The sequence below is a fragment of the Prochlorococcus marinus XMU1412 genome (genome assembly GCF_017696315.1).
Lineage (GTDB): Bacteria > Cyanobacteriota > Cyanobacteriia > PCC-6307 > Cyanobiaceae > Prochlorococcus_A > Prochlorococcus_A marinus_AF.
In genome coordinates, this window is record NZ_JAAORJ010000001.1 from 74,123 (window position 1) to 129,434 (window position 55,312).

Sequence of the window (55,312 nt, forward strand, 5' to 3'; positions counted from 1 at the left end):
TATATAAATAGATCACCGATAAATCATATTAACAAAATAAAAAAACCTATCTTATTGTTTCATGGAAAAAAAGATACAGTTATTTCTTATAAACAAACTTTAAAAATTCAAGAAATTTTGATTCAGAATAATAAATATTCAGAAGTTATTTTTTTTGATAATGAAGGTCATGGTTTTAGAAATATTGAAAATAAAGAAGTAGTAATGCAAAAATCTCAGGAATTTCTAAAAAATGCTTTGAATATTTAAGAATTGATTTTTAGAAAATCAATAGTATCTTTTAATTTTTCTATAAACATATCAATTTCTTCCTTATTGGTTGTGAAATTCATACTGATTCTGGCTGTTGATTTAATTCCAATGTATCTGTGAAGAGGTTGACAGCAATGGTGGCCACTTCTGATGCAAATTCCTTTTGAATCAAGAATTTCAGCAATATCATTTGAATGTATATTTTTTATATAAAAGGTGGCAAGTGAGGCTCTGTTTGGATCTATCTCCGGTGATGGACCTATGATTTCAATATTTTCTATTTGATTTAATTTTTCAAATAAATATTTAGTAATAGTCTTTTCATATTCATGAATTTCATTCAATCCAATATTGTTAATATAATTGATTGCTTCTGCAAGACCTATTGCTTCTGCGATGGCTGGAGTTCCGGCTTCAAATTTGTGTGGTAGCTCTGCCCAAGTACTTGTCTCTTCAAAAACATCTTGAATCATTTCGCCACCTCCAAAGAGAGGAGGAATTTTTTCTAGGATTTCTTTTCTTGACCAGAGGAAGCCAATACCTGTAGGACCGCATAGTTTATGTCCTGATCCAGCTAAAAAATCTATATTAAGATCAATCACATCCAGTTTTTGATGAGCCAAACTTTGGCATGCATCTATTAAAACTAAAGAACCTTTTTGTTTAGCTAATGTAGTTATTTCTTTTATTGGATTACAGCAACCTAGGGTATTACTAACATGTACTAGGCTAACAAGTTTAGTTCTAGATGTTAGTTTTGATTTAAAGTCGTCTATATCTAATTTCCCATCTTTATCTATACCTATAAATTTTAATTTGCATTTATTTTTTGCTGCAACCATTTGCCATGGAACAATATTGCTATGATGCTCCATTATTGATAAGAGAATTTCATCGTTTTCTTTTAATGAATATTCGCCCCATGATCTAGCTACTAGATTGATTGCCTCAGTAGCATTTCTTGTGAAAATAATTTCTTTTGTTGAATTCGCTTTTATATATTTGCTAATTAAATATCGTGCATTTTCAAATTCTTCTGTTGCTTTAGCACTTAATTGATGTGCCCCTCTATGTACATTGGCATTAAAGTTTTTGTAATATTCATCAATTTTTTTCAAGACTTGTATTGGTTTTTGTGTGGTCGCAGCATGGTCTAAATAAATAATTTGCTCATTACTTTTAAAGTTCTTATTTAAAAGAGGAAAGTCTTTCTTCGTTATTTCAGGAAAATTGTGAATCGTTTCCATTAATTCTCATTTAAAAGTTTATCAAGCAAATCCCATTTATCTTTTGAAATGGGAATAAATGAAAGTATTTCTTGAAAGTAAGAACTTAATTGTAGTTTACTTGCTTCTGTTAATGTGATCCCTCTTGTTCGCATATAAAAAAGTTCTTCTTCATTTAGTTGTGAAATTGTAGCTCCATGTTTGCATTTGACATCATCAGCAATTATTTCTAATTGAGGTTTGGTATCTATTTGTGCGAGATTTGATAAAAGTAAATTTCTGCTTAATTGGGAAGCATCAGTTCTCTGGGCAATTTTCGGAACTATTATTGAACCTTCAAATATTGCATGTGATTTATCATCAGCAAGTGATTTATTAATTTGATCTAGAAATCCATTTGGGCCATTAAATTCTATTTTTGTATAGGTTGAAATTTGCTCATCTTTTTTGGTTATTTGCATACCTTTGATATTTGTTTTAGCGTTTCCCGCAGATTGTTTAATACTAATTTCAAATCTCGCGTAATTGAATTTGAAATGTAAAGATCCTAAGTTGTATGCACTATTTTTTTGTTGTATTACATTGAGAGAATTTAATAGATTGGATCTGTTTTCACCGTAAGAAACAACACCATGATTTAAGGAACTATTTTCTTTCAAGCAAAAGAAAGTTGATTGAGATAATGAAGAGTTTTCTTTACAAAGATTTACTTGTAATAATTCAACATCACAATTATTTTCTAAAAATATTACTAGGGTTTTTGCGTTTAAAGCATTACTTGATGCATTACTAAAAATTTCAATAGGAGGAATTTTTGATCCATTTATTTTTAATCCCAAAATATTATTTTTACAACTTAAAGAAAGATTTAGTAGGTCACTCCAATTTTCGTTTTGCTGGAAAAAAGATATCTGTTCTTTGATATATTTTTGTAATTCATCCTCACTTAATTGCTGTATTGAATAATTTTTCTCTATTAATTTAATTTGGCAATTCTCACCAATTATTAACCTAATAGTACTTTGCGAATTTTTCGGGTATGGCATATCAAATTGTGAATTTTTTTCATTAACTGAATAATCTAAAAAGTTTGACAATTTTGATTTATTTGAAAGTCTCCATAGTTCACTTTTAGGATTAGGGAGAGGGGTTGATTGTAATTTATTAAGACAGATTTTTTGTATTTCTGTTAGGTTATCATCCGATTTATTTGTTTTTATTTTTTCAATAATTTTCATTTCTTTAGGTCTCTTTTATAAAGTTATCAGTCCATTCATACCCTTTTTCCTCAAGCTCTAGAGCAAGATCACTCTCACCAGTTTTTATGATTTGTCCGTCTGACATAACATGGACATAATTTGGTTTAATTTCATCTAATAATCTTTGATAGTGGGTAATAAGTATAATTCCAGTCTGTGCATTAGAAATTTTTTTAATTCCTGATGCCACTATTCTTAGAGCATCGATATCTAGACCAGAATCGGTCTCATCTAATATTGCTATCTTGGGCTCAAGCAAAGCCATTTGCAGAATCTCATTTCTTTTTTTTTCACCTCCAGAAAAGCCTTGATTTACACTCCTTGATAGGAATGCGTGATCCATTTTCACAATTTCTAACTTTTCTTTAACTAATTCTTCAAAATCAAAAGTATCCAATTCTTCTTTGTTGAGGAATTTCCTTCTAGCATTAGTTGAAACTCTAAGAAACTCAAGATTACTTACACCTGGAATCTCAATTGGATATTGGAAACCAAGAAAAATTCCTGATTGAGATCTCTCTTCAGGTTCTAGAGAGTTGATGTTTTCACCTAAAAATTTTATGTCGCCATTTGTAATACTATATGAGGGATGTCCTGCAATGATTTTCGAAAGAGTACTTTTGCCACATCCATTTCTTCCCATAATGGCATGGATTTCTCCAGGATAGACAGTAAGTGAAACCCCTTTTAAAATTGGAAGATTATCAGTAGATGCAGAGAGATTTTCAACTTCTAAAATTGGGTCTGATTCTTTCATTTTACTTTGCATTTCAGTTTAGAAATTGATAAATTAACCTACTGATCCCTCTAGTTTAAGTGCCAGTAACTTATCTGCTTCAGCAGCAAATTCCATAGGTAATTGATTAAATACATCTCTGCAAAAACCGCTGACCATCATAGATACTGCCTCCTCAAATTCTATACCTCTGCTTTGGAGATAAAAAAGTTGGTCTTCTGAGATTCTACATGTGCTTGCTTCATGCTCAATTTCAGAATTGGGTTGTTGAGATTTGATGTAAGGGAATGTATTTGCAGTAGCTTGATCCCCTATTAACATTGAATCACATTGACTGTAATTTCTTGATCCTGTAGCTTTCGTTCCCATTTTGACAAGACCTCTGTAGCTATTTTTTGAGTTCCCTGCACTAATACCTTTGCTAACAATAGTTGATTTGGTCTTAGGACCAATATGGATCATTTTTGTGCCGGTATCTGCTTGCTGTCGATTATTGGTGAGAGCCACTGAATAAAATTCTCCTACAGATTCTTCCCCTAAAAGAAGACAGCTAGGATATTTCCATGTAATTGCAGACCCTGTTTCAACTTGAGACCAGCTAATTTTACTTCTCTTACCTAAACATTTTCCTCTCTTGGTGACAAAATTAAAAATTCCGCCAATACCTTCTTCATCACCAGCATACCAATTTTGCACTGTTGAATATTTTATTGAGGCGTCGTCTAATGCTACAAGCTCTACAACTGCTGCATGTAGGGTATTAGTATCAAACATTGGAGCTGTACAACCTTCCAAATAACTTACAGAACTTGATTCTTCAGCAATGATTAGTGTTCTTTCGAATTGCCCTGAATCTCCACTATTAATTCTGAAGTAGGAAGATAGATCCATAGGGCAGGTAACACCTTTTGGGATATAGACAAAAGAACCATCACTAAAAACTGCAGAATTTAGTGCTGCAAAGTAATTATCACTAGCTGGAACCACTGTACCTAAATATTTTTCAATCAAATCCGCATGATTTTTTACTGCTTCACTAATTGAGCAAAATATAACTCCATGTTCAGCAAGTTCTTCTCTAAAAGTTGTGGCTATGGAAACACTATCAAAGACAGCATCTACTGCTACATTTGTGAGTTTTTTTTGCTCTGTGAGGGGTATTCCTAATTTGTCAAAAGTCTCAAGAAGTTTGGGATCAACTTCATCTAAGCTAGAAATTTTCTCTTTTCGCTTAGGAGCAGAGTAATAAATAATATCTTGATAATCAATTTTTTTATATCCTAATGCTGCCCAGTCAGGCTCTTTCATTTTTTGCCATTTTTTAAAGGCTTTTAATCTAAAATCAAGAAGAAATTTTGGCTCTTCTTTTTTCAGTGAAATTAATTTTATGATATCTTCATTTAATCCCTTTTCTATTTTTTCAGTTTCAATATCAGTAACGAAACCATATTTGTAAGGCTCTTTTACTACATCTTTAACTAAATTTTCGTTGACCATGTTATCAAGAATAACTTATTACAATTAGCTTTATATACTCTAACGAAAGATCCCCCCAATATTGAGTTTTTTTCCTTTATTAAAACTAAAAATTAATGTCTAATCATCTTGATCCCTTGTCTAACCCATTAAACATAGAAACTATTCAAGAAATTGATAATCTTGATCTACCCATAATGCAGAAACATCATTTAAGAATACTCGCTCATTGCCTTCAGATTTTAAAAATTATCAATGTAGATAGTAGTTTGGAATATCAAAATAAAAATCCCCTGAGAGAATGGTGTGATAACCAATCCAAAAAATTTGATGATAAAAAATTTAGTGATCTTTTTTATGAGCAGTTAGAATCCACTTCGAAAACATTAAGTACTTTTTCAAAAAAAATAGGTAAAAGTATTGAGGATTTAGAGATAGATGATTTAGTACTTCTGGTGGAACAACGCTGAATTCTCATTTATTTAACTGATCCCGAAGAAAAAATATATTTTTGTTGAGTCGTTAACAAATTCAGGTAATAAAATTTAAAAAAAAAGAAAATTAATTCACATTTTAAAAAGATCTGAAAATTAATTAATTTCTTTGATACCAACTGTTTTGAAGAGAAATATCAATTTTGAGAATTTTTTAGTAGTCAGAGGATCCTGACGACAGGCCAAAAAGACACACAATTCCTAAAAAAAAAGAACATACTGATCCCAAACAAAAACGGAGAATTTAAAGTGGCTGATGGGATCATGAATAAAGATCAATTACTCTCACTAACCCTCAGACAATTACGTCAAGAAGCAAGTAAATTATCGGTTCCGCTGTATAGTCGCAAAACAAAAGCTGTTTTAGTTGATTTAATACTTAAATATCAAGAAAAATCTACAATAAAAGAATATACTGCACCTCCTGAGTCTAAATCTGAAGAAACTTCTGAGTCCAATACTTTCAAGAGTACTGAAGAAGTTAAAACAAATGTAGTTTTCCTACCCCGGGATCCAGATTGGGCTTATGTTTTTTGGCAAATATCTGACGCAGATAGAGTTAAAGCACAATCTTTGGGAGCCAATAAATTATGTTTACGATTATTTGATGCATCAGGTTCTCAAGGAAGCAACTTGAATCAAGGAACACTAAGGGAGATAACAGTTGATAGTTACAGTACCGAGTGGTACTTGCCAATCCCACTTGCAGATAGAGATTATAAAGTTGAATTAGGTTACAAATATGGTTTTAACTGGATGTCATTGGCATTCTCTTCGATAAGCCATGTTCCTGGGTCACATCCTTCTGAGCAAATTCTTGATAAATTTGTACCATTTAATTTAGATTCTACTTCTGAATCAATTCCAGATATTTCTAATCCTGTTGTTTCAGAACAAAATGGTATGCATGAAAGGTTATACCAAGCAGCAACAAACATTCCTCTCAGAAGAAAAGTTGGTTCTGAAGAATTTATGGAAAACCTAAATTCAACAAATCTCAATGATAATCTTACAGACTCAGGTGTTGGTAAATGGTCATCAGGTTTAAATGATTCTGGAAGTGGAATTGTTAAGAATAGATCTTTTTGGCTTGTTGCTGATGCTGAATTAATTGTTTATGGAGCTACAGAGCCTTCTGCAAAACTTACAATAGGTGGAGAAGATGTACCTCTTGCTGCAGATGGTACTTTTAGAATTCAAGTTCCATTTAGAGACGGGACTCAAAAATATGATATTAAAGCTGTTGATGTATCAGGTGAGCAAGAAAAAAGTATATCAATGAAATTTGATAGAACTACACCACTTGACGATACTAATGAAAAAGATAATGCTGAGACTGAATGGTTTTAATAAATTAAATTAATGTTGAAAAAAATTGTAGCTTTTACTCCATTGTTTGGGGCATTAACGTTTCCACTAATAGTTCCAATTACAATTTCTAAATTTGGTGTTAACTATGGAATCCTTAGTGCATTATTAATTTCTTCCTTATGGTTTATCGCTATGTTAAGAACTTCCGAAATGCCTCATTAATTTAGTTAGATTTTTGGAAGTCTCTTAAAAATATGAATCAAGTTAGTGTAATTAATATCAATTCTCCTTTTTTAGATCAAAAACCAGGCACCTCTGGATTAAGAAAAAGTACTTTAAAGTTTCAGGAAGAACATTATCTAGAAATTTTTATTGAAGCAATTTTACAATCATTAGAAGATTTAAAAGGTTCAACATTAGTTGTTGGTGGTGATGGCAGATATGGCAATATCGAAGCAATAGAAAAAATTGTCCAAATATGCATCGCTCATAAAGTTCAAAAGGTGATTGTTCCAAAATACGGTTTATTATCTACTCCTGCGACATCACATTTAATTAGAAAAGAAAAAGCTATTGGTGGAATTATTCTTTCTGCAAGCCATAATCCTGGTGGTATTGATGGCGACTTTGGAGTGAAATTGAATATCTCTAATGGTGGCCCAGCTCCTGAGATAATTACTAATAAGATTTTCAAGGCTTCACAATTACTTACTAGTTATAAAATCTGTAAAATTCAACTACCTGATTTTAGTGAATATGGAACTTATCCTTACGACGAAACTACCTTAGAAATTATTGATGGATTAACAGATTATTCTAATTTGATGGAGAAAATTTTTGACTTTGATCAAATTAGTGATTTTTTAAAAAAAGACTTCTCTTTAATCTTTGATGCAATGAATGCGGTTACAGGCCCATATGCAAAAAATATTTTTGTTGAAAAAATGGGTCTTGGACCTGATTGTGTCATGAATGGTAACCCGTTAAAAGATTTTGGAGGTTTACATCCTGATCCTAATCTTACTTACGCATCCCACTTGGCTGATTTGTTATTAAATAAAAAATCTTATAGTTTTGGTGCTGCATGCGATGGTGATGGAGATAGAAATATGATTTTAGGAAGTGGATGTTTTGTAAATCCTAGTGATAGCCTAGCAGTTATCACTGCTAACACAAAATGTGTCCCTGGTTATAAAGATGGTATTACAGGTGTGGCACGATCCATGCCAACCAGTTCAGCGGTTGATAATGTTGCTCGAGCATTAAATATACCTTGTTTCGAGACACCTACTGGCTGGAAGTTTTTTGGAAATCTTTTAGATTCTAATTTAATTACTTTATGTGGAGAAGAAAGTTTTGGAACAGGTAGTAATCATGTGAGAGAGAAAGATGGACTATGGGCAGTTTTGTATTGGTTACAAGTTTTAGCTGAGAAAAAATGTTCGGTAAGTGATTTGATGCAGAATCATTGGAAACAATTTGGTAGGAATTATTATTCAAGACATGATTATGAGGCAATTCCATCAAATATTGCTAATCAAATCTTTGGTAATCTAACTTCTATGCTCGAAAATTTAAAAGGAAATATTTTTGCTAGCCATTTAGTTAAAGTTGCAGATAACTTTTCATATTTAGATCCCGTTGATAATTCCATAAGTGAAAATCAAGGGTTAAGATTAGTCCTTGATGATAATTCTCGAGTAATTGTTCGCCTTTCTGGAACTGGAACTAAGGGTGCAACATTAAGACTTTACTTTGAGAAATTTTTCGATCCTCAACAGAATCTTTCGTTAAATCCTCAGATCGCTTTGAAACCTCTAATTGATGATTTAGATGCTTTATTGAATATTTCAAAACTTACTCAAATGGAAACTCCTACAGTAATTACATAGAATTGAAAGTAATGATTTTTTGATTTTTATTTATATGCATTCAGAAAATTTATTTACTAATTATTCTCAAATAGAAAACAATGCACCTTTGGCAGATAAATTAAGACCAAAGAATTTGGAAGATTTTTTCGGTCAACAACCAATCCTGAATGAGAATTCGCTTTTAAGAAGTGCAATAATAAACGATAAGATTAGTAATTTTATTTTTTCTGGCCCTCCGGGTGTTGGGAAAACTACTCTAATTGAAATTATTTCTTTTAATACGCGTTCAAAATTAATTAAGTTAAATGCAGTATTATCAAGTGTTAAAGAATTAAGAAATGAAATTGCTAATGCAAAAGATAGATTAATAAATTCAAAAAGAAAAACAATTTTATTTATCGATGAAGTTCATAGATTTACATCAGTTCAGCAAGACGCTTTATTACCTTCAATAGAAAATGGAACTATAACTTTTATTGGTGCTACAACTGAAAACCCTTTCTTTGCTGTTAATAAAGCGCTTGTTAGTAGGTCTCTTATTTTTACATTACTTCCTTTGGTAGAAAATGATTTGCAGAAAATAATACAAAAAGTCATTACTTACTATTCAAAACAAAAAGATTCAAAAAAAGTTTATTTAACTCAAGATGCTATAAGTCATTTAATTAAATTTTCTGGTGGAGATGCAAGGACATTAATCAATGCGCTAGAGATGGCCATAGAAACAACTGCTGAAAATGATGCTAAAGAAATCAACATTAATCTCTCAATAGCAGAGGATGCACTACAAAAGAAAAATATTGTTTACGATAAAAATGGTCAAAATCATTACGATGTAATAAGTGCCTTTATCAAGTCCATAAGAGGCTCTGATCCAGATGCAACTTTATTCTGGCTTGCGAATATGTTGGAGGCTGGTGAAGATCCTAATTTTATTTTTAGAAGATTACTTATATCTGCCAGTGAAGATATTGGAATAGCTGATCCTAATGCCATAGTAGTTGTACAATCCTGTTGTGATGCTTTTGATAGAGTTGGTTTTCCAGAAGGATTATATTTTTTAACGCAAGCTTCTTTATATTTATCTATTTCTCCAAAAAGTAATAGTACGAAAAGTATTTTTAAAGCAATTGAAACAATCAAATCTACCAATGCTTTTGATGTTCCACTTCATTTAAAAAATAATTCTAATAGTTATGTCAATCCTCATAATTATCCAGGTAATTGGGTCTTACAAGAATATCTTCCTAAATCTTTAAGAGGTTTAAAAATATGGGAACCAAATAATAATGGATGGGAAAAAACTCAATATGAAGAACTGCTTAGAAGAAAAGAAAATTAAAAACTTTTCGAACAACAAATAATCTCAGGATTTAAAGAAGTTTTTTCTTCGTAGGCTAAAGCGATAGTCCAATTATGGAAGTTAATCTGTGAATAATTTAAATGTATATTTTTCTTCTTATGAATTAACTCTTTTGGCTTTTCAAAAAATTGCCAATATTTAATGTCTTTAGCTATTTTTCCATGATCCCATTTTATAGCCGCTTCAACAGCACACCATTGATTTAATATCATATTTTTTGTTAAATAATTATTATGGTTTGATTTATTGGTATGAAAAAAATATTTTTTTGCAAATTTTATATGGTTAAAATCTCTATCTATTCTCTCAATATCAATCCCTATTTTGCCTTTATGCCAGACTATAGTAATGGCATCTTTACAATGACTTAAACTGATATTTCCCATGCCAGAGGGTAAACTTGGAGGTTCTCCAGGTTGAGCATTAATTGGAATTTCTAGGGGGTCTAAATCAAAAAGTGTTGACAGTGATTGTCGCAAATAAGCTCTTGTTTCTAAGAAAATCTTTGATCTTGCATTTGTTAGGTTTTTTGCAGTTTTAATTTCTTCTATAGTTGCGACATCTTGCACACCTTTAATCTCATAAAACCAAATTTTTGGTATTTTATATTCATACTCATTTAATAATTTCAATGGCTCTTAAGGTTGGCGACAAAGCACCAGAATTTAAATTAAAAGATTCTTTTGAAAAAGAAGTTTCTCTTAGTGATTTTAAAGGTAAAAGAATAATACTATATTTTTATCCAAAAGATAATACTCCAGGATGTACTAAAGAAGCATGTAATTTTAAAGAGAATTGGGATTTACTCCAAAAAAATAATATTGTTGTGCTTGGTATTAGTAAAGATAATGCATCCTCTCATCAGAAGTTTATAGAAAAATTTAATTTACCTTTTATTCTTTTAACTGATCCTGAACCTTTCAAAGTTTCTTCTGATTACGATAGCTATGGACTGAAAAAATTTATGGGAAAAGAATATATGGGAATGATGAGAAATACTTTTTTAATTGATACTGAAGGTAACATTGAAAAAATTTACTTAAAGGTAAAAGCAGCAATAATGGCTGATCATATAATTGCAGACCTTGGGTTAAGCTAATTTTTTTATGGACAGGTGGTGTATAATCATCCCCTCCATAACTAAATTAGGAGCATTGATAATATTTTCATTTTTAGTTTTTAGAGATTTTGTTAGTAATTGAGAGTCTCCTCCACAGATTATTAAAATATCCTTTTCGGGGTTAAATAAAATATTAATCACGCCAGTAAGAGAGTTGATTACTCCTTTTAAGATTGCTTCTTCTGTATTAATTAAGAAATCTTTGATCGGAATATCATATTTTTTGGGAACTTTAAGATTTTTTGTATTTTGTTCCATTGATTTTAATTGTGTTAGAAAACCTGGAAGAAGTTGACCTCCAATAATAGATCCATTTGAATTTAATTTTGTTATTGATAATATTGTTCCAAAATCTGCAATTAGCAAATCTTTTTTGAAAGGGTTTTCAATAATTTGTGAAGCGGCAATACAGGCAAAAGCTCTATCCACTCCAAAATAATCAGGAAGATTTGATAATTGGATATCTTTAGTTTTTATTTCATTTTCTTTTTTCAGCAAAAAATTTGGTAGTTTTCCTACAGAAGCCCAAATTAATTGATCAAGATCTATATTGTCGGGAACTTTTTGCTCTTTTTTGGTATGAAAGAATTTAGATTGATTTTTAGAATATTTAGCCCAATGAAGCCTACTATTGCCTACTAATAGAAAATTTATATCTGAGACCATTGTTATATGATCAATTTAATTATTAGTATGTATTCCACATTCTTGTTTAATCCCCCCAAATCTTGTATCTCTGCCTTTTGTTTCAATACCATCGGGACTGCTTGAATGCCAATCTCCTACAGAAGAATAACCTTTGATAAAAAGTGGATGAGCAGGTAAATTATTCTCTTCCATATAATAAAAAATATCTTTATTTGTCCAATTTAATAAAGGTCTTAAAGAGAGTCTTTGACGAATTACGTCTATGAATTTCATTTTGTTTCTATTATCTGTTTGACTTGATCTAACACCGCTTGCCCAGCAAAAAATATCATATTTTTCCAGACCATTTTCTAAAGGTTTTATCTTTCTCAATTCATGATATTTATCTAAATCACTCTCTTTTTTTGTTTCCCAAAGTTTTCCGTATTTGGCCTCCATTCTTGCTGGAGATAATTCACTTTGCAGAACTTCAACTTCTAAGGATAAATTATCAATAAGCTTTTCAGCGTAATGGTATGTTTCTGGAGGAAGATAACCAGTATCTATCCAAAATATTTTGATTTTTTTTTGTAGAGATAATTTACTGACCATATCTAAAAGGACTGATGACTGTATACCAAAACTTGTTGTAATAGCAAATTGATTATCAAACTTTTCATAACCCCATGTAAGCATTCCTTGAGGCTTCATATCTACAAGCTCTTGATTATATTTACTCAAGTGAGTTTGAATATCTTTGTGGATTTTTTCAATCATTCTTCAGTTTGATTATGAGTTTAATTTTATTTCGCTCAATTTAAAAATTATTCGTATAGTTTAATAATACATTTACGCATAACAATATTTCTCTAATGAAATCCATACAAAAACCAATAGTAATAGTTGGAGCAGGTTTTGCAGGTATGACATTTGCTTTGAATTTAAAGAATCTTAATCCTTCTTTACCGATTCTTGTGGTTGACTCTAAAACTAACTTTATATTTAAACCTTTAATGTACGAAGTTTTAAGTAAAGAAATAAGAAGTTGGGAAGCCACCCCAAAATTTGCAAATATTTTTTCAGATGCCGGTATAACTTTTTTAAGAAATTGTTTAACCAAGATTTCCTTCAAAGAAAATATTCTTGAATTTAGTGACGAATTAAAATTAAGTTATCAGTATCTCGTTATTTGTACAGGATCTATTCCAAATAGTTTTTCTATCAAAGGTGTAGATGAAAATTGTTATTTTTTTAATGATGTGCATGATTTAAATAAATTAAATTCTTTTTTAAAAAAATCACAAGATACTGCGTTGCATAAAAAGTTATTCATAGTTGGAGGGGGTCCCTCTGGCATCGAGTTGGCATGCAAAATTAAAGATATATTTACAGACCAATTTGAAATTAATGTAATAGAAAAATCAAACCAAATCCTAAATAAAAACAAAATTTTCAATAGTGAACAAGCAGAGAAGGCATTAGAAAAAAGAAAAATCAACGTTCTTTTGAATTCTACAGTTAATGAAGTCTCAGAAACTAAGATTAGTATTTCTAGCGAGGTTGGAATAACTTCCTTGGATAAAGATATTGTTATTTGGACAGCAGGTGTTAAACCTAATTTGTCTTACTTAGAAACTGATCAAATAACAAAAAAATTCGGACGAATTTTAGTAAATAATAATTTGCAAATAGAAAACCATAAAAACTGTTTTGCTATTGGTGATATTTCAGTTATTGAAGGAATGGAGGATTTACCCATAACTGCTCAGGTGGCTATGCAGGAAGGAAATCATCTTGCTAATAATATAGAACTTTTAATTCAAGGAAAAGATCTTTTACCCTTTGAATTTCAAGATAATGGTGAAATGATTAGCTTAGGAATAGGCGAAGCTTCAATTTCTGGGCTTGGTGTTACTTTATCTGGGAAATTGGCTTTTGAGGCAAGAAGACTTATATATGCTTCCAAGTTGCCTGATATTACAGAAAGCTTAAAATCTGCATCTTCATGGATATTCCAAAAAAAATCTATTTTTAAAAAGTTTCTTAAAAAAGATTATTCGAATTAAACTTTTTTGAAATATTGTTTTTGGGTATATTGAGTTAAATAAGTTTTGTATGAATTTAATTGCAGTAGTTAGTAATAATTTTGATGCGTTTATAACGGTAGTTGTTTTAATAATGTCAATAATTTTGTTTATTAGAAATACTATTGCACCAGAATTGACTGGTTTGTTATGTGTCGGAATATTTATATCTACTGGGGTTCTTTCTCCTGAAAAAGCTTTAGCTGGATTTGGTAGCCCTTCTTTAATTACCCTTATGGGTTTATTTGCAGTTTCCTCAGCATTATTTAAAAGTGGTGCCTTAGACAGAGTAAGAGAATTGATTTCTTCTGAAAGTATTCGAACTCCAAGGAAATTAATTTCTTTAATAGCTTTTTTAATTGCTCCAATATCTGGAATTGTACCTAATACTCCAGTAGTAGCATCTTTGTTACCTTTAATTGAAAGTTGGTGCGAGCGAAAAAATATATCACCATCAAAAGTTTTATTACCTCTTTCTTTTGCTACTTTACTCGGTGGAACTCTGACATTATTAGGTAGCTCAGTAAATCTTCTTGTCAGTGATATTAGTCAACAATTAGGTTATGGAGGTTTGGAATTATTTAGTTTGACATCAATAGGAATTCCTGTGTGGCTTATAGGTACAACCTATATGATTCTAGTTTCTGACGTGCTTTTGCCAGATAGAGGGAGAGATAAGGAGTTTATTAAAAATGGTGATATGAATATATATTTTACCGAAGTTACTATTCCCTCTAGTTCAGAATTAGTTGGACAATCTGTCAGAAATAGTAGATTGCAAAGACGGTTTGACGTTGATGTTCTGGAATTGCAACGAAATGGAAAAGTTATTCTTCCTCCTTTGGCTGATAGAAAGATTGAGCCGGAGGATAGATTAATAATCCGCGTTACGAGGGCAGACTTATTTAGGCTGCAGCAGGAACATACTATTCTGTTAGGAGAAAACAAAACATCTTTCGATGGGGCTAATGTTTTCTCAGATGATGAAGGTACTAAGACCTTTGAAGCCTTGTTACCAGCTGGTTCAACTTTAGCAGGTGCAAGTTTGAGAGAATTAAGATTTAGGCAGCGTCATAATGCAACAGTTTTAGCATTAAGAAGAGGTCAACAAACTGTTCAGGAAAGATTAGGCCAAGCTGTTTTAAGGGCTGGAGATGTTTTATTATTGCAAGCACCGCTAGATTCAATAAGAGGTTTGCAAGCTAGTAATGATTTGCTTATTTTAGATCAATTCGAAGATGACTTACCTTTTTTGATAAAAAAACCTATATCGATAGCAATTGCAATAGGAATGTTGGTTTTGCCTTCGGTTTCTAATATTCCATTAGTCGGTTCAGTTCTTTTGGCTGTGATTGCAATGGTTGCTTGTGGATGTTTAAGACCTGCAGAGATACAAAAATCAATTAGGTTAGACGTTATTTTATTGCTGGGATCTTTATCGTGTTTTAGTGTAGCTATGCAGATAACTGGATTAGCAGATGTAATTGCAGTTAATCTAAACTTTGCCCTTAACGGAATGCCTCTTTATTTTGCACTAGTCGTAATTTTTGTATCTACAGTTATTCTTACGCAATTTATAAGTAATGCTGCTTCGGTTGCTTTGATTTTGCCTGTTGCTATTGAATTCTCAAATGTTTTAGAAATTTCACCAAGCGCTTTAATAATGCTTGTTTTATTCGGTGCAAGTCAATCTTTCTTGACTCCAATGGGTTATCAAACAAATTTAATGGTTTATGGTCCTGGAAGATATAGATTTTTTGATATCGCAAAATACGGAGCTGGATTAACACTTATAATGTCATTTACTGTGCCAGCATTGATAATTTTAAATTACGGGTAATATCGTGAAATTCCCATTCTCAATTTATAAGTTAAAAGATGCTTACAAAAAGCTATCTGTACCTCAATTTACTATTGTTACAGGCTTTTTTATTATTTGCCTTGGAACTTTAATTTTGAGCTCTCCATTATGTTCATCTTCAAAGGTTGGTTTGTGGGAAGCTTTTTTTACATCTACTTCTGCAATAACCGTCACTGGTTTAACTATAATAGACATTGGTGTTGATTTAAATTTCTTTGGCCAAGTTTTCTTAGCTTTTATGCTTTTATCAGGTGGTTTAGGATTAATGGCCATTACAACATTTTTACAAGGGTTTGTTGTAAAGGGGGCAAAGCTAAGAACTAGATTAGATAAAGGAAAGACTTTAGATGAATTTGGAGTTGGAGGAATTGGTCGAACTTTTCAAAGTATTGCTATTACTGCGATTAGTATTATATCCTTGGGTGCAATTGTCTTATATTCTTTTGGATTTGTAGACATTCAAAATAATTGGGAAAGACTATGGTCCTCGATTTTTCACAGCATTTCTGCATATAACAATGCAGGATTTTCGTTAATGTCAAATAGTCTTCAAGACTATAGAACAAATTATTTGGTTAATAGTGTTTTTGTTTTTCTCATTGTTATGGGTGGATTGGGTTGGCGGGTTATTGATGATATTTGGAGTCATAAAAAAAATCTTTCTTATAAGAAATTAAGCCTTCATTCCAGACTAGTTATTAGGACAAGTTTGTCTCTAATATTCTTCGGATCATTAGGATTCTTTATCACTGAATCATTGCTAAATAGTCAATTTTTTAATGATTTAAATTTGTTTGAACGGTTAATGTCATCTATCTTCGAAACAGTTAGTGCTAGAACTGCAGGCTTTACAAATTTTCCGATTTCTTTGAACTCCATCTCAGATACGGGCCTCTTATTATTAATGACGCTTATGTTTATTGGAGCAAGTACAGGAGGTACTGGTGGAGGCATAAAAACAACTACATTTATTGCTTTGATGGCTGCAACTAGATCAACTTTAAGAGGTCAGAAAGATGTAATTATTAGCAATAGATTAATTTCAGATAAAGTTATTCTAAAGGCAGTTGGAATCACAGTTGGATCTTTGCTTTTTGTTCTTTTAATGGCAATGTTGCTTAGTACAACTAATACTTTTGTTAAAAAAGAATCATTCACATTCCTAGAAATTCTGTTTACTTGCATATCTGCATTTGCAACAGTTGGTTTTGATATTGGTTTAACCGCAAAATTAAATCATTTTGGTCAATTTATTCTTATTGTGGGTATGTTTGTGGGCAGACTTGGGATCCTTTTGCTTTTAAGTGCACTTTGGCAGGCTCTTTATAAGAGTAGAATAGATAGACAAAAGAGAATTGGCTATCCTAGGGCTGATCTATATGTTTAGAATTGACTGAGTTTTATTATGGCTGATTGGTGGCAGTGGTCTCAAAAGAGAGAAAATGAAGCACTCACTTTTGCTGTTGTCGGCGTTGGAAGATTTGGAACCGCAGTTTGCAGAGAACTTATTAGTAATGGTGCTGATGTTTTGGCTGCGGATTATTCGGAAAAAGCTATTGATGATTTAAGGCAATTAGAACCTTCGATAGAAGCGAGAGTTGTAGATTGTACTGATGAAGAGTCTATGAAGGAATCGGGAATTCTTGAAATGAATACTGTTGTAGTGGGTATAAGTGAACCTATTGAAGCAAGTATAACTACAACTCTTATTGCTAAGGATAGTGAAGGTAGCAAAGTTAAAAGAGTAATAGCGAGAGCTACTAGTGACTTGCACGAAAAAATGTTAAAAAGAGTAGGTGCAGATAAAGTTGTTTTCCCATCTAGGATGCAAGGAGAAAGATTAGGTTTAGAACTAGTAAGACCAAACCTAATCGAAAGATTGGAACTAGATAATCAAACTGGTATAGATGAAATAACTGTTCCGGAGGAGTTTATTGGAAGATCATTAAGAGATTTAAATTTGAGGAAAAATTATTTAGTAAATGTTCTTGCTGCAGGACCTGCTGAAGAGCTAACAGTTAATCCTCCAGCAAAATATATTTTGGAAAGAGGAAATATTTTGGTAGTTATGGGTAAAACTGTAGATTTACAGAAATTGCCTCAAAATTAATTATTTTTAATCAGATTTTTTATAATATCTAATTCTTTGGGGAGCTCTTTTTAATCTTCTGACGCTTTGTTTTTCAAGTTCATCTCTGAATTTATCAGTATTTAAATTATTTTCTGAAACAGGTGATTTACTTTCTTTTTCGAAATATTTTTTTATACCCTCTTGTATTAACACTTTTGCCATATTACTTACTGTCCTAGATTCATTATCGGCCAAAATAGTTAATTGCTCACATATTAATTCTGGAAGAACTACTTGAATTCTGGGGGATTTAGGCTTCCCATTAGTTGAGTTTTGGCGGGTAGCCATGAGTCAAAGTTGATAACTGTTACTTATTAGTATACACAGTTAGTCAAGGATACTATCTTTGTGTATATTATTAGTAAGGAAATTTATGTCCGTATCAATTAATTGTTTTATTGTCCCATGAAAAATTCAAGAAAAATTGATTCTCCTAAAAGGTCGATAATTGATAAACCGAAAAAAAGATTACTTAATTCTGATTCTCACGATAATGAAAATAGTGACGTTTTGGTGTCAGCTGTAATTAGTCCATATTTGTTAACTCATCTGCACCATATTCTTCAGCAGTCTGAGTATTATGCCCAAAAAGATGGTAGAAAATCTCACGCAGCTAACTTTGCGAAACTTAGAAAAGTTTTATGTTTAGATGCAAGAAGTATGGCAGATGCCTCTGCAAAAGAGATAAAAGATGTGGATAATGATTTATCTAATAATAAATTTAATGAAAAAAATGTAGCTTGAAGTAATAATCTATTAATAAATAGATTTTAAAACCATGTCCAGTAATGCTGAAAAGCTCTATAAGTTAATAGCCAACGATTCCAAAAAGAAACAAAGTTTGTTTATGACAGCCTTAACTAATCCCAAAAAAGCCTTAGATAAAATATGCGATATTGGCAATGAGTTAAATATTTCTGTGACTAAAGAAGAGGTTATTGAATATTTGAGTACTATTGATGATGAGGCAACTAAAATGTGGTTAATCAAGGCTCGGGGAGGTCTTTAGGAAAAGGTTTCGAATAATTATTATTTGGATTAGGAATAGGTTTTATTCTTTTGTTGTAGCCACCTCCACCAGCTAAAGTCCAAAAGAACCAATAACTTGGGATTGCGAGAGCTGCAGCTATGAAAATCACTACAATTTGTTCTATTCTTTTCATGATTTAATTTTATTCCACAAAATATTTTTTAGTAAATAAGCCACAGATTTTGTAAATTCTATTTTAAAACAGTGATTAGATTTGAAAGTGTAAGCAAAATTTATTCTACAGATGTTGTTTTAAAAAATATTAGTTGGGAGATTAAGAAAGGAGAAAAAGTTGGCTTAGTTGGTTCTAATGGTGCAGGTAAATCAACCCAATTTAAGATTTTAATTGGAGAGGAAGAGCAAACAAGTGGAACGATCATCAAAGAGGGAAATCCTAAAATTGCCCATTTAAAGCAAGAGTTTGATTGTAATTTGAATTTTTCAGTGAGACAGGAATTAGAAAGTTCTTTTAAAGATATACAAATTGTTGCCATTAAACTTTTAGAAATTGAGAATAAAATGAAATCGTTGGATATAAAAAAAAATTCCGATGAACTTGAAATTTTTGTCAATCAACTCGCAAAATATCAAGCAAAATTTGAAGCTTTAGGTGGTTATAAAATGCAATCTGATGTAGAAAAAATATTACCAAAATTGGGCTTTTCTATAGAAGATGCTGATCAATTAGTTGGCAATTTCTCAGGTGGTTGGCAGATGAAAGTTGCACTTGGAAAAATAATCTTACAAAAACCTGATTTACTTTTACTGGATGAACCAACCAATCATTTAGATTTAGAAACTATTTTTTGGTTGGAAGAATATCTATCATCGCTCAAAATTGCTGTGATTATAATTAGCCATGATAGATATTTCTTAGATAAATTATGTAAAAAAATAATTTTTGTAGATAGAGGAACATCTGAAACATACAATGGGAACTATTCTTTTTTTGTCGAACAGAAATCTTTGAATGAAGAATCACAAAATAAGGCATATCAATTACAACAAAAAGAAATTGAGTTACAGAAGAGGTATATAGATAGATTTAGAGCTAGTGCAACTAGAAGTTCTCAAGCAAAGAGTAGAGAAAAACAATTAAAAAAGATTTCTAAAATTGAGTCTCCCATAGCAAAATCAAAAAGTCCTGTTTTTAATTTTCCAGAGTGCCCTCGCTCAGGAAAATTAGTTCTAAATATCAAAAATTTGTCTCATAGTTTCGAGGATAAAATTCTTTTTTTAGATATTAATTTAAAGATTTCTTCTGGGGAGAAAATAGCAATATTGGGACCTAATGGCTGCGGCAAATCTACATTGCTTAAAATTATTATGAAAAAAATATCTCCTGAAATTGGAGACATTAATCTTGGTAAACATAATATAATTACTAGCTACTATGAACAGAATCAGGCTGAAGCACTTTCATCTGACGAAAGGGTTATTGATTTAATATGTAATAAGTCTCCAGAATGGTCCCAAAAAAAAGTTAGAACATTTTTAGGGGGTTTTGGCTTTCAAAATGAAACTGTTTTTAAATATATTAAACAACTCAGTGGGGGAGAAAAGGCAAGATTAGCATTAGCGCTCATGATTATTAATCCTAGTAATTTCCTTCTTTTGGACGAACCAACTAATCATTTGGATCTGCAATCTAAGGAAAACTTAGAATTAGCAATTAAAAATTATAAAGGTTCATTATTAATCATTTCTCATGATCGGTATTTTATTTCAAAGGTTGCAAATAGAATTATTGAAATTAAAGATTCAAAGTTATTTTCATATGATGGTAATTACGAATATTTTTTAGAAAAAACTCAAAGCCAAAAAATTTGATTACTTTTAATAAAATTTACAATTGGCTAAGTAAGATCACTCATTTATCTTTACATAGTTTACCGTCCTTGATTAATCTTAAAAATACAAAAATAGGTTTTAATAATTTAAATGAAAAATTACGATTTCCAAGAAAAACATCTTCAAATTTCTGATCCTATTGAAAGTTATTTTGAATGCATTACTTCCTGCGATATAAGGGATGGTGGATGTATTTCTAGATGTGTGGAAATACTTAAACGGAATGAAAATTAAATTTTTAGTTATTTTGTAGATTAGTAATATCAGTTGGTATTACTTTTAATTTAATAAATTTATTTTTACGCTTCAATAATATAGTTGCTTGTTTTTTGATACCATTTTTACTAATTTGTTCTATTACGTCTGATGCGGTTTCAATATCTTTATTGCCTATTTTAATTAAAATATCATCTATTTTGATTCCACTTTTTTCAGCTGGACTGTTCGGTACTACATATCCAACTTTTACGACATTATTTTTTCTCTCAGAAATACTTTCTTCTATTAGGCTAATTCCAATCATAGGATGTATTACTTTCCCATTGTTTAAAAGTTGATAGGCAATTTCCTTAGCTTTATTAATTGGGATTGCGAAACTTAAACCCGCTCCTGGGCCTGATCTTATCAACGTATTAATACCAATTACTTCTCCATCGCTATTCAATAGTGGACCTCCAGAATTGCCAGGATTAATAGCAGCATCAGTTTGTATCAGTTCAAGTTTTTTATCATATATTCCTAATTGAGTTACGTTTCTATTTAGATTACTAATAATACCAAGCGTAACTGTGTTTTCCAGTCCGAATGGATTCCCAACTGCTATAGCCCAATCACCAACATTAATCTTTGAAGAATCGCCCAATTTTGCTTTTGGCCAAGGCCCTCTCCCTTCAATCTTTAGCACAGCTAAATCAGTAAAAGAGTCTTGGCCTATCAGTTTAGCATTTAATTTTTTGCCATTGGTTAAACCTACAATTACCTTATCTGATCCATTCACTACATGAGCATTGGTCATTACAAGTCCATCTGCAAATATAAATCCACTGCCTTGGTTTTGCTCTATCCTTGGTCGATTTTCGTTAGGCAAATCTAATCCAAAAAATCTTTCAAAATATGGGTCTAGAAATAGTTGAGAATTTCTTGGAAAATTTCTTTTTTTAACATATCTTTGCGTATCAATTGTGACCACAGCTGCACCGGTTCTTTCTACAGCTTTAGTTATAAAAGATTTGTTCGAATATAAATTAACTTCATTAATTTTTGGTTTACTTAATTGTTGCGATATGACTTTTGCAGGATATCTAATGCCCACTGTAATTAATGAGGTGATTAGTAATAGATTTTGGATGTCTCTTTTCAATTTTGATTTTTTTATGTTCTTCGAGAGATTTAATACACCATATAAGTGTAATTTAAATATACCTACTAATTAAATTTATTGAATCAAGAGAATAATTTAATAACTTAAAGTAGCTAAATTTCTTTTTTTCGGGCTATGATGTTAAAAATAAAACTAACTAATTTATAAGTTCGATGACTATCCTATTTCCAATAATATATTCTGCAGCCTTAACTTATTTAGTTTGGAAAGCATTTAAAGTTATGTCTAATGGCTGGGGTATATCCGATAATAAAAATCAACGATTGAGTACTTCCAGTTTTAAACAAAAAAAGTACACAATACATCCAGAACTTTTAGATAAATCAGGAAATATAACAGAAGAGGAGCTACTAACAGTGAGATTTTCTAATGACAATGACTCTACATTAGAAGAAAAAGGTTCAACAACTGATTAATCAAACTATATCTAAGGAAAAAAATTGGAATTAAGAACAAAAATTGTCTCAGCAGTAATAAGATCACTCAAGTTACCACCAAGGTTTCGTTTAAGAATGGTTAAAGAAGATCCAGTGAGACTTGAACTAAGTCTTACTCCTTCTTACGGTAAAAATCCAGTAATTGTTGGTATAGTTGAATCTTTAGACTTAGTCGCTCGAAGAGATAGAGAAGGTAGACTACCCAGAGATCTTCAAGGGACTTGGGATTGGACAGTAAGACATGGAAAAGTTAGTACAGGAGGTTGGAATCCTATGTTAAAAGAGGCATTGCAAACAATGTTTGATACAGGATTGCCAGCTATTGTATTCGAGGAGTTAACTGGAGATGAGTATCGACCTGTTGATGGTGTAAGACATGTTAAATAAATAATTAATTTTTTATCATAAATTCTTCCTTAAAACGTTAAAATAGCTTGATAGATAACCTAGTTAATTATGAATAATGACAATCAACCAAGATTTGGGTTCGTAAATTTCGCAGAAACTTGGAATGGCCGTATGGCAATGATGGGTATTTTGATTGGGCTTGGTACTGAATTAATTACTGGACAAAGTATTCTTCGACAAATTGGAATAGGCTAGTATTCTACTTAATTTCTTCTGCTTCCACTTCAATGGTACTTTCACTAGGCTTTTTATTTAATTGATTTTTCTTACTTATATTCTCTAAATCTGCACCGCAATTCATGCAGGTTTCACTTAAACCTAATGATATTGCCCCACAATTGTTGCATGTATTAATTTTAGATTTGTAAGAGTTAAAACCCATAAACACTAAAACTAATAATAGAAGAGGAATTAAAAATAAAAGAAGTAGGATATTTCCAACAAAGCTAATGAAAAAGTTAAATCCAAAAATTGGAATAACAATGAGTATGATTAATGAGTAGGTAAGAAGATTTTTATTAGCTTTTAGAAAATAATTCACCTTAGTTATCCTTATCTATAATTTCTTTTTTTATTTACTAAGGTCATACTAGCAATTACTACGCTCCAACATTGTCCAAAATATAAAATTACTCCTAATAGCCATACCCACAAAGTAAGTACAAGAAAACCTCCAATAAAACCATATGCTTGAAATCTTACTCCAAGTGAGAGAATACTTTTACTTACTGCTAGGTTCAAAGTGGTTAGGCCAATTCCAATAAGAAAAGATCCGGGTAAAAGTGGTTTCAATGGAACTTTTCTACTAGGTAAAAGTGCTTGTAATAAAAGAGCCATTAAAGAAAAGCCAATTAGTGGTATTGCAAACTGACCAACCTGTAATAGCGGCAACTTTAATAATAAATCTGAAATAAGATTATTAGATTTTGAAAGATTTTCTAAAACGTTACTTGGTATCATCCTAAGATTTGCACTAATTTGATCTAGTACCATTAGAAAACCAATAAAGAATACTATTAAAAAGGCTTCAACTCTATTTCGGAGAAACTTCGAAGCTTGCACTCTCCAAGCAGCATTAACTTTTTTAGAAGGAATTTCGTCCTCCCAAAGCCTATCCGAACCTCTTTGAAGAGATAGATATGCATTTCCTGCGGTAAAAAGCAGAAACATAGCCCCAAGAATACCTGCTCCAAAACCTTGATCTATCAAATTAAATAAAGTTGTCTCTACTAACTCAACTACTGAAGGAGGTAAAAGCTGAGCAGCAATGGCAATTATTTGTTGATCTAATCCTTCTTGTTTCCCTAGGAACCATGAAGCTATTGAAAGAGAAATTAGAAGGATGGGAAAAAATGATTGAAGTGTGTAGTATGCAAATGCAGCGCTTAAATCAACACAATCAGATTTGCTCCATCGCTCACAAGCTCCCCATAAACTTTTCAGTATCCATGTTGAACTTCTCTGCATATTAATTTTCTTCAAATATTTTATTTATTTACTTAATTTTTATTGTATCTGATTAAGAAATTTTTCAAGCAATTTTTTATTTATGATGCAACTATTTTTCTAATAATAAATTGCCCCATGGCTTTAAAATTTCAAATTTTTCTATAGATCTACAAGCAATTAATGGAAAATTAACATCGCTCAAGTCTTCTCCTGAAACTAAATTTAAAGGATCTTTTTCTAACCACTCTAAAGAACAATTGAGTTCTTCTAAGAGTAGCCAGGCGGCTGCAATATCCCATATCTTTGGGGTTGATTCTATTGCACCGAAAGTTTGTCCCATCGCTACACTCGTAAGATTTAAACTCGATACACCTAGGAGTCTGATTTTGCCAGGAAATACTGAGTTTGGTTTTTTTTGTAAAATTTTTATTGATCTACTACATAAAGAAATGCATTCACTTTGAAGATTATTTTGGCTAGGATCTATTTTCTTGTTATTCAACCAAACCCCTTTACCTTTAATTGATACAAACTTTTTTTTCAATGTAGGAATTATTAAAAAAGAAGATTGTGGTTTACCATCAACGAACCTTGCCACAGATATAGACCAGTAAGGAATACCGGCAGCAAAATTTGTTGTCCCATCGAGTGGATCGACCACCCAGTAAGCTTTTGAATTTGGAATTAATTTTTGCCCTTCTTCACTAAGGACGCCTTCACCTGGAGCTATTGAAGCTAAGCCATCTACGATTGTTTTGTCACTCCATAAATCACAACTTGTTAATAATGATCCATCTGCTTTATTGCTGGCGCTAATATTTCCAAAATCTTTTGTTTGTCGTTGACTAACCAATTCAAATAAAGAATCTAATTCACGTAGTTGCTTATTGGTTAAATTTAGTGGATTCATATTTATAAATTGCAAATAGACTCTGTATCTCTAATTTTAGTATTATTACTACCCAAACAATTTTTACTTTTATCAAGGAAAGTTAATCTTTCTAATTCATCAACATTCAGATTGTAATTATATATTGCATTAATATTTTTTGATTTCGCATTACTTAATTCACTTTGCCTAATAAGAACATCTTTTAAAGTTGATATTCCCACATCATATCTAAGTCTAGAAAGTCTTACAGATTCTTTACTAGAGTCAATTTCTTTAAGAGAAGAGATTATTTTTTCTTCATTTAATTTAAGATTTAAATAAGCTTTACTAATACTTGTGGTTAAAACATTTTTTAGATTTTCATAAGCAAATTTTTCGGATTCTGCATCTGCTATTTTTGATTTGTAGGAGTTCTTATTTTGTCCGCCATCAAAAATACTCCATGCAAAATTTAGACTTATGGTATTTGTATAATTAGATCCAGATTTTGCAGAGTCGATATTAGTTGTAAGAGAGTCCCCCTTTGAAAATGTACTAGATAATGAATTACTAATATAGATATTTGGCTTATTTTGAGCTAAAAAGCTCTCTGCTTGGTTCTTTTTGATTGATTTTTGAAGAATCAGGTTTTTTAAGGAAAGATTTTTATCCAAACCCTCATTAATATTCTTATTCAATTTATGATTCCAAAACCCTATAAGATTTTGTTCTTTATTAGTTTGGAAATCGCCCTTAATATTAAGAATCTCTTTAAGAGAAATTTTATTAATTTCATGTTCTATTTTCTTTTCATTAAGTAATTGTTGATCTCGAGATAATTGAGCTTCTGCTTCAAGAACTTCAAATTTTGTACCAATTCCAGCATCTAGCTTCGCTTTAGCATTTTCTAAACTTGTAATTGATAAATCAAGTGTGAATTTTTTATTTTGAATATCTTGAGATGACTTTTTGTATTTGTGATATCTGATTCTTGCTTCTTGAATTAAATCTTTTTTCTTAATTTCGTAATTATTTTCTGCAATTTTGTAATTTGTTTTGGCAATTTTAATTTCAAATCCTTTTAGCGGGGCAATTACATCCCATTTTATATTCAAGGAGGGGTTAGCCGTAAATTGTGATGTTTTTAAAGTAGATGAATTGCTACTGTACTTTTTACTTACGACATATTTTGGTAACCCATTGGCTTGAAAATCTAAGGATGGGTATCTTTGGGCAATTTGACTGGAAAGATTAAAGCTTGCAGAGGCTACTTGGTTTTGTAATGATTTTAATTCATTATTATTTAATATAAGTTTTTCTATTTCTTGATAATCAACAAAAGTAATATTTGATTTTTCTTCTAAAACATTATCAATGTAATTTTTTATTTCGCTCGATAGAACATTCAAGGTATTCATACTTAGAGTAAGCGGAAATAATAAGAAAGGATTTATTACTCTTCTAAGCATGTTTTATAGTTTCGAAAATATTCGATTAACCAATCAAAGTATTAATAATATCATTTGAATCATCAAGAACGTGAATTTTAGTATTTATTTGATTCTCAACTTCTTGAATATTTTTATCATCTAAAAATAAATCAGTATTAATTTTTAACATAATAGATGGTATATAAACAGCTTCTCCTAAATCCTTATTTTTAAGCCCGTAAATTAGATCTTCTCCAGTAAGAAGACCTGTAACAACTTGATCTTGACCCCAATAAATACTTGGCAAACCATATAAATTAATTGTTAATCCATTAATTAAGTTTAATTTCTTAACCGTAGGAATTAGGGCTTCATAAACTAATTTACCAACAATCCAACTAACTTTTTTTGGCTTTTTTACTTTTTGGGGCAGGTCTTGAGTCTTCTCTCTTAATGCTTCTAGAAAGTTTCTAATAGTTCCAACTCCATTAGATTCTTGTGGCATATTTTCGTAGCTTTTGTAACTAGGTAAATTTGTACCAGCAATTAAATACCATTCGTCTGCTAGCCAACAAAAACGAGTCCCAAGAGTAATTTGTAGAGAGGTTTGAATTCTCTCTACTTGTTTAATAGTTTTTTTTGCGTATTCAGGGCTGATTGATTTCAATCCATCATTTTCAGGTCTAAATTTTGTAAGTCCTACAGGAACTATTGCCACTGACAGTACTGTTTGAGAGGTTTTTTTGTAGAATTCAGCAAGTTGCAAAATTGATTTCTCAAGAATATCCCCATCATTTATATCTGGACACACAACAATTTGAGCATGTATTTGAATAGAGTTTTTTTCAAACCAAGAAATTTGATCAAGTATCATTCCTGCTTTTTTATTTTTTAATAATTTTTCTCTTGTGGCGGGATCAGTAGCATGAACTGAAATAAAAAGTGGGGATAGTTTTTGCATAGCAATCCTTTCCCAGTCTTCTTTTTTTAAATTCGTGAGAGTTAAATAAGAGCCATATAGGAAACTTAATCTATAATCATCATCTTTTATATATAGGCTTTTTCTTTTACCACTTGGCTGTTGATCAATAAAACAAAATGGACATCGATTATTGCATTGCTTGATTGAATCAAATAATGCATCTTTAAAATTTATACCTAAATTGACGTCTTGATCTTTTTCAATGTTTATATTGTGAATCTCATGATTTTTATCTAAAACTGATATGTCTAAAATTTCTTCACTAATCAGAATCTGATAATCAATTAAATCTCTTGGTTTTTTCCCATTAATACTAATAATTGAATCACCTGATTCAAATCCTATTTCTTCAGCAATAGAATTAGCTTCAATACTTTCAATTTCTGCAGGGTTTATTTTATAAGTAATATTAGGAACTAAAAGATCAATGGGATCTTCCGTGTAATTAATTTCTTGCCACACAATTTAAGGCCAAATACTCTTATTTATATTTATTCTAAACTTATATATGACTCAAAGTGTATTAAATACTTTTAAAAAACTAAAGATAGGTGTGAAATTATGGGCCTTTTATTTATTAAAATATGGCATTCGCAGTTTTCTAAAACACGATTTAGATTAATCAAAATAACCTTTTTCATTGAAAGAATTAATTACAAAAAATTTAGAAGTAAAAGATAAATTCAACTATGAATCCCATAAGACAGTTGATTCATATGAAAATAGTTTTTTATCAAATCCTATATCTTTAAGATTGTGGTCTTCTTTTTTTGTAATTTTACCTATTTTTGTTCAAGCACCTTGGGTTAGATTAGAACCAATAAGTGCTCTTTGTTTTACTTTTGTGATTGTCTTAGTGGCAATTGTTTTGAATCAGAAAGGATCAAATAAGTGGTTTATTGTCAGTTCATTATTACTTGGTATATCAGGTAGTTGGCTTGGTGGATGTTTGTTCTGGGGATGGTTAAGCCCATTTCCTATCCTACACATACCTGTTGAAGCTGTAGTTCTCCCATTAGCTTTAATTGGATTTGGTACTAATTGGAAAATAGGTTCAAGTTTTTATATCTCTTCTTTATTTGGAACCGCAGTTACCGACATTACAATATTTTTAATCGGAATCATGGACCAATGGAGGCAGGTAATTACAGCAGATTCTGAAAATGCACCCATGATTCTTCAAAAAACTTCAGAGAGTCTTATTCAAATAAAATCATTATCCATTATCATTTTTGTTGCTCTTATACTTTGGTTTATTTCAAAAGAAATTTTAGATTCTGGCACAATTAATACTACTAGTGGTAAAGCACTCTTAGTTTCTGGTTACGTAATTCAAACGACATTAATTGTTGATGGTATTTTTATCGTTTTAGCAATTCTACAACCAACTTTTAGTGGCTTGGTTTAATGTTAAGGCCTCCATTTTCGCAAGAACCGATACCAATAAATAATTGGGATGTAATCGTTATAGGCGCTGGAGCTGCTGGCCTTATGACTTGTCTTGAATTGCCCTCAAATTTAAAAGTGCTTCTTTTAAATAGAAATACTAGTAAGGTATCTTCCAGTAGATGGGCTCAAGGAGGAATTGCATCTGTTGTTAGACAAGATGATTCATTTGATCTTCATGCTGAGGATACTTTAAAAGCAGGTGATGGACTATGTGATGTTCAAGCTGTAGAAATGCTTGTTAAAGATGCCCCAGGCTGTGTAGAAAGGTTGCAGAATTTAGGGATGATTTTTGATCAAAGTTCTGATCAACTAGCTACTACCTTGGAAGCAGCCCATTCACGAAGAAGAGTCTTACATGTTAAAGATCGTACTGGAAGAGCATTAGTAGAAGTTCTAGAAGATCATATTGAGAATCAAAAAAATATTCTTCACTGCAGGGGTGTAAGAGTAACTGAACTTCTCATTGAACATCAAGAATGTAGAGGAGTTCAGGTTCTTGATGGAGCAAATTTATACTGGATTAAATCTAGAGCTGTTGTTTTGGCTACAGGTGGGGGTGGGCACTTATTTACAAATACAACTAATCCTGCTCAATCCTCTGGTGAAGGGATTGCTCTTGCATGGAAAGCAGGAGCTGCTATCGAAGATTTAGAGTTCGTGCAATTTCATCCAACAGCTTTAAAATTTTATGGTGCACCTTGCTTCTTAATATCTGAGGCACTTAGAGGGGAAGGAGCGATTTTAATTGATAAAAATGGTGAAAGTCCAGTTAAAAATCTTGAAAATCGTGATCTAGCTACTAGAGATCAGGTAAGTAGAGCAATTATGAAAAATATGCATGATAATAATGTAGATCATGTTGGCTTAGACCTGCGGTATATTGACCCAGAAAAAATTGTAGAGCGCTTCCCTACGATCTTAAGTCGATGTCAGGATTATGGCGTTAACCCTTTAAATGAGGTTATTCCCGTAGCTCCTGCAGCTCATTATTGGATGGGAGGTATTAAAACTGATCTAAATGCATGTTCAACAAGAAAAGGATTATATGCTGTTGGAGAAGTGGCTTCTACAGGTGTGCATGGTGCTAATAGACTTGCAAGTAATTCACTGATGGAGTGTCTTGTTTTCGCAAGAAAAATGTCTTCAATTGTTTTGAATGACCTTTCTAAATTTGAAAAATTTGATAGATCATTTCAAAAGTTAGATATTGAAGATCCTAAAGAAGATCAAATTTCTATAATTGCCGAAAAAATTGATGAACTAAGAAAATTATGTTGGTTAAATTTAGGTGTATCTAGAAATAAGGTAAATATGAGTAAATTTTTAAATTACATTCAAAATGACATAAATAAATTAAATAAAAATGATTTACTAAATAGTCTTGAAAAAATAAAATTTGATCAAAAAATAAAACTTAGTGAACGCAATAGAAGAGCATTAAATCTTTTACTTGATTTAAAGAATAGACAAATAACCACCATAACTTTATTAAAAGCTTGTCTATTTAGAGAAGAAAGTAGAGGAGGACATTATAGAGATGATTTCCCTGATAAAGATAAAAATTGGGAATGCCATACTAGACAACAGTTAGATCAAAAAATTCAAAAAAGATTTATTAAAAATTAAGATCTCCCTGATAGTCTGTTTTTGTTGCTAGTTCATTTAACTCACGCGTACCACTAATAATTTCTCCATTTATTTCCCATGAGGGAAATCCACTGATTCCTTTCGTTTGGCAGAGCTCATACTCATTTTCTTTTCCATCTTTAGCACATTCAATTACTCTTAATTCTTTAACTGCTTCCTGACCAAATAATTGTTTCTGATCGTGGCAATGCGGACACCAGTATGCACTATACATAACGATATTGTTTTCACTTAAAAATTTTGCAAACTTTACCTTCTGGGGAGAGCTTGAAGTGGTAATAATTGGCGATACATTTTCAGTGGGGTTTGCAACATCAATAGCATTAGAGGGGTCAACGTTTGTTGACCAAATTAGGCCCCCCAGCAGGACACTAATGGCTACAATGAAACCTCTAAAAATCATAGGTTCTCTACTTTCGAACTTTGCTCCAATCATAGAAATAATAAAGATAGAAAACGATAAAATTGCTGAAAGTATACAAAAAAAGCAATATGCCTGAATCTTAAAAAACATTATATTTATCAATAAAAAGCTAAATGTTGATGACGCACAAGAAATTAGAAATACTAACCACCATAAAAACTTATTTAGTTTTTCTTTCGGGGAAAATAAATTAAGCGAGAGTATTACTGTGATAACTAATATTGATAAATATGTTATGAATCCAGCTAATGAGAGAGGTATATTAACTTGATTATTTTCAAATAAAGTACCCCAAGGACTATTTAAAACTGTTTCACAACCATTTTGTATACCTGGGCATGAAAGCGAAGTAAATAATCCCCAGTTTTTTAAAGTAATCGAACCTGTATCAACTATGCCTATTGTGCTAAGTATTGCGATTATGATTTTTGGCCATTTTAAATCTTTTTTATTTCTTCTGTTTAAAGTCTTAAGGGCCATATAAAAAGAAAGTTTGTTATTTACATTATCTATCCTAATATTATCTTGGCATGAGAGTTATATACGAAATGCTGTTTTAATCTTTTAATTCTTATTTTTCAACTTGTGAAACAAAATAGTCTCAATGTAAAAGAAAAAAAACTATCTAAGATTGCATTCAGTCATGTTGGTTGTGAGAAAAATCTTGTTGATACTGAACATATGCAGGGCTTATTAGATAAAGAGGGTTATCAAGTTGACAGCAATATAAATGATGCAAATGTTGTTGTTGTAAATACTTGCAGTTTTATTGAAACAGCTAGAGAAGAATCTATTAGAAAAATTCTAGAATATACAAACCAAGGAAAGGAAGTAATAGTTGCAGGCTGTATGGCTCAGCATTTTAAAGATGAGCTTATAAAAGAAATACCTGAAATAAAAGGTTTGGTTGGAACCGGAGATTATCAAAAGATAGCCAAGGTCTTAGACAGAGTAGAAAAAGGGGAAATCGTTAATGAAGTTTCAAAAATACCGGAATTTATTGCAGATGAGGAAATGCCTCGTTTTGTAGATAAAAATAAATTTGTTGCTTATCTTCGCATTGCTGAAGGCTGCAACTATAATTGCGCTTTTTGTATTATTCCTAAGTTGAGAGGTCCTCAAAGAAGTAGAACGATAGAATCTATTGTTTCAGAAGCCAAAAGTCTTGCAAAAAAGGGTATTCAAGAAATCATATTAATTAGTCAAATAACAACTAATTATGGTCAAGATATTTATGGAAAACCATCATTAGCCAAACTTTTGAATGAGCTTTCTAAAGTTCCAATTCCTTGGATAAGGATACATTATGCTTATCCAACAGGTTTAACTGATGAAGTTATTAGAGCTTTCAAAGATTCAAAGAATATAGTTCCTTACTTTGATTTGCCACTTCAGCATAGTCATCCAGATGTGTTGAAGAGTATGAATAGACCTTGGCAAGCGTCTTTGAATGAATCAATTTTGGAGAAAATTAGAGAAGAAATTCCATCTGCTGTATTAAGAACTAGTCTTATTGTTGGTTTCCCAGGAGAAAAAAAAGAACATTTTGAACATCTTCTCGAATTTTTGGATAGGCACAAATTTGATCATGTTGGAGTTTTTATTTTTTCTCCTGAGGAAGGAACTGCAGCTTTTCATCTGCCAAATAAAGTATCTCCAGAGGTTGCAGAGGCAAGAAAAGATAATGTTATTTCAGTTCAACAAAATATCTCTAAAGGAAAAAATCAGACATATGTTGGTTCAAAAATGAAGATTTTGGTAGAACAAATATCTGATAATAACGAATTAATTGGTCGGTCCTACAATTTCGCGCCTGAAATTGACGGTACTGTAATTTTATCTGTTAAGGAGAAAATTGATTTGAAAAATTATATTGGGAAATTTGTTGAAGCAAATATTTCTTTTGCTGATGAATATGATTTATATGGAGAGACTATTAAAATTTTTTAGTTTTATATTAATTTAACTGCTCTTAATAGCTTATCTAATGCGAAAGCAGCTCCCAAACCAAAACCAATAAATGCAAAATAGAAAATGATGTTCATTAATTTTTTTATTTTTATTTAATTTAACATCAGATGAAAAGATTAGATTTTTTCGTTTAATTTCTTAATCTTGGATATATGGTAATTTTTTGTATAAACATTCTTCTGCTTTTTGTAGTTCCCGGCCTAAATATAGAGCATGATCGAATCTTGTTATTAAGTCATTTCTTTCTTCAGTGATCAATATTCCAAGTTGTTTCGCACTAATTCCTTCAAAAACTTCATTACAAACTCTTTTATTTTGAGAGTCGCATTTGATTGGCTCATTTGTTTCTGGGTCAAGCGCATATCCGTCATCATTAATATTATTTAGAAAGTGCTCTAAAATTATTTTATTTTCTTCTAAATCTACCTTTATAATGAAATAACCGTTTGGATCTAAGTCTATATATCGGTTGGATAGATTATTATCAATCTTTTTTTTTTCATCTAAACTTTGACTTGAATCCATTTTGGGAATTTAATTTCTAACTATATTACTAATATAATCTTTGGTAAAGCCGAATAATTTTTTATTTAAAGGGTATAGATTTATTTTCAAAATCAATCTCCATCTCGGTTTGTTTGTTAACTTCATTTAGCCAAGGACTAATTATATTTTCCATATTTTTGTCAAACCACTTATGCAAGCTAATTGTGCTTTTTGCAAAAAAACCCCTCCGTCTTTTATGTTTACCACCCGCTCCAGGATCAAACAAATGGATACTATTTTTTATTGCCCATTCAATTGGCTGGTAATAGCATAATTCAAAATGTAAATTAGATATTTCTTCTTGACTACCCCAATATCTACCCCATAAGTTGTTTTGATTTTTAACGCACATCGACATGGCAAAAATTTCATTTGAATCATGTTTTGATGCACTAAAAAGTAAAAGATTTTTTTTATTATCAACCAGTGTTTCGAAAAATGTAGATGTTAGATATTTACTTCCCCAAACTCCCCACCTCGAGCAATGCTGTTCATAAAAATTATGCATTTTTTTTAGGATTTCTTGGTTGATATTATCTTCATTAAAAATTTCTACTTTAATATGTTGTTTAGTAATTGATTTCCTCTCTTTTTTTATATTTTTTCTCTGATTAGAGTTAAATCTAGAAAGAAAATCATTAAATGTTTTTTCTCCATTACTTCTCCATTCACTGCTGGAATTTATCCATTCATGGTATCCCAAAGATTTAAGATGGTTGCCCCAGCTTTCATTAATATATAAAAAATTACAACTTAGAATTTTGTTTGTAATCGCAAAGCTTTCAATGTGGTTTATAAGTAAATTTGTAATTTCGTTCTTGTCTTTATTTTTTTTATAAAGAAATTGATATCCATTTACAGGACTATAAGGACTCATTCCAATTAATTTAGGGTAATAATTTAAATTCAGCTCTTGAGCCAATCTTGCAAATGATTGGTCAAAAATGAATTCTCCATAGCTATGATTTTTTAAAAAAAGTGGGGCAATTCCTAATATCTCTTCATTTTTAACAGCAACAAAATATAGTGGCTGCCAACCAGTTTCTCTTGAAACACTTTTTGATATCTCAAGGTTTTTAAGCCAAGTCCATTCATAAAATGGATTATTAATTTCATTTGCTAATTCATTCCATATCTCCTTGGAGATTTCCTTAATTGATAATTTGACTTCAACTTTATGTATTGGTTGGTTCATTTATTATTGAATCTATTTTAAATTTTTTTGTAATGAATATGGATTTCATTATTCATTAAATTTTTAATTGATTTTATTTCCCATAGTCTTTCGAGATTAAAAATCGCATTTGTTTTTTCTGGAGGGATCCATGTATATCTACCTCCAATAATTCGTGGAATTATTGTAATTTTTATATCTGTTATTAGATCCTCTTTTATAAATGAATTTATGAGTTTTGCACCTCCTAAAAGAGCTAAATCATTTATCCCTTGTTTTTTGAGTGAAATTAAAGTTTTTTCCCATGAATCTTCGAAAAAGAGTTCTTTCTCGAATGCATTATTCGACGAATTATCAACTTTACTTGAGCTTATTAGCCATCTTCTAATTGGTTGACGAAAGTATTTCCAATTACCGTTAAATTTTTTGCTATTTGAAGCAACTATAGAAATTGGTTGGCTTTTTGATATATTTACTTCGTTATTATCATTTAGATTTTTAACTAGGTAAGTTGATTGATGAGCTATTAAAGTACCTAAACCAAAAATGGTGGCGTCAACCATTGATAAGTTTTGATTTAATATTTTTTTATCTTCATTACTTCCAAGATGTGATTCTCCACCTCGAGGAAATGCAATTCTCCCATCAAGACTTGATGCTATAACAATTATTACTCTTGGGATACTCAAGTTTGCGTTACTAAACTATTTTCAAATTGCAACTTCAATGAATTGGTTAACTTTTGATCAACATAAATTTCTGCAGCATTATTTGGACTCTCTTGGAGTCTTATTTTGTGTAATGTTGCACCAAGTTGATGTATTGGTTTTTTAAGAATATCAGAAATATATAAAGCTATATTTTCAGCAGTTGGAACACAATTATGGAAAAATTCTATGTCTTTATTAAGAAAAGTATGATCTAATTGTTCAACAACTAAATCGTTAATTATCTCTTGGAGGGCAGATAAGTCGCAAACCATTCCTGTTCTTTTATCAATGTCTCCTTTTACAGTTATATCGACAAGATAGTTATGACCATGTCCATTAACTCTGGCACATTTTCCATAGATTTTTTTATTTTCATCAAAGGATATCTCTTCTTTTGCAAGTCTATGAGCTGCTGCAAAATGAGTTTGTACTGTTAAAAATGCTTCCATGTTTTTTCCAAAATAATCTGCCCATAAATTTGGGTTTTCATAAAGTCTTAGACTTGTAAGAGGTAAATCATCCTTCAGACGATGCCAAATGACCTTTACTAATGCTTCAGTTGTGGGAAGTATACCCTCTTGATTATCAACATTAAATTCAGGCCAGACATCATTTAAAAAACGAAAATCTAGTTGTCCAGTAACCTTATCTTTAATGGAGTGTTTTACATCAGAAAGATTAAGTACCATTCCATCAGAGTCTAGTTCTCCACCCATTGAAACAATAAGTTCATAATTATGACCATGTCCTGGTGCAATACTGCACTTTCCAAAAAGAGATAAATTTTCTTCTGGGCTTTTTTCAGGAAGCCAATAACGGTGACTAGAACTAAAGCAGGCACGTCGAGTTATGACGCATTCACGTCCTTTTCCATGTAATGGTTTGGATTGTGTAGAAGTCATACCTGTCTGCGATAATACTATCTTAAGGTTTTAAATACGCTTTTGTCTTTATGGAACAATCCATTATCGAAAAAACAGTTCATACGATTAAGGGCAGAAGCATATTTTTAATAGGAATGATGGGTTCTGGCAAGTCACAAACTGGTTTGAAGCTGGCTGAATTATTGAAGTATAAATACATTGATTTAGATTCATTAATAGAGAAGTTGGCAAAAAAATCTATCAATCAAATTTTTAATGATGAAGGAGAAGATAATTTCCGTGAATTAGAAGCAAACTGCCTTAAAGAAACTATCAAAATTCCTTCATTAGTAATCTCAACTGGGGGAGGAATAGTTACCAAATCGGAAAACTGGGGAATCTTAAGACAGGGAATAATTGCTTGGATAGATCTCGACAAAGATATAGCAATTGAAAGATTGAAAAATGAGATTAAAAATAGGCCACTTCTTCAGGGAAAGAATCTAAATGATCTGTATATGAACATTTTTCAATCTAGAGAAAATTTGTATTCTCAAGCTGATCTAAGAATTCAAGTAAAAAAAGAAAATATTGAAGAAGTTGCTATGAAAATAATTAATGCAATTCATAAAGAAATAATTAGTTAATCTGGTTCAATTCTTACTGCAAACCATTTGATAACGTATCCTAATTTTATTTCTAATTCATAAGTGCTTTCCAATAATTCTTCAAAAAATTCCTGATCAGGATCTTCTATATTTTGATATATTGTTTGTGTTTCTGTCTTACTAAGCCAATTCTTTAACCATAAAATTGCTTCTTGCTTTGATACAATTTTTTCTTTTGAATCTGGCTCTAACAATACATAATGATCTGATGCTCTTATTAGTGGATTTGACATAATGAAAATTCTTCTTGGATTAATTCTTTGCTTGATTTTTCAAGGAATTTTTTTAGAAAGTTCTTTTGCTCTAGTAGATTCTAACGTACGAGAGTTTTTGGAAAATCGTGTAAATCAATGGCCAGAATTATATTTGCCAAATTTTAAATTATCGGATACTTCTAGGGATTTAATTTATCCTAAATGGTTCGAGGGGAATTGGCTTGTTACTTCTCAAGATATAGTTAATGATTCAGAAGAGCCAGTTATTTATAAAGTAAATTTCTTTAAGAATGATTCAGATTTAATTGTTGGTAATCGTGCAAAAAATTCTGAATCTATTGGAAAAGCAATTTTTGGTGAAACCTTAATAAAGGTTGTAAATGATCCTCAATCTATTAATAATCAAATTACTTATTTAAAAGATGATTTTTATATTGATTCAAGAATTACAGGGAGAAATCAGATCCAAGATGATGATATTTTTTTCGCAGATGAGCTAGTTATACAAACAGCACATAAGCCAGGTGCTTCAAGGATGAATCAGGTAGAGACCATTAGTAAATTCCAAAAATGTTCCGAAGAAATATTGGAAGTTGATAATCCAATCAAACCATCAATTTGTGGAGTGCAATATGTTGCTTCTTATGGTTCAAAAGTTGGTGATCCTTCTATTCATGCTATAAAAACAAATAAATATAAATTGAAGTTTCAATTTATTGAGAGTTAGCACTAAAAAGATATTCTTCTAAGTTGTTCCTCCAAATGAAAAGATTTTCTAAATAAGGGTTGTTTATGTATTCTTGGCTTCCCTCTCCTGAAAGAATTGGTCCTGCAGACTTTGGAAACTTAAGAAGTGATAATTGAGCAGCAATTGAAATATCTGCGATTGATAAACTATCTCCAACTAAATATTTCTTGTTGATCAAGGATTTTGATAAAGCTTCCAGTAATTTTTGGAGTTCTAAATTATCTTTAGAAGACAAAACTACATTAGAAATTTTACTAAGATTTTTAAAAGGTAATTTATCAACAATACTTTTAACTGAAGAAGGTATTTCATCTGGAAGTAATGCAGTTCTTAGCTGTGGATTTTCTATTGCAGATTTTATTAAAGCTTTTCTACAAGTTGTAGCCATTGTAGTATCTGCCCAGTCTTCAATTAGTTTGCATTGTGCAAATAATATTGGATCCTCCGGAAAGAGTGGATTGTTTTCATTTTTTTTATCTAAATATTCGCAAATAGTTGAAGAGTCATTAATAACTTGATCATTACTATCGACTATTACAGGTACTTGTTTTTGACCTGATAATTTAAAGATTTCAAATTGGCCTATGCCAGGTGTTACTTCTTCAACTCGATATTGTAGTCTTTTTGCATGAAGAGCCATTCTTGTTTTTAAACAAAAAGCACTATGCCTAAATTGATATAATGTAATCATGCTGTTTAATGTTTGTTAAAACTTAGCTAAAAAAGTAATCTATTTGTGGAGCTGATGGGCGAATTTTTCTCTAATGTTGCGAGATATCCAAAGTATTTGATATCTATCATTGTTGGGGGACTTGTTGCATTGCTTGAACCTTTATTCAAGAATAGATCAAATCCACTCACAATAGTTGGTTTGATATCTTCTGTCTTAAGTGCTTTCATAACTGTTTATTTTGTCTTGCAAGCGATGACAAACCCAATAAATTTACAACCATAATGCCAAATAATTACCGTCTTGCAAAAGTTTCTTCTCTTTTGAAGAAAGAAATAACCCTTATTTTGCAGAATGATTTAGAAAATGATCTTATTAGGGATCATTTCGTCAATATTTCTAAGATTGATTTATCAGGTGATTTGCAACACTGTAAAATTTATATAACTTCAACTGCTGAAGAGAAAGTAAGGAAAGAGATTGTGGAAAACTTGAATACTGCTAAAAGCTCTATAAGGCATAGTTTAGGAAAAAGAATTGAGATGAGAAGAGTTCCAGAGATAAATTTTAAAGACGATGTTGTTCTTGATAAAGGATTATCAGTCTTGAAACTTCTCGATGAATTAAAAAATAAAAATCAAAATAATAATGTTGAGGAAAAGGATGCCAAAAGTTGATCTACCCCTTGATCAAAGAAATATAATTATTACTCGATCAAAAGAAGGGATATTGGATATAAAAAAGATTTTCACAAGCAAGGGCGCTAATGTATTTGATTTGCCTGCAATAAGTATTGGTGATCCTGATGATTTGAATCCTCTTGACGAAGCATTAAATCAAATAAATGATTTTCATTGGATTATTTTTTCCAGTAGTAATGGGATCAAATTTGTGGATAAAAGACTTAGATACTTTAATAGTTCATTAAAAGAATGTTCTAAAAAAACAAAAATCGCCGTAGTCGGAGAAAAAACCTCAAAAACTCTTGATGATTTTGGGATTAAGGCTGATTTTATACCTCCAGAATTTGTTGCTGAAAGTTTAATTGATAATTTCCCAGTATCTGGTTATGGACTTCGAGTTTTTGTACCAAGAGTTCAGACAGGTGGTAGGGATCTAATTGCAGATCAATTTAGAAAGGCTGGCGCTCGTGTATTTGAGGTTGCTGCATATGAAACTAGATGTCCTGACTCAATTCCAGAAGAAACAATTGATATTATTTCTAATCGAAAAGTAGATGCAATTATTTTCTCAAGCGGTAAAACCGTAGTAAATGCTGCTTTTTTACTAGAAAAAAAACTTGGTAAACAATGGTTAGATTATTTTGATCAGATTAAGTTGTTATCTATTGGACCTCAGACAACAAAAATATGTAACAAGATTTTTGGAAGAGTTGATAGTCAGGCACAAAAATATACCTTTGAAGGACTGCTAGATCTGGCAATTAATATTTTTAGTTAGAAAAATTTTTTGAATAGTTCTTTTCAACTAAATCTTTGAACCTATCAATATTGGCCTGTAATTCGTTTGTTACCATTTTGCCTAAGATATTTTCTTCCATAAACCGTGCAATCATTTTAGGTAGCTCATAAGTTATTGCTAAATTTACCGTTGTGATTTGATCAGTTTTACTTTCGAAAACTACTGATCCCTCAGTTGGTAAACCTCCTATTGATTTCCATTTAAGTTTACTTTTTTCAACCCTTTCTGTAATTTGAGCTTTCCATTTAAATCTAAAGCCATTTGCAGCTAAAGTCCATTCTGTTAAATCTGGTAACGTATTAGTTTCTTCGTCAACTGTTTTTACAGATTCAATCCAGCTCATCCAAAGTGACATTGAGTCTAAATCGCTCCATGTGTCCCATACATTTTCAAGAGGCGCATTAACAACTGTTATTACGTCATGTTTTAGCCAAGTACCCATTAATTAACTTACTGCAAGATTTTTTGCTAATTCGGCTTTCTTCTCTAAAATTGCCGCGGCAGCTAAATGACCACTCATTGTAGCTCCCTCCATAGAGTCTATGTAATCTTGTTTTGTATAACTACCAGCCATGAAGAAATTAGATATAGATGTTTTTTGATCGGGTCTGAAAGGTTCCATACCGGGAGCTTCTCTATAGAGTGATTGTGGAATTTGTACCACGTTACTCCAAAGCAATTTAAGGTTTTTTGAGGATGGGAATAGACGGCGAACCTCTTTATCAATTTCTTTTGTAATTCTTTCTGTAGATCTTCCCATCCATCTATCGCCAGGAGTTAAAACACATTGGAGAAGAGATCCCATATCTTTTTTTCTATAGTCTGCTGGACTTGCTAATGCTAAATCAGCAAAACAACTGAAAGAGGCATCAGCAGAATAAAGAAGGTTATCTAGTCCAATTGGTTCGTTTCCAGTATTATCTTTTTGTAATTCAGTAACCCAACCGTCATATCTTAATTGGATTGTGGCAACAGCTACAGCTCTAAGTTTTTTTAAACCTTCAAATTCTTTAAATTGATACCATTCTTTTGGAATTATTTTTTTTATTCCAGGAACATCACAGGCAGCTAGAAATTTATCTGCAAACACTGCCTTAATCCCTTCAGGAGAAGATATTTTTAATTGATTTACTGAATAAGAGGATGATTCCTTTTCATAGATGATTTCTTCTACCTTATGGTTAAGATGTATTGTTGCTCCTTTGTTTGTGATGTAGTCGACGATGGGTTGCGTTAACCACTTATGTGGGGAACCTTTTAAAAGATTAAGTTTTGAGGCTTCAGTTTTTGAAGCAAACATCATGAATATAGTTAGCATGCATCTTGCTGAAATATCTTTGCAATTAATAAAACCTAATGCATATGCGATAGGATCCCACATTCTTTCTAAACTTTTTTCACTTCCACCATGGTTTAAAAACCATTCTTTAAAACTAATTCTATCTAGATCTCTAATTATTTTCATTGCGCCTTCATAGTCTATCAATCCTCTAACGATTGGACTTGTCCCTAAAGCCAAGGCATTTCTGAATTTATCTACCCAAGTAAGTTGTTCGGTGGTAAAAAAAGCTTTAAGTCCGTTAAATGGAGCACCTAAAGGGAATCTAAAGTCTAACGATTTTAAATTACCACCATTATTGATAAATAGATGAGTATGATCTTTCGGGAGTAAATTGTCTAGAGCTCCCACTTTTTTCATTAATTTAAAAAGATTTGCGTAATTGTAAAAAAATACATGTAAACCCATTTCTATGTGGTTGCCATCCTTATCTTCCCAACTTCCTACTTTACCTCCCCAAAATGACCTGCTCTCGTAAATTTCTACTTCGTGGCCTTCATCAACTAAATTGACTGCTGCTGTAAGACCAGCTAATCCAGAACCAACTATTGCAATTTTCACTTTTTTCTTAAAATTATAACAAATCAAGTTTGGATAACGTTTGTTCTATGCATCCTATCGATTAAGTTTTTATATTATAAATAGTAAAAATCCCTTTTTATGGAAAATGTAGAAGTTAAACAGGAAGTTAAAAATTCTGATGATGGCAAAGGTATCTTAATTACGAATGATGCTATAGAACAAATTTCAAATTTATTGAAGGGCCAAAGTGATAAAAAAGCACTAAGGGTAGGAGTAAGATCAGGTGGCTGTAGTGGGATGAGTTACACGATGGATTTCATAGGAACTAATGAAATAAATCCCGATGATAAAGTTTATGATTATTCATTAAAAGCTGATCAAAACTTTCAAGTAGTTTGTGATCCTAAAAGTCTGTTATATATTTATGGAATGCAATTAGATTTTAGTAAGGAATTAATTGGAGGTGGCTTTAATTTTGTAAATCCCAATGCTTCGCAAACTTGCGGTTGTGGAAGCTCCTTTGCAGTTTAATAAATAATGAATAACGAAATTAATCCCATCGAAGAGGATTTTAATGCAGCTTTATCAAGATATAAAGCAGGGCATGATTTAATTCCAATCGTTCAAGATTTTCAAAAAATTATACAGCAAATTCCAAATCATTTTGCTGCCTGGACTTGTTTATCATGGCTTCAATTACTTTTGAAAAATAATGAAGAAGCTTTGTCAGCTGCCAGACAAGCTGTTCGATTAAATCAGCAAGATCCACAAGCAAGAATGAATTTGTCTTTAGCTCTTTTGGCTACCAATAATAAAGGTGTTAGGGATCATATTGAGTTAATAAAAAAAATGTCCATGATGATGCCAGATGTGAAAAGTGAGTTGAAAGAATCTGTTGAAGACGGATTAAGTAGATATCCAGATTGGCCTGAGTTAACCAAAGTAAAACAATGGTTGGATTTTTAATTGTTTAAGATTTTAATTTTAAGTAATGGGCATGGAGAAGATCTATCTGGCAGTCTGATAGCTAAACAATTCGTAAAAAGTGGTTATTCTGTTCATGCTTTGCCAATTGTTGGTAAGGGAAACCATTACGAAAAAGAAAAAATTAAGATTATCGGTAAAACTAAGGAATTTAGAACTGGAGGAATTGGTTATAATTCTTTTAAGGGAAGACTTACTGAGATATTTGGAGGAGAAATATTTTATCTTCTAAAAAGATTATATTTAACTTTTAAAATAAGAAAAAAATATGATTATTTCTTTATAGTTGGAGATATTGTGCCAGTTTTTTTTGCATGGGTTTGTAAGAAAGATTTTTTTACATATCTAGTTGCTTATTCCAGCCATTATGAAGGTAAGTTGAAATTACCATGGCCTTCTAAATTTTTCTTGCTCTCACAAAAAGCAAAAAAAATATATACAAGAGATTCCCTTACAGCTAGTGATTTAACATTGCAACTAAAAAAGAAAGTGTCTTTTTTAGGCAACCCATTTATGGATAAGTTTTTTCCTAGAAACAAAGAATTAAATAAAGATCAATTTAGTATTGGATTATTTCCAGGAAGTAGATTCCCTGAGATTTTAGATAATTTTGTTTTGATTTTAGAGGTATTAGAGGCATTGTCAGATTTAAGATATTTTCAAAAAATTCAGTTTAATTTTGCGATAGTTAATTCTCTATCTTCATCAAAAATAAAGGAGATATTTCAAAAAAGAGGATGGTTAAGAATTGAAAATATAAAAGATAATAATCTCTTGAAATTCCAATATAAATTTTTAGAAGTGAATATATATTGGAATAATTTTGACAAAATATTATTGAAAAGTAGATGCTGTATCAGCATGGCAGGAACAGCAGCAGAGCAAGCGATTGGATTAGGAAAACCGGTTATTCAGATTGAAGGTAAAGGTCCACAATTTACAAAAACTTTTGCAGAAGCTCAAAGACGTTTGCTTGGAAAATATGTTTTTTGTGCCAGTAAATATAAAGACAAAAATGATCAAATCAATCAGTCAATTAAATTGATCATAAAAATAATATACCTAATACAGCTAAATAAGAAGTTTATGATCTCATGTGATGAAAATGCTAAAAAAAGACTAGGTGAAAACAAAGCTTGTCTTAAAATGGTTGATGATATGAATATTGTTATGAAAAATGACTAAGGAGAATAATCAAAATCAGTTAAAACAAGTTATCGATAATTTGTTATTAATAAATTTATTTATAGTCATTTTTTTTGCAATATTTTTTATTTTTGCAATCATCATGCAATTTAATGGGATATTTATTTTTATTAATTTTATTCAGATAGTTTGGAATCCTCTTGTAGTTCCATTGATAACAATTCTTATTATTGGTGCTTTAGTAAACGGTATTAATTCTTGGTGGAGGCGTAAATTGCTTTCTCAAGAAGAGGATATTTAAAATTATAATTTTTGATTTTACTGCTAATTACTTTTTGTCCTTCTAAAACAACTTTCGCTCCATCCCCTAACAATATTTTTAAAACCGCTCCAGGCACTGGAAGTAAATTAGGTCTATTAAGACATTTGCCTAAAGTCTGAGAAAATTCTCTCATTAATACTGGATTTGGTGCAACAGCATTAAATACTCCCGAATACTTTTTATCAACTAATGCTTGAATAATTAATGCACATAAATCAGTTCTATGAATCCAACTCATCCATTGCTTACCATCTCCAATTGGGCCACCCAATCCAACTTTAAATATAGGGAGCATTTTTCCTAATGCTCCTCCGTCTTTCTCTAGAACAATTCCAATTCTAAAAATAACTAACCTTGAGAAAAATGGTTTTTCAGCGGCGACCGTTTCCCATTTCTTGCAAAGATTAGATAGAAAGTCTTTTCCTCCAGGACTATTTTCAGTAAATTCACCAGACAAACTTGTACCGTAATAACCTATAGCTGATCCATTTATAATGACTTTTGGATTTATTTTTAAATTTTTAAGGGTCTTCATCATGAATTTGGTGGTGTTAATACGACTATTTTCAATTTCCTTTTTTTGTTCAGAAGTCCATTTTTTTTCTGCTATGGGTTCTCCCATCAAGTTAATAATTCCATCTGTTTCTCTTAAAATGTTAAGAAGATTTTCGTTATTCCAGTTTTTTTCTTTTGATAAATCTATTTGAAAAAATTTAAACTTATTGAAATCTAAATCAAGCTTTAATTTACTAATGGGTTTTCTACTTACAATGTATATTTCGTGATTTTCAGTGAGTAGTGTTGGCACTAATTCTTTACCAACAAATCCAGTGCAGCCAAGTAGTAAAAGACGCATATCTTATAGATGTTTATCATTTAAGGCTATTAAATTTTTTTGAAGTTTGTAATTCTTATTACCGTATAAATTTTTTTCAATAGTTTTCAAACAAGTTTTTGTATAATAGATTTCAAATAACTTTCTTGAATTTATCATGACAGATTCTATTCCAAAGAAACCTCTCAAGAAAGGATGCTTAGTTTTTGTCGATAGAGAAAATTATAAAAAAAGTATTGAAGCGCTAGCCAGTGATGATGATCTACCTAATTATGTCTTTGAAGGTCCTGGAGAGATTCTTTCAGTCAAAGACGAATATGCTCAGGTTCGATGGCGCAGACCTGTTCCAGATGTTTGGTTTAAATTAGATCAACTTAAAGAATATACTCAATAAAATTTTTACATCTAAAAGTTTTTATTTTTTTTCTCTATAGACATCTTTGATTGTATTCTTTTTGCTTCTTTGATCATTTCTTTGCCATCAAATAAGTAATTATCTACGTATCCTTGTGTATATCTATCAAATTCTGATAGCGCATCTTTAACTTGTGAAAAACAATGATAAAGATCAAGGCCTAAAGCTGAAATAGACTTTGGAACTATTTTTTTATTATAAATTTTTTCAACTTTTTCTATTTTCTTTTGTGAAAGAATAATATAACTGCAAAAATTTTCCATTAGTTCGTCATCATATGGATCCGCAGATAGTTTTTTTATTTCGTTATTCAAAGGTTTAATGATTTGACTAATTAATCTATTTATCGGACTATAAATTTCTTTAATCCATGTTTCAACTTCTTTGTCCTTAATTGAAGAATTATGTTTTTTTGAATTAAATTTCTCTTCCCAATTTTCATTTAATGAATCAAATGATGAGCTGGAAAAGGAAAAACTGCTATCGTATTGTTTCTTTTTTATAGGGTCATTTAGAGTTTCCCAGGCATTTTGTATGGCAAGAAATCGTTCTTTCTTGCCGCCTGCATCTGGATGATGTTGCTTAACTAAAGAGCGATATGAAGATTTAATTTCACTTCTGGTTGCATTTTGTTTGAGGCCTAATTCTTCATATAAATTTTTTTTCATTTTTATAAATTATGCATTAAAGATAACCATCTTTTCTGGCTTGAATTGAAGTATTAGATTCAAACATTGCTGTTGATAAATATCTTTCTCCAAAACTTGGAAGAATAACTATCAATCTTTTATTCATTAGTTCTTTTCTTTTGCCGATTTTTATAGTTGCTGCTAAAGCTGCACCGCTGCTGATGCCAGATAAAAGGCCTTCCAATCTAGCTAATAAACGCCCATAATAAAATGCTTCATCGTCATCTATTTTTATAATTTCATCAATTAATTTAGTATTAAGAACTTTTGGTACGAAACCCGCTCCAATTCCTTGAATCGAATGTGATCCTGCTTTTTCTCCTGAAATTACAGCACTTTTTTGGGGTTCTACGGCATAAATTTTGCAATTTGGATTAACTTTTTTCAAAAAACGTGCACAACCAGTAATTGTTCCTCCTGTGCCTACTCCTGTAACTAGTCCATCTAAATTATTATTGGATTGGGACCATATTTCTTGGGCCGTTGTTCTTTCGTGAATTTCTGGATTAGCAAAGTTTTCAAACTGATTAAATTGATAGCTATTTGCAATGGTTGAAGACAACTCATTAGCTAAATCTAAAGCTCCTTTCATTCCGTCTTTCCCAGGTGTTAGCTGTAATTCAGCTCCATATGCTCTCAACATTGCCCTTCTCTCAATACTCATCGTATCCGGCATAGTTAATATCAATTTATAGCCTTTTGCTGCGGCAACCATTGCTAATGCGATCCCAGTATTACCGCTAGTTGCTTCAATTAAAGTTGTTTTATCTGGTGTTATCAATCCTTCTTTTTCAGCTTTATATAACATTGAATAAGCGATCCGATCCTTAACGGACGCTGATGGATTGAAACTTTCTAGTTTGGCTATTATTTCTGGATAACAATCAAAATACTTTCTGATTCGATTTAATTTAACTAATGGGGTATTTCCAACTAGAGAAGTTATATCATTAGCTATTTCCATGAAATTATTTTTAAAATGCAAAATAAAATTTCCTACATTTATAATAATTGTATTTAAAGATCTTTTATATAATTTTCTCAAAAGAATTTAATTTAAATAACTTCTTGCGGAAAAATATTTAGTAATATAAAAGGGAGTTTTATTAAGATTATGTATTCGTTAGAACTAAGTCTGAGATATTCACCTTTTCCACTTTCAATTCAGAAGAAAGAATTTGATGAGGTTAAACGAATTTATGATGAAATAAAAACTTCTATGAATGAAACTTTAGAATCCTCAAACTTGATCGAATTAAGGTGTGACAAAGTGCAAGATAAATTAATTGCTGTAAGAGCTAAAGAAATCATTTCTGTTCAGATATATGAAAAATCTTCAGTAGCAGGAGGAGCTAAAAGGCCAGGATTTTCTCTCAATATAGATTGATAGAGTTAATGCGAGATTCCCTTGAGAATGAAATACCTCATATTAAATTTAAAGAAGTTTCTTTTTCATATCCAGGAGAAAAAGAAAATTTAATTTTTAAATGTAACTTCTCAATAAAAAAACCTGGATTTTGGATGGTCGTAGGTAAAAACGGGAGCGGAAAAAGTACTCTTTTAAAATTAATTAATGGAATAATCAGACCCAAAAAAGGTGTCATTGACTCTAATGCAAATATTGGAATGGTGTTCCAAAACCCTGATCATCAAATATTGATGCCAAATTGTAGGAGTGAACTTCTGATTAATATTAATCAGAATATAAGTCAAAATGAAATTAATAAAAAAATTGAATATGTGCTTGATCAGGTAGGAATGAATGGTTTTGAAAAAAGGCCAGTTCATACTTTGAGCGGTGGACAAAAACAACGTTTAACTATTGCATGCGCTCTGATTAGTAATAGAAATTTTATTCTTTTAGATGAGCCTACAGCGTTACTTGATCAAACCAGCCAATTAAAAGTTTTACAAACTATTAAAAATCTTACAAGTGACCATAAAAAACCTTTATCAGCTTTGTGGATTACTCATCGTTATGAAGAATTAACTTATGCTGATGCAGTAGCAGAGTTGAAAAATGGTTTTTTATCTAGCTGGCAAGAACCATCAAAATTTCAATATAATTAATTCTTGTACTTGTCATAAGGTACTTTAAAGAGCTAGATTCATTTATATTCCTCGGTAGCTCAGCGGTAGAGCGATCGACTGTTAATCGATTGGTCGCAGGTTCGAATCCCGCCCGGGGAGTTTATAAATTCCAAAAAGTTATTCAAAGTCACCCTAAAAAGGTGACTTTTTTATTGCTTTAACTTCTTTTTTATCAAATAGTGGTTAGCCGAAGATATAATCGAGTATATTTACTTTATATTAATAACAGTATATAGAACATTAAAAATAATTATATTTTATTTTTATACAAAGTGTTAAGGATTATATAATTGTTTTTTTAGAACAGTAATTAGAACATTTACTAAATTCTCTACAAAAATGTAAAAAAATGCTCTTTGATTAATTTTCATTTTTTAAAATTAAGAGATATTTTTGTTTATATCGTTTGAATTAATCCATCATTCAGGAAATTCTAGTCATCCCACATATCCTTTTTCTCTTGATCCAAATTATTCCGTTCAAGTAATTCTATTCTTTGCTTTTGAGAATCTATTTCTGTTTCAATTACGTTTTTATCGTCAATGAATTTTGTTTGTATTTCTAAGATATTTCTTTCAAATTGTTCTCCAAAAAAATCTGACATTTCTCGCCATGCTTCCATTTCCTCTTCCTTGCCAATAGTATCGTTAATCTGATGAGAAATAATTTCTAATACATATTGTTTAAGTTCTTGATGACTCATCGATTCAACTTTTTTTTGAATGTAAAGTTCTTTAAGGGTTTCTAGTTGTTTTTTTGATAAATCAGAATAGATAATAGACTTCTTTTTCATGGATACTTAAATTTTTTTTAATATAGACAAAATTATAAGTTGGAACATTTTTGAGAAATTAATAATTTTAAAATTAGTTAATTCCTTTTTGAAAACTGAAAATCTATATTTAGTTCAATTTTTCTAAGCCATTTAATAGCAATATGAATTAGATATTCTTTCAATTTGTACCATTATTTATTCCTAATAATCCTTTGATTATTAAGAAAAAGTAAATAGAATCGAAAGAAATTCTAAAATTTCAAATTTTTTAAAATTTGTAATTTCCATCTAATTCATTGTTATCACTAAGTTATTTGATAAAACTAATTGATAAAATTTTTTACAGTAATTCAGCAATCTTTATAAATTCTTGAGAGAATCTAAATATTAAAACTTAATTTTAATTTAATAGTTTATAAATATGAAAATTTCAATCCTTTTAATTGAAGATGATCGTGATATGCGTGATTTGGTAGCTAGGCATTTAGAGCATTCTGGTTTCGATGTTCAAAAAGCTGAAGATGGTATTAAAGGACAAGCATTAGCTCTTCAATATTCACCTGATTTAATACTGTTGGATTTAATGCTACCAAGTGTTGACGGTTTAACATTATGCCAGCGACTAAGAAGAGATGAAAGAACATCAAATATACCAATTTTGATGATAACTGCTTTAGGCGGACTTAAAGATAAAGTTACTGGGTTTAATTCTGGAGCAGATGATTACATTACTAAACCATTCGATTTAGAAGAATTATATGTACGCATAAAAGCTTTATTAAGAAGAACTAATAGAGCACAATTAAATTCTAGTAACCAGCAAGAAATACTAAATTATGGACCTTTAACTCTTGTTCCGGAAAGATTTGAAGCTATATGGTTTGAATCTCCTGTTAGGTTAACGCATCTTGAATTTGAACTTCTTCATTGTCTTCTGCAGAGACATGGTCAAACTGTATCGCCAGCATTAATTCTTAAAGAAGTATGGGGATATGAACCTGATGATGATATTGAGACAATAAGAGTTCATATCAGACACTTACGCACTAAACTTGAACCTGATCCACGCAAACCTATTTATATAAAAACTGTGTACGGTGCTGGATATTGTCTTGAGTTACCTATTGGTTCTCAAGTGGAAATTGCTAAGCAAGAGTTCATTCAAGCAAGAAATCCTAATTTGATAAATTCTGCAGTTGATTAATCTTATATATCTTCCATTGATATTTTTAAAAAAGCTATTTCCCATGCCAATCTTGGTTGAATGTTTTTTCTTAAGAGGTACTTTAAATTTTCAAGTTTTTTAACTAAACCAATATTTTTTGTTTTTCTCCACCAAATTGTTTGAATTAAATTTACTAAAAAAATCTGTTGCAAAATTTCTAATTTTTCAGATATTGATTTAGATATTTCTAATATTTCCAGACTATTTTTAATTGGAGAATCCAATTTACCTAAAATTTCATCTGAAAAATCATTCCAAATTTCGATATTTTTCAATAATTGATTTGGAGATCCATTTGAAGAGTTTATTAAATCTTCAAGTTTTATTTTTGTATTTATCTTTAATTTAGAAGTATCTAAATATTCTTTTAAAATTGACTTTATCTGTTTACTAGAAAAAGGTCGAAATCTGACGATTTGACATCTTGAGATGATCGTATCTAAGAGAAGGTTTAATTGAGATGTTAGTAAAATAAAAATGCCGTTACTAGGTTCTTCTAAAGTTTTTAAAAGGCAATTTGAAGCTGCTTCGTTTAAGAGGTGTGCATCAATAATCAAAACAATTTTTTTTTCTGAGTGTATTGATTTTTGACTAAGAAAAGTTTTGATATTACGTATTTGAGCAATTTTAATAATCTCAGATCCACTTCTTATTGTTTTTTCAAGATCGAAACTTCCTGAACTTTTCGTTGCTAAAAGAGAATCAGGTTCAATAATTAAAAAATCAGGATGGTTATTGTTAGTAATTCTCTGTTCAACATTTTCGCCTTGTGAAGACTGTTTGAAAATCTCTTTTATAAATTGAAGAGCAGTTTGCTTTTTGCCTAATCCTTCAGCACCATAAAATATATAACCATTAGCCAATGATTTGTTTTGCATTATATTCTTCAGAAAGGTATTGACTTCTTCATTCAAGAAAAAATTATTTTTTTTAATCTCAATCATTTGTCATTAGAAAAATTGTTTAGCAAAGTCTCTTTAATTTGATTAGAAATAGTTTGAATATTTTGTGAAGCAGATATTACTTTCCAGTTTTTTTGTTTGGCAATTAGTTTGAAACCTTCATTTACTTTTTCTAAAAATCTAATACCTTCTGATTCTATTCTGTCTGGAATTTCATTTTTTCTTCGGAATATGCTCTCTTCTGGAGAAATCTCTAAGAAAAAAGTGAGATCTGGAGATGCTCCTTGACACACAATAGATTCAATATTTTTAATTATTTCTAAATTTATATTTCTTCCATAACCTTGATAAGCCAGTGTGGAATCGGAAAATCTATCACTTATTACCCAATCATTGTTATTTAAAGCAGGTGAAATAAGTTTGGAAACGTGTTCAGCTCTATCCGCTGAATAAAGCAACAATTCTGCAAGAGATGAAGGCTTGTTATTTTCATTATTATCAAGAATCAGTCCTCTAAGTTTTTTACCTAAAAGACTGCCTCCAGGCTCTCTAGTTGTGATTAATTTAGACCCTTTCTTTATTAGACCACTACTTGGCAGCCATTTAGATAGTTTATCTATTTGGGTGGTTTTACCACATCCATCAATACCCTCAATAACGATAAATTTTCCTTTCATTTAATCCAAAGATAAAGCATTAATTACAACTGTAATAGAGCTAATAGCCATCAATAATGCTGCTATTGAGGGAGTAAGAAGAATACCGTATTTAGGGAATAAAATGCCGGCGGCTAAAGGTATAGCTAGTAAGTTGTAACCAAAAGCCCATGTTAGATTTTGCTTTATTTTTCTTATAGTTTTTTTTGCAAGATTTAAGGCGTAAGGTAATCCATTTAGTTGATCTCCCATTAACACTACATCCGCATTTGCTTTGGCTATTTGAGTCCCTGACCCTACCGCAATTCCTAAGTCTGAGGATGCTAATGCTGGGACATCATTAATACCATCACCAATCATTGCCACTTTATTATTAATTTTTAAATTTTCTATAGTCTTTAGCTTCATTTCAGGAAGAAGATCCCATTTTACTTCTGTTTCTTTACAACCAATTTTTTTTGCTAAAGCTAAAACTGTTTGTTTCCTGTCGCCACTTAAAATATTAATTTTAAATTTCTTTTCTCTCAAATTTTGAACTGTTTTAATTGAATCATCTCTGAGTAAATCTCCGAGCAAAATAAAGCCTAATAACTTATCTTTGATACTGACTCCAATAATAGTGTTCGTTTTTGTTTCTTCATTTTCAATGACTTTTTTTGCATCACTATCAATAATTATTCCTTTGCTGTGCAGCCATTCAATATTTCCAATACTAATAAGTCCATCAATTGACTCAAGTTCTCCAGAAATACCTTGCCCTGAATGAGTGAAAATTTTTTTTATTGGGAATAAACTTAAATTTTGCTTTTTTGCCTCTTGAATTAAGGCATCTGCGATTGGATGTCTGCTTTCCTTTTCTAAACTGGCAGCTATTTTTAATAAAAATGAATGATCATTATTATTTTTGTAATCAACAATGAAAGGCTTACCTTTTGTTAAAGTACCTGTCTTGTCAAAAATAATATGATTAATTTTTGAAGCCATCTCTATTTTATCCCCCCCTTTAAATAAAACCCCTTTTTTTGCTGCTTTACCTGATGCAACAGTTATTACAGTTGGGGTGGCTAAACCTAATGCACAAGGACAAGCTATCACTAAAACGGCAATTGATAATTGAATTGCTAAACTCAGGAAATTCTCAGCATTACTACCAAGTGAACTATGCAGTGTATGGCTTGAATGAGTTATTAATTCATGATTTTGACTTAATAAATCAGGCCATATGTTTTTTGCCCCCTTCCACCAAAAGAAGAAGGTTAAAGTAGCAAAAATAAGTACAAAGTAAGAAAATTTACCTGCAATTTCATCAGCAATGCTTTGAATGCGAGGTTTTCTAGCGTTTACAGATTCAATAAGATTTACTAGTTTTGCAAGAGAAGAATCTCCGCCAACTTTTTGTACTTTAAGTCTAAGAGTTGAATTAAGATTTAAAGATCCGCTAGATAGATTTTCGCCTTCTTTTATTTCTATAGGTTTGGATTCTCCAGTAATATGTGAAACATCAACATATGAATTACCTCGGGTAACAATGCAGTCAGCAGGTACTCTGTCACCTGCTAAAACTTGAATCTCTTGATCAGGTCTTAAAGTGTTCACCCTTATTGACTTTATTTGATTGTCTTCTGTGTAGATATTTGCCATTTCAGGTTGAAGATCTAATAATTCTCCAATGGATGAGCCAGTTTGATATCTTGCTCTTTCTTCTAAGTAACGCCCAATCAGTATGAAGCCTAACAGCATAACTGGCTCATTAAAAAAACAAGGAAAACCAGTGGCAGGAAATATTAAGGACAGAAGACTTGTTGTATATGCGCTAATTACTCCAAGAGCTACTAAAGAATCCATATCGGGGCGGTTCTTAATAAATGATTTTAATCCATTAATAATTATTCCTCTGCCGGGAAATAATAGAGCTAATGTTGCTAATGAAGCGTGAAAAAATATATTACCTAATATTGGAAAATTTATATATCTTCCTTCTGCCAGATGACCTAATCCTGAAAATAATAAAAGTAATAGGGCAAAAGTTAGTTTTTTCCATTTATTTTTCCACCTCTTTTTTTTTTCTAATTCTGCTTTATTTATTTTTTTTGAAAAGTCATTTACGTAAATTTTTGATGGGAAACCATTCTCTTTTAGATTTTCGAGAACTGATTCTATTTCTATATGTTTCTGGGTAATTTCAAAATAAGCACTTTCAGTCAGCAAGTTAACAGAAACATTTTCAATACCGTCAGAATTATTCAATATTTTTTCAACAGTACTAACACAACCTCCGCACTTCATTCCTGAAACGCTTAATTGAATGCTCTCCATATTTTTCACGATAAAAGCAAATTAATGCTTAGCTTTATATTTAACTATAATAATAATTAACTATAATAATAAATGTAATAGACTTTTTAAATAGTTATTTTTTAAATTACTATATTAATTTTATTAGATTTTGAGCAGTGCCTAGTAATCAAAACAGAGACAATTTTATTGATAAAGCTTTTACTGTAATTGCCGAATCTATTGTAAAAATAATGCCTATCGCTGAGAAAGAAAAAAAGGCATATATTTACTATAGAGATGGCTTAGCTGCACAAAATAATGGGGATTATTCCGAAGCATTAGAGTATTACAAAGAGAGCTTACTGCTTGAAGAAAATAAAATTGATAGGGGTGAGACTTTAAAAAATATGGCAATTATATATATGAGTAATGGTGAAGAGGATTTGTCTATTGAAACTTATGAAAAAGCATTAGTAGAAAATCCCAAACAGCCATCATGTTTGAAAAATATAGGTTTAATTTATGAAAAAAGGGGAAGATATGCTGAGCAAAATGGTGATTTAGATCAGAGAGATATTTGGTTTGATAAAGCTGCTGAAGTCTGGTCTAAAGCAGTGAGACTTTATCCCGGTGGGTATCTAGATATTGAGAATTGGTTGAAAAACTCAGGAAGAAGCTCAATTGATATGTATCTTTGATTTTTATTTCGATAAAGAATAATCAACAGCTTCTTTGATATTGGATATCTCTTTAATATTTATTAAATTTTGAAAATTATCATTTAGTTCCTCCTCTAGCTTTGGCACTACTATATTTTTGATCCCTAGTCTTACAGCTTCTTCTATCTTTGTCCGAAGATTATTCGATTTTCTAACTTGACCACTCAAACCCAATTCCCCAATAAATGAGCTACT

At 30.9% G+C, this 55,312-nt stretch carries 68 protein-coding genes and 1 tRNA gene (2 of these 69 cut by a window edge); 36 read left to right on the forward strand and 33 right to left on the reverse strand.

Features of this window, described 5'->3' with window-relative positions:
* Positions 1-249, forward strand: partial view of an alpha/beta hydrolase family protein gene (locus HA152_RS00370; RefSeq protein ID WP_209132403.1) — the 3' end only. Its footprint begins 1,677 nt before the window's first position; 249 of the gene's 1,926 nt are visible here — the last part of the coding sequence; its start codon lies off the left edge, out of view; the stop codon is at positions 247-249.
* On the opposite strand, the gene HA152_RS00375 is transcribed toward HA152_RS00370, so the two are convergent.
* Genes HA152_RS00375 through sufB form a run of 4 tightly spaced genes read right to left on the reverse strand, consistent with a single transcriptional unit; the run spans position 246 to position 4,970 of the window.
* Positions 246-1,499, reverse strand: coding sequence for a SufS family cysteine desulfurase (locus HA152_RS00375; RefSeq protein ID WP_209132405.1), 1,254 nt, complete (start codon positions 1,497-1,499; stop codon positions 246-248). The two genes, HA152_RS00370 and HA152_RS00375, sit on opposite strands and share 4 nt — an antisense overlap.
* Entirely contained in the window at positions 1,499-2,716 is a 1,218-nt protein-coding gene (locus HA152_RS00380) for a SufD family Fe-S cluster assembly protein (RefSeq protein ID WP_209132407.1), read from the reverse strand. Before HA152_RS00380 ends, HA152_RS00375 begins: the two co-directional genes overlap by 1 nt.
* 4 nt (positions 2,717-2,720) lie before the next feature.
* Positions 2,721-3,506, reverse strand: coding sequence for a Fe-S cluster assembly ATPase SufC (gene sufC / locus HA152_RS00385; RefSeq protein WP_209132409.1), 786 nt, complete (start codon positions 3,504-3,506; stop codon positions 2,721-2,723).
* Positions 3,507-3,527: 21 nt separating this feature from the next.
* Complete coding sequence (gene sufB / locus HA152_RS00390) at positions 3,528-4,970, reverse strand: Fe-S cluster assembly protein SufB (RefSeq protein WP_209132411.1); 1,443 nt, start codon at positions 4,968-4,970, stop codon at positions 3,528-3,530.
* Positions 4,971-5,065: 95 nt separating this feature from the next.
* On the opposite strand from sufB, the gene HA152_RS00395 reads away from it, so the two are divergent.
* From HA152_RS00395 to HA152_RS00415, 5 genes are all read left to right on the forward strand, one after another.
* Entirely contained in the window at positions 5,066-5,419 is a 354-nt protein-coding gene (locus HA152_RS00395) for a hypothetical protein (protein WP_209132412.1), read from the forward strand.
* 273 nt (positions 5,420-5,692) lie between these two features.
* Complete coding sequence (locus HA152_RS00400; RefSeq protein WP_209132415.1) at positions 5,693-6,793, forward strand: DUF4912 domain-containing protein; 1,101 nt, start codon at positions 5,693-5,695, stop codon at positions 6,791-6,793.
* Positions 6,794-6,805: 12 nt separating this feature from the next.
* Positions 6,806-6,976 (forward strand): hypothetical protein, encoded by a 171-nt coding sequence (locus tag HA152_RS00405; RefSeq protein WP_011375642.1) that lies wholly within the window; start codon positions 6,806-6,808, stop codon positions 6,974-6,976.
* 32 nt (positions 6,977-7,008) lie between these two features.
* The gene (locus HA152_RS00410) at positions 7,009-8,646 is read left to right on the forward strand and encodes an alpha-D-glucose phosphate-specific phosphoglucomutase (RefSeq protein ID WP_209132417.1); all 1,638 of its coding nucleotides are present in this window, start codon (positions 7,009-7,011) and stop codon (positions 8,644-8,646) included.
* Between the two features lie 34 nt (positions 8,647-8,680).
* Positions 8,681-9,970, forward strand: a complete 1,290-nt coding sequence (locus tag HA152_RS00415) for a replication-associated recombination protein A (RefSeq protein ID WP_209132419.1) — start codon at positions 8,681-8,683, stop codon at positions 9,968-9,970.
* On the opposite strand, the gene HA152_RS00420 is transcribed toward HA152_RS00415, so the two are convergent.
* Positions 9,967-10,623: a 4'-phosphopantetheinyl transferase family protein gene (locus HA152_RS00420; protein ID WP_209132421.1), complete on the reverse strand. Its 657-nt coding sequence runs from the start codon at positions 10,621-10,623 to the stop codon at positions 9,967-9,969. The two genes, HA152_RS00415 and HA152_RS00420, sit on opposite strands and share 4 nt — an antisense overlap.
* Between HA152_RS00420 and bcp the strand changes: the two genes are divergently transcribed.
* Entirely contained in the window at positions 10,623-11,090 is a 468-nt protein-coding gene (gene bcp / locus HA152_RS00425; protein ID WP_032516873.1) for a thioredoxin-dependent thiol peroxidase, read from the forward strand. The two genes, HA152_RS00420 and bcp, sit on opposite strands and share 1 nt — an antisense overlap.
* Here the strand turns inward: bcp and HA152_RS00430 are convergent.
* Together HA152_RS00430 and HA152_RS00435 are read right to left on the reverse strand one after the other, a co-directional pair.
* A complete protein-coding gene (locus HA152_RS00430) occupies positions 11,082-11,777 on the reverse strand; it encodes a type III pantothenate kinase (RefSeq protein ID WP_209132423.1) in 696 nt (231 codons plus the stop codon). The two genes, bcp and HA152_RS00430, sit on opposite strands and share 9 nt — an antisense overlap.
* Positions 11,778-11,792: 15 nt before the next feature.
* Positions 11,793-12,515: a phosphoadenylyl-sulfate reductase gene (locus HA152_RS00435; protein WP_209132425.1), complete on the reverse strand. Its 723-nt coding sequence runs from the start codon at positions 12,513-12,515 to the stop codon at positions 11,793-11,795.
* A gap of 95 nt (positions 12,516-12,610) precedes the next feature.
* Here HA152_RS00435 and HA152_RS00440 point away from each other — a divergent pair, with 95 nt between their 5' ends.
* Genes HA152_RS00440 through HA152_RS00455 form a run of 4 tightly spaced genes read left to right on the forward strand, consistent with a single transcriptional unit; the run spans position 12,611 to position 17,793 of the window.
* Positions 12,611-13,804, forward strand: a complete 1,194-nt coding sequence (locus HA152_RS00440) for an NAD(P)/FAD-dependent oxidoreductase (RefSeq protein ID WP_209132427.1) — start codon at positions 12,611-12,613, stop codon at positions 13,802-13,804.
* A 49-nt stretch (positions 13,805-13,853) separates the two neighbouring features.
* Positions 13,854-15,662, forward strand: a complete 1,809-nt coding sequence (locus tag HA152_RS00445) for an SLC13 family permease (protein WP_209132429.1) — start codon at positions 13,854-13,856, stop codon at positions 15,660-15,662.
* A 4-nt stretch (positions 15,663-15,666) separates the two neighbouring features.
* Positions 15,667-17,070, forward strand: a complete 1,404-nt coding sequence (locus HA152_RS00450) for a potassium transporter TrkG (RefSeq protein WP_209132433.1) — start codon at positions 15,667-15,669, stop codon at positions 17,068-17,070.
* A gap of 18 nt (positions 17,071-17,088) precedes the next feature.
* A complete protein-coding gene (locus HA152_RS00455) occupies positions 17,089-17,793 on the forward strand; it encodes a potassium channel family protein (protein ID WP_011862125.1) in 705 nt (234 codons plus the stop codon).
* 6 nt (positions 17,794-17,799) lie between these two features.
* On the opposite strand, the gene HA152_RS00460 is transcribed toward HA152_RS00455, so the two are convergent.
* Positions 17,800-18,102 (reverse strand): ribbon-helix-helix domain-containing protein, encoded by a 303-nt coding sequence (locus tag HA152_RS00460; RefSeq protein WP_011862126.1) that lies wholly within the window; start codon positions 18,100-18,102, stop codon positions 17,800-17,802.
* Between the two features lie 117 nt (positions 18,103-18,219).
* Between HA152_RS00460 and HA152_RS00465 the strand changes: the two genes are divergently transcribed.
* Both HA152_RS00465 and HA152_RS00470 read left to right on the forward strand, forming a co-directional pair.
* Positions 18,220-18,558, forward strand: coding sequence for a hypothetical protein (locus HA152_RS00465; protein ID WP_209132435.1), 339 nt, complete (start codon positions 18,220-18,222; stop codon positions 18,556-18,558).
* A 34-nt stretch (positions 18,559-18,592) separates the two neighbouring features.
* Positions 18,593-18,823, forward strand: coding sequence for a hypothetical protein (locus HA152_RS00470; protein ID WP_011817578.1), 231 nt, complete (start codon positions 18,593-18,595; stop codon positions 18,821-18,823).
* On the opposite strand, the gene HA152_RS00475 is transcribed toward HA152_RS00470, so the two are convergent.
* Positions 18,801-18,977 carry a hypothetical protein gene (locus tag HA152_RS00475; RefSeq protein ID WP_209132437.1) on the reverse strand — a complete coding sequence of 59 codons (177 nt, stop codon included), beginning with the start codon at positions 18,975-18,977 and terminating at the stop codon, positions 18,801-18,803. The genes HA152_RS00470 and HA152_RS00475 overlap by 23 nt on opposite strands.
* A gap of 71 nt (positions 18,978-19,048) precedes the next feature.
* Between HA152_RS00475 and HA152_RS00480 the strand changes: the two genes are divergently transcribed.
* Together HA152_RS00480 and HA152_RS00485 are read left to right on the forward strand one after the other, a co-directional pair.
* Positions 19,049-20,674 (forward strand): ABC-F family ATP-binding cassette domain-containing protein, encoded by a 1,626-nt coding sequence (locus tag HA152_RS00480; protein WP_209132439.1) that lies wholly within the window; start codon positions 19,049-19,051, stop codon positions 20,672-20,674.
* Positions 20,675-20,785: 111 nt separating this feature from the next.
* Positions 20,786-20,929 carry a hypothetical protein gene (locus HA152_RS00485; protein WP_209132447.1) on the forward strand — a complete coding sequence of 48 codons (144 nt, stop codon included), beginning with the start codon at positions 20,786-20,788 and terminating at the stop codon, positions 20,927-20,929.
* 4 nt (positions 20,930-20,933) lie between these two features.
* Here HA152_RS00485 and HA152_RS00490 read toward each other — a convergent pair whose 3' ends face one another.
* Complete coding sequence (locus HA152_RS00490; protein ID WP_209132449.1) at positions 20,934-22,055, reverse strand: trypsin-like peptidase domain-containing protein; 1,122 nt, start codon at positions 22,053-22,055, stop codon at positions 20,934-20,936.
* Positions 22,056-22,228: 173 nt separating this feature from the next.
* On the opposite strand from HA152_RS00490, the gene HA152_RS00495 reads away from it, so the two are divergent.
* The 3 genes from HA152_RS00495 to HA152_RS00505 all read left to right on the forward strand — a co-directional run bounded on the left by HA152_RS00495 (position 22,229) and on the right by HA152_RS00505 (position 23,116).
* A complete protein-coding gene (locus tag HA152_RS00495) occupies positions 22,229-22,492 on the forward strand; it encodes a DUF2973 domain-containing protein (RefSeq protein ID WP_025931255.1) in 264 nt (87 codons plus the stop codon).
* Between the two features lie 24 nt (positions 22,493-22,516).
* Positions 22,517-22,900: a hypothetical protein gene (locus HA152_RS00500; protein ID WP_209132451.1), complete on the forward strand. Its 384-nt coding sequence runs from the start codon at positions 22,517-22,519 to the stop codon at positions 22,898-22,900.
* 69 nt (positions 22,901-22,969) lie between these two features.
* Positions 22,970-23,116, forward strand: coding sequence for a high light inducible protein (locus HA152_RS00505; protein WP_012006908.1), 147 nt, complete (start codon positions 22,970-22,972; stop codon positions 23,114-23,116).
* A gap of 4 nt (positions 23,117-23,120) precedes the next feature.
* On the opposite strand, the gene HA152_RS00510 is transcribed toward HA152_RS00505, so the two are convergent.
* The 5 genes from HA152_RS00510 to HA152_RS00530 form a co-directional block, all read right to left on the reverse strand.
* On the reverse strand, positions 23,121-23,462 hold the full coding sequence (locus HA152_RS00510; RefSeq protein ID WP_209132453.1) for a hypothetical protein: 342 nt from the start codon (positions 23,460-23,462) through the stop codon (positions 23,121-23,123).
* An 11-nt stretch (positions 23,463-23,473) separates the two neighbouring features.
* Positions 23,474-24,388 (reverse strand): YihY/virulence factor BrkB family protein, encoded by a 915-nt coding sequence (locus HA152_RS00515; RefSeq protein ID WP_209132455.1) that lies wholly within the window; start codon positions 24,386-24,388, stop codon positions 23,474-23,476.
* Between the two features lie 91 nt (positions 24,389-24,479).
* On the reverse strand, positions 24,480-25,280 hold the full coding sequence (locus tag HA152_RS00520; protein WP_209132457.1) for an inositol monophosphatase family protein: 801 nt from the start codon (positions 25,278-25,280) through the stop codon (positions 24,480-24,482).
* Between the two features lie 2 nt (positions 25,281-25,282).
* On the reverse strand, positions 25,283-26,710 hold the full coding sequence (locus tag HA152_RS00525; RefSeq protein ID WP_209132459.1) for a TolC family protein: 1,428 nt from the start codon (positions 26,708-26,710) through the stop codon (positions 25,283-25,285).
* Between the two features lie 25 nt (positions 26,711-26,735).
* A complete protein-coding gene (locus HA152_RS00530) occupies positions 26,736-28,115 on the reverse strand; it encodes a TIGR03279 family radical SAM protein (RefSeq protein WP_209132462.1) in 1,380 nt (459 codons plus the stop codon).
* 178 nt (positions 28,116-28,293) lie between these two features.
* Between HA152_RS00530 and HA152_RS00535 the strand changes: the two genes are divergently transcribed.
* Both HA152_RS00535 and nadB read left to right on the forward strand, forming a co-directional pair.
* Positions 28,294-29,061 (forward strand): DUF3120 domain-containing protein, encoded by a 768-nt coding sequence (locus tag HA152_RS00535; protein WP_209132465.1) that lies wholly within the window; start codon positions 28,294-28,296, stop codon positions 29,059-29,061.
* Positions 29,061-30,728: an L-aspartate oxidase gene (gene nadB, locus HA152_RS00540; protein ID WP_209132467.1), complete on the forward strand. Its 1,668-nt coding sequence runs from the start codon at positions 29,061-29,063 to the stop codon at positions 30,726-30,728. The genes HA152_RS00535 and nadB overlap by 1 nt, the downstream gene beginning before the upstream one ends.
* Here the strand turns inward: nadB and HA152_RS00545 are convergent.
* Positions 30,718-31,653 carry a vitamin K epoxide reductase family protein gene (locus HA152_RS00545; RefSeq protein WP_209132468.1) on the reverse strand — a complete coding sequence of 312 codons (936 nt, stop codon included), beginning with the start codon at positions 31,651-31,653 and terminating at the stop codon, positions 30,718-30,720. The genes nadB and HA152_RS00545 overlap by 11 nt on opposite strands.
* 105 nt (positions 31,654-31,758) lie before the next feature.
* Here HA152_RS00545 and rimO point away from each other — a divergent pair, with 105 nt between their 5' ends.
* Positions 31,759-33,123, forward strand: coding sequence for a 30S ribosomal protein S12 methylthiotransferase RimO (rimO, locus tag HA152_RS00550; protein ID WP_209132471.1), 1,365 nt, complete (start codon positions 31,759-31,761; stop codon positions 33,121-33,123).
* A gap of 2 nt (positions 33,124-33,125) precedes the next feature.
* On the opposite strand, the gene petL is transcribed toward rimO, so the two are convergent.
* From petL to HA152_RS00575, 5 genes are all read right to left on the reverse strand, one after another.
* Positions 33,126-33,218 carry a cytochrome b6-f complex subunit PetL gene (gene petL / locus HA152_RS00555; protein WP_209132472.1) on the reverse strand — a complete coding sequence of 31 codons (93 nt, stop codon included), beginning with the start codon at positions 33,216-33,218 and terminating at the stop codon, positions 33,126-33,128.
* Between the two features lie 64 nt (positions 33,219-33,282).
* Positions 33,283-33,669 carry a DUF4346 domain-containing protein gene (locus HA152_RS00560; RefSeq protein WP_209132473.1) on the reverse strand — a complete coding sequence of 129 codons (387 nt, stop codon included), beginning with the start codon at positions 33,667-33,669 and terminating at the stop codon, positions 33,283-33,285.
* A gap of 61 nt (positions 33,670-33,730) precedes the next feature.
* Positions 33,731-34,885, reverse strand: coding sequence for a GNAT family N-acetyltransferase (locus HA152_RS00565; RefSeq protein ID WP_209132474.1), 1,155 nt, complete (start codon positions 34,883-34,885; stop codon positions 33,731-33,733).
* Positions 34,886-34,902: 17 nt separating this feature from the next.
* Positions 34,903-35,553 (reverse strand): dihydrofolate reductase family protein, encoded by a 651-nt coding sequence (locus tag HA152_RS00570; RefSeq protein WP_209132475.1) that lies wholly within the window; start codon positions 35,551-35,553, stop codon positions 34,903-34,905.
* Positions 35,550-36,476, reverse strand: coding sequence for a 6-pyruvoyl trahydropterin synthase family protein (locus HA152_RS00575; RefSeq protein ID WP_079336683.1), 927 nt, complete (start codon positions 36,474-36,476; stop codon positions 35,550-35,552). Before HA152_RS00575 ends, HA152_RS00570 begins: the two co-directional genes overlap by 4 nt.
* Before the next feature lie 50 nt (positions 36,477-36,526).
* Between HA152_RS00575 and HA152_RS00580 the strand changes: the two genes are divergently transcribed.
* Entirely contained in the window at positions 36,527-37,084 is a 558-nt protein-coding gene (locus HA152_RS00580; protein WP_209132476.1) for a shikimate kinase, read from the forward strand.
* On the opposite strand, the gene HA152_RS00585 is transcribed toward HA152_RS00580, so the two are convergent.
* Entirely contained in the window at positions 37,081-37,338 is a 258-nt protein-coding gene (locus HA152_RS00585) for a chlororespiratory reduction protein 7 (RefSeq protein WP_011375677.1), read from the reverse strand. The two genes, HA152_RS00580 and HA152_RS00585, sit on opposite strands and share 4 nt — an antisense overlap.
* A gap of 1 nt (position 37,339) precedes the next feature.
* On the opposite strand from HA152_RS00585, the gene HA152_RS00590 reads away from it, so the two are divergent.
* Positions 37,340-38,047 carry a DUF6816 family protein gene (locus HA152_RS00590; protein ID WP_209132477.1) on the forward strand — a complete coding sequence of 236 codons (708 nt, stop codon included), beginning with the start codon at positions 37,340-37,342 and terminating at the stop codon, positions 38,045-38,047.
* Here the strand turns inward: HA152_RS00590 and HA152_RS00595 are convergent.
* Positions 38,034-38,759: a glutathione S-transferase family protein gene (locus HA152_RS00595; RefSeq protein ID WP_209132478.1), complete on the reverse strand. Its 726-nt coding sequence runs from the start codon at positions 38,757-38,759 to the stop codon at positions 38,034-38,036. The genes HA152_RS00590 and HA152_RS00595 overlap by 14 nt on opposite strands.
* A 54-nt stretch (positions 38,760-38,813) precedes the next feature.
* Between HA152_RS00595 and HA152_RS00600 the strand changes: the two genes are divergently transcribed.
* Genes HA152_RS00600 through HA152_RS00610 form a run of 3 tightly spaced genes read left to right on the forward strand, consistent with a single transcriptional unit; the run spans position 38,814 to position 40,199 of the window.
* On the forward strand, positions 38,814-39,023 hold the full coding sequence (locus HA152_RS00600; RefSeq protein ID WP_002806502.1) for a DUF751 family protein: 210 nt from the start codon (positions 38,814-38,816) through the stop codon (positions 39,021-39,023).
* Positions 39,023-39,415 (forward strand): 30S ribosome-binding factor RbfA, encoded by a 393-nt coding sequence (gene rbfA / locus HA152_RS00605; protein ID WP_209132479.1) that lies wholly within the window; start codon positions 39,023-39,025, stop codon positions 39,413-39,415. Before HA152_RS00600 ends, rbfA begins: the two co-directional genes overlap by 1 nt.
* A complete protein-coding gene (locus HA152_RS00610; RefSeq protein WP_209133289.1) occupies positions 39,402-40,199 on the forward strand; it encodes a uroporphyrinogen-III synthase in 798 nt (265 codons plus the stop codon). The genes rbfA and HA152_RS00610 overlap by 14 nt, the downstream gene beginning before the upstream one ends.
* On the opposite strand, the gene HA152_RS00615 is transcribed toward HA152_RS00610, so the two are convergent.
* Positions 40,192-40,662 (reverse strand): SRPBCC family protein, encoded by a 471-nt coding sequence (locus tag HA152_RS00615; RefSeq protein WP_209132480.1) that lies wholly within the window; start codon positions 40,660-40,662, stop codon positions 40,192-40,194. The two genes, HA152_RS00610 and HA152_RS00615, sit on opposite strands and share 8 nt — an antisense overlap.
* A gap of 3 nt (positions 40,663-40,665) precedes the next feature.
* A complete protein-coding gene (gene zds, locus HA152_RS00620; protein WP_209132481.1) occupies positions 40,666-42,120 on the reverse strand; it encodes a 9,9'-di-cis-zeta-carotene desaturase in 1,455 nt (484 codons plus the stop codon).
* A 99-nt stretch (positions 42,121-42,219) separates the two neighbouring features.
* Between zds and HA152_RS00625 the strand changes: the two genes are divergently transcribed.
* Genes HA152_RS00625 through HA152_RS00640 form a run of 4 tightly spaced genes read left to right on the forward strand, consistent with a single transcriptional unit; the run spans position 42,220 to position 44,512 of the window.
* The gene (locus HA152_RS00625; protein WP_209132485.1) at positions 42,220-42,612 is read left to right on the forward strand and encodes a HesB/IscA family protein; all 393 of its coding nucleotides are present in this window, start codon (positions 42,220-42,222) and stop codon (positions 42,610-42,612) included.
* A 6-nt stretch (positions 42,613-42,618) separates the two neighbouring features.
* Positions 42,619-43,047, forward strand: a complete 429-nt coding sequence (locus HA152_RS00630; RefSeq protein ID WP_209132487.1) for a tetratricopeptide repeat protein — start codon at positions 42,619-42,621, stop codon at positions 43,045-43,047.
* The gene (locus HA152_RS00635) at positions 43,048-44,250 is read left to right on the forward strand and encodes a lipid-A-disaccharide synthase-related protein (RefSeq protein ID WP_209132489.1); all 1,203 of its coding nucleotides are present in this window, start codon (positions 43,048-43,050) and stop codon (positions 44,248-44,250) included.
* Positions 44,243-44,512, forward strand: coding sequence for a hypothetical protein (locus HA152_RS00640; RefSeq protein WP_209132491.1), 270 nt, complete (start codon positions 44,243-44,245; stop codon positions 44,510-44,512). The genes HA152_RS00635 and HA152_RS00640 overlap by 8 nt, the downstream gene beginning before the upstream one ends.
* Here HA152_RS00640 and HA152_RS00645 read toward each other — a convergent pair.
* A complete protein-coding gene (locus HA152_RS00645; protein WP_209132493.1) occupies positions 44,463-45,389 on the reverse strand; it encodes a TIGR01777 family oxidoreductase in 927 nt (308 codons plus the stop codon). The genes HA152_RS00640 and HA152_RS00645 overlap by 50 nt on opposite strands.
* A gap of 136 nt (positions 45,390-45,525) precedes the next feature.
* Here HA152_RS00645 and HA152_RS00650 point away from each other — a divergent pair, with 136 nt between their 5' ends.
* Positions 45,526-45,762, forward strand: a complete 237-nt coding sequence (locus HA152_RS00650; protein ID WP_209132495.1) for an NAD(P)H-quinone oxidoreductase subunit O — start codon at positions 45,526-45,528, stop codon at positions 45,760-45,762.
* An 11-nt stretch (positions 45,763-45,773) separates the two neighbouring features.
* Here the strand turns inward: HA152_RS00650 and HA152_RS00655 are convergent, their stop codons facing one another.
* Positions 45,774-46,451, reverse strand: a complete 678-nt coding sequence (locus HA152_RS00655; protein WP_209132498.1) for a DnaJ domain-containing protein — start codon at positions 46,449-46,451, stop codon at positions 45,774-45,776.
* 16 nt (positions 46,452-46,467) lie between these two features.
* Positions 46,468-47,436 (reverse strand): cysteine synthase A, encoded by a 969-nt coding sequence (gene cysK / locus HA152_RS00660; RefSeq protein ID WP_209132500.1) that lies wholly within the window; start codon positions 47,434-47,436, stop codon positions 46,468-46,470.
* 150 nt (positions 47,437-47,586) lie between these two features.
* Here cysK and HA152_RS00665 point away from each other — a divergent pair, with 150 nt between their 5' ends.
* The 3 genes from HA152_RS00665 (at position 47,587) to HA152_RS00675 (ending at position 48,662) form a co-directional block, all read left to right on the forward strand.
* On the forward strand, positions 47,587-47,859 hold the full coding sequence (locus tag HA152_RS00665; RefSeq protein WP_209132502.1) for a hypothetical protein: 273 nt from the start codon (positions 47,587-47,589) through the stop codon (positions 47,857-47,859).
* Between the two features lie 8 nt (positions 47,860-47,867).
* On the forward strand, positions 47,868-48,542 hold the full coding sequence (locus tag HA152_RS00670; RefSeq protein WP_209132504.1) for an ABC transporter ATP-binding protein: 675 nt from the start codon (positions 47,868-47,870) through the stop codon (positions 48,540-48,542).
* Positions 48,543-48,590: 48 nt separating this feature from the next.
* A tRNA-Asn gene (locus HA152_RS00675) sits at positions 48,591-48,662 on the forward strand.
* A 334-nt stretch (positions 48,663-48,996) separates the two neighbouring features.
* Here HA152_RS00675 and HA152_RS00680 read toward each other — a convergent pair.
* A complete protein-coding gene (locus tag HA152_RS00680) occupies positions 48,997-49,356 on the reverse strand; it encodes a DUF7326 family protein (protein WP_209132506.1) in 360 nt (119 codons plus the stop codon).
* A gap of 403 nt (positions 49,357-49,759) precedes the next feature.
* Between HA152_RS00680 and HA152_RS00685 the strand changes: the two genes are divergently transcribed.
* Positions 49,760-50,542 (forward strand): response regulator transcription factor, encoded by a 783-nt coding sequence (locus tag HA152_RS00685; protein ID WP_209132508.1) that lies wholly within the window; start codon positions 49,760-49,762, stop codon positions 50,540-50,542.
* 2 nt (positions 50,543-50,544) lie between these two features.
* Here the strand turns inward: HA152_RS00685 and HA152_RS00690 are convergent, their stop codons facing one another.
* Genes HA152_RS00690 through HA152_RS00700 form a run of 3 tightly spaced genes read right to left on the reverse strand, consistent with a single transcriptional unit; the run spans position 50,545 to position 54,437 of the window.
* Positions 50,545-51,507 carry a DNA polymerase III subunit delta' gene (locus HA152_RS00690; protein ID WP_209132510.1) on the reverse strand — a complete coding sequence of 321 codons (963 nt, stop codon included), beginning with the start codon at positions 51,505-51,507 and terminating at the stop codon, positions 50,545-50,547.
* The gene (tmk, locus tag HA152_RS00695; protein WP_209132512.1) at positions 51,504-52,142 is read right to left on the reverse strand and encodes a dTMP kinase; all 639 of its coding nucleotides are present in this window, start codon (positions 52,140-52,142) and stop codon (positions 51,504-51,506) included. The genes HA152_RS00690 and tmk overlap by 4 nt, the downstream gene beginning before the upstream one ends.
* Complete coding sequence (locus HA152_RS00700; RefSeq protein ID WP_209132514.1) at positions 52,143-54,437, reverse strand: heavy metal translocating P-type ATPase; 2,295 nt, start codon at positions 54,435-54,437, stop codon at positions 52,143-52,145.
* Between the two features lie 137 nt (positions 54,438-54,574).
* On the opposite strand from HA152_RS00700, the gene HA152_RS00705 reads away from it, so the two are divergent.
* Positions 54,575-55,096: a photosystem I assembly protein Ycf3 gene (locus HA152_RS00705; protein ID WP_002805833.1), complete on the forward strand. Its 522-nt coding sequence runs from the start codon at positions 54,575-54,577 to the stop codon at positions 55,094-55,096.
* A gap of 3 nt (positions 55,097-55,099) precedes the next feature.
* On the opposite strand, the gene radA is transcribed toward HA152_RS00705, so the two are convergent.
* Positions 55,100-55,312, reverse strand: the end of a protein-coding gene (gene radA, locus HA152_RS00710; protein ID WP_209132523.1) for a DNA repair protein RadA. It continues 1,149 nt past the right edge of the window; only the last 213 of its 1,362 coding nucleotides appear in the window; the start codon falls outside the window, past its right edge; it ends in the stop codon at positions 55,100-55,102.

What these genes read in the sequence shown, in the direction of transcription:
- HA152_RS00375 (WP_209132405.1), bottom strand. Translation starts at nt 1,499, where the DNA reads ATGGAAACGATTCACAATTTTCCTGAAATAACGAAGAAAGACTTTCCT.
- HA152_RS00380 (WP_209132407.1), bottom strand. Translation starts at nt 2,716, where the DNA reads ATGAAAATTATTGAAAAAATAAAAACAAATAAATCGGATGATAACCTA.
- sufC (WP_209132409.1), bottom strand. Translation starts at nt 3,506, where the DNA reads ATGCAAAGTAAAATGAAAGAATCAGACCCAATTTTAGAAGTTGAAAAT.
- sufB (WP_209132411.1), bottom strand. Translation starts at nt 4,970, where the DNA reads ATGGTCAACGAAAATTTAGTTAAAGATGTAGTAAAAGAGCCTTACAAA.
- HA152_RS00395 (WP_209132412.1), top strand. Translation starts at nt 5,066, where the DNA reads ATGTCTAATCATCTTGATCCCTTGTCTAACCCATTAAACATAGAAACT.
- HA152_RS00405 (WP_011375642.1), top strand. Translation starts at nt 6,806, where the DNA reads ATGTTGAAAAAAATTGTAGCTTTTACTCCATTGTTTGGGGCATTAACG.
- HA152_RS00410 (WP_209132417.1), top strand. Translation starts at nt 7,009, where the DNA reads ATGAATCAAGTTAGTGTAATTAATATCAATTCTCCTTTTTTAGATCAA.
- HA152_RS00415 (WP_209132419.1), top strand. Translation starts at nt 8,681, where the DNA reads ATGCATTCAGAAAATTTATTTACTAATTATTCTCAAATAGAAAACAAT.
- bcp (WP_032516873.1), top strand. Translation starts at nt 10,623, where the DNA reads ATGGCTCTTAAGGTTGGCGACAAAGCACCAGAATTTAAATTAAAAGAT.
- HA152_RS00430 (WP_209132423.1), bottom strand. Translation starts at nt 11,777, where the DNA reads ATGGTCTCAGATATAAATTTTCTATTAGTAGGCAATAGTAGGCTTCAT.
- HA152_RS00435 (WP_209132425.1), bottom strand. Translation starts at nt 12,515, where the DNA reads ATGATTGAAAAAATCCACAAAGATATTCAAACTCACTTGAGTAAATAT.
- HA152_RS00440 (WP_209132427.1), top strand. Translation starts at nt 12,611, where the DNA reads ATGAAATCCATACAAAAACCAATAGTAATAGTTGGAGCAGGTTTTGCA.
- HA152_RS00445 (WP_209132429.1), top strand. Translation starts at nt 13,854, where the DNA reads ATGAATTTAATTGCAGTAGTTAGTAATAATTTTGATGCGTTTATAACG.
- HA152_RS00455 (WP_011862125.1), top strand. Translation starts at nt 17,089, where the DNA reads ATGGCTGATTGGTGGCAGTGGTCTCAAAAGAGAGAAAATGAAGCACTC.
- HA152_RS00460 (WP_011862126.1), bottom strand. Translation starts at nt 18,102, where the DNA reads ATGGCTACCCGCCAAAACTCAACTAATGGGAAGCCTAAATCCCCCAGA.
- HA152_RS00465 (WP_209132435.1), top strand. Translation starts at nt 18,220, where the DNA reads ATGAAAAATTCAAGAAAAATTGATTCTCCTAAAAGGTCGATAATTGAT.
- HA152_RS00470 (WP_011817578.1), top strand. Translation starts at nt 18,593, where the DNA reads ATGTCCAGTAATGCTGAAAAGCTCTATAAGTTAATAGCCAACGATTCC.
- HA152_RS00475 (WP_209132437.1), bottom strand. Translation starts at nt 18,977, where the DNA reads ATGAAAAGAATAGAACAAATTGTAGTGATTTTCATAGCTGCAGCTCTC.
- HA152_RS00485 (WP_209132447.1), top strand. Translation starts at nt 20,786, where the DNA reads ATGAAAAATTACGATTTCCAAGAAAAACATCTTCAAATTTCTGATCCT.
- HA152_RS00495 (WP_025931255.1), top strand. Translation starts at nt 22,229, where the DNA reads ATGACTATCCTATTTCCAATAATATATTCTGCAGCCTTAACTTATTTA.
- HA152_RS00505 (WP_012006908.1), top strand. Translation starts at nt 22,970, where the DNA reads ATGAATAATGACAATCAACCAAGATTTGGGTTCGTAAATTTCGCAGAA.
- HA152_RS00515 (WP_209132455.1), bottom strand. Translation starts at nt 24,388, where the DNA reads ATGCAGAGAAGTTCAACATGGATACTGAAAAGTTTATGGGGAGCTTGT.
- HA152_RS00520 (WP_209132457.1), bottom strand. Translation starts at nt 25,280, where the DNA reads ATGAATCCACTAAATTTAACCAATAAGCAACTACGTGAATTAGATTCT.
- HA152_RS00525 (WP_209132459.1), bottom strand. Translation starts at nt 26,710, where the DNA reads ATGCTTAGAAGAGTAATAAATCCTTTCTTATTATTTCCGCTTACTCTA.
- nadB (WP_209132467.1), top strand. Translation starts at nt 29,061, where the DNA reads ATGTTAAGGCCTCCATTTTCGCAAGAACCGATACCAATAAATAATTGG.
- HA152_RS00545 (WP_209132468.1), bottom strand. Translation starts at nt 31,653, where the DNA reads ATGGCCCTTAAGACTTTAAACAGAAGAAATAAAAAAGATTTAAAATGG.
- petL (WP_209132472.1), bottom strand. Translation starts at nt 33,218, where the DNA reads ATGAACATCATTTTCTATTTTGCATTTATTGGTTTTGGTTTGGGAGCT.
- HA152_RS00560 (WP_209132473.1), bottom strand. Translation starts at nt 33,669, where the DNA reads ATGGATTCAAGTCAAAGTTTAGATGAAAAAAAAAAGATTGATAATAAT.
- HA152_RS00565 (WP_209132474.1), bottom strand. Translation starts at nt 34,885, where the DNA reads ATGAACCAACCAATACATAAAGTTGAAGTCAAATTATCAATTAAGGAA.
- HA152_RS00575 (WP_079336683.1), bottom strand. Translation starts at nt 36,476, where the DNA reads ATGACTTCTACACAATCCAAACCATTACATGGAAAAGGACGTGAATGC.
- HA152_RS00580 (WP_209132476.1), top strand. Translation starts at nt 36,527, where the DNA reads ATGGAACAATCCATTATCGAAAAAACAGTTCATACGATTAAGGGCAGA.
- HA152_RS00585 (WP_011375677.1), bottom strand. Translation starts at nt 37,338, where the DNA reads ATGTCAAATCCACTAATAAGAGCATCAGATCATTATGTATTGTTAGAG.
- HA152_RS00590 (WP_209132477.1), top strand. Translation starts at nt 37,340, where the DNA reads ATGAAAATTCTTCTTGGATTAATTCTTTGCTTGATTTTTCAAGGAATT.
- HA152_RS00595 (WP_209132478.1), bottom strand. Translation starts at nt 38,759, where the DNA reads ATGATTACATTATATCAATTTAGGCATAGTGCTTTTTGTTTAAAAACA.
- HA152_RS00600 (WP_002806502.1), top strand. Translation starts at nt 38,814, where the DNA reads ATGGGCGAATTTTTCTCTAATGTTGCGAGATATCCAAAGTATTTGATA.
- rbfA (WP_209132479.1), top strand. Translation starts at nt 39,023, where the DNA reads ATGCCAAATAATTACCGTCTTGCAAAAGTTTCTTCTCTTTTGAAGAAA.
- HA152_RS00610 (WP_209133289.1), top strand. Translation starts at nt 39,402, where the DNA reads ATGCCAAAAGTTGATCTACCCCTTGATCAAAGAAATATAATTATTACT.
- HA152_RS00615 (WP_209132480.1), bottom strand. Translation starts at nt 40,662, where the DNA reads ATGGGTACTTGGCTAAAACATGACGTAATAACAGTTGTTAATGCGCCT.
- HA152_RS00625 (WP_209132485.1), top strand. Translation starts at nt 42,220, where the DNA reads ATGGAAAATGTAGAAGTTAAACAGGAAGTTAAAAATTCTGATGATGGC.
- HA152_RS00630 (WP_209132487.1), top strand. Translation starts at nt 42,619, where the DNA reads ATGAATAACGAAATTAATCCCATCGAAGAGGATTTTAATGCAGCTTTA.
- HA152_RS00640 (WP_209132491.1), top strand. Translation starts at nt 44,243, where the DNA reads ATGACTAAGGAGAATAATCAAAATCAGTTAAAACAAGTTATCGATAAT.
- HA152_RS00645 (WP_209132493.1), bottom strand. Translation starts at nt 45,389, where the DNA reads ATGCGTCTTTTACTACTTGGCTGCACTGGATTTGTTGGTAAAGAATTA.
- HA152_RS00650 (WP_209132495.1), top strand. Translation starts at nt 45,526, where the DNA reads ATGACAGATTCTATTCCAAAGAAACCTCTCAAGAAAGGATGCTTAGTT.
- HA152_RS00655 (WP_209132498.1), bottom strand. Translation starts at nt 46,451, where the DNA reads ATGAAAAAAAATTTATATGAAGAATTAGGCCTCAAACAAAATGCAACC.
- cysK (WP_209132500.1), bottom strand. Translation starts at nt 47,436, where the DNA reads ATGGAAATAGCTAATGATATAACTTCTCTAGTTGGAAATACCCCATTA.
- HA152_RS00665 (WP_209132502.1), top strand. Translation starts at nt 47,587, where the DNA reads ATGTATTCGTTAGAACTAAGTCTGAGATATTCACCTTTTCCACTTTCA.
- HA152_RS00670 (WP_209132504.1), top strand. Translation starts at nt 47,868, where the DNA reads ATGCGAGATTCCCTTGAGAATGAAATACCTCATATTAAATTTAAAGAA.
- HA152_RS00680 (WP_209132506.1), bottom strand. Translation starts at nt 49,356, where the DNA reads ATGAAAAAGAAGTCTATTATCTATTCTGATTTATCAAAAAAACAACTA.
- HA152_RS00685 (WP_209132508.1), top strand. Translation starts at nt 49,760, where the DNA reads ATGAAAATTTCAATCCTTTTAATTGAAGATGATCGTGATATGCGTGAT.
- HA152_RS00690 (WP_209132510.1), bottom strand. Translation starts at nt 51,507, where the DNA reads ATGATTGAGATTAAAAAAAATAATTTTTTCTTGAATGAAGAAGTCAAT.
- tmk (WP_209132512.1), bottom strand. Translation starts at nt 52,142, where the DNA reads ATGAAAGGAAAATTTATCGTTATTGAGGGTATTGATGGATGTGGTAAA.
- HA152_RS00700 (WP_209132514.1), bottom strand. Translation starts at nt 54,437, where the DNA reads ATGGAGAGCATTCAATTAAGCGTTTCAGGAATGAAGTGCGGAGGTTGT.